Origin of the sequence: Halonotius sp. GCM10025705 (assembly GCF_042662885.1) — an archaeon.
GTDB classification, from domain to species: Archaea; Halobacteriota; Halobacteria; order Halobacteriales; family Haloferacaceae; genus Halonotius; species Halonotius aquaticus.
Genome location: NZ_JBHSZD010000001.1, coordinates 448,840 through 503,578, shown reverse-complemented (window position 1 = coordinate 503,578; position 54,739 = coordinate 448,840). Strand labels below are relative to the sequence as shown.

At 56.4% G+C, this 54,739-nt stretch carries 58 protein-coding genes, 2 tRNA genes and 8 pseudogenes (2 of these 68 running past the window's edge); 32 read left to right on the top strand and 36 right to left on the bottom strand.

Annotation, left to right across the window (positions count from 1 at the left end; all coding sequences use genetic code 11):
* The 6 genes from ACFQJB_RS02870 to ftsY all read left to right on the top strand — a co-directional run.
* Positions 1 to 12: the end of a 50S ribosomal protein L39e gene (locus ACFQJB_RS02870; protein WP_120084282.1), read on the top strand. 141 nt of this gene lie to the left of the window's left edge; only the last 12 of its 153 coding nucleotides appear in the window; the start codon falls outside the window, past its left edge; the stop codon is at positions 10 to 12.
* A 2-nt stretch (positions 13 to 14) separates the two neighbouring features.
* A complete protein-coding gene (locus ACFQJB_RS02865; protein ID WP_120084123.1) occupies positions 15 to 290 on the top strand; it encodes a 50S ribosomal protein L31e in 276 nt (91 codons plus the stop codon).
* 6 nt (positions 291 to 296) lie between these two features.
* Positions 297 to 962, top strand: a complete 666-nt coding sequence (locus ACFQJB_RS02860; protein ID WP_379723724.1) for a translation initiation factor IF-6 — start codon at positions 297 to 299, stop codon at positions 960 to 962.
* A 132-nt stretch (positions 963 to 1,094) separates the two neighbouring features.
* Complete coding sequence (gene rpl18a, locus ACFQJB_RS02855) at positions 1,095 to 1,271, top strand: 50S ribosomal protein L18Ae (protein WP_120100759.1); 177 nt, start codon at positions 1,095 to 1,097, stop codon at positions 1,269 to 1,271.
* Complete coding sequence (pfdA, locus tag ACFQJB_RS02850) at positions 1,268 to 1,741, top strand: prefoldin subunit alpha (RefSeq protein WP_379723720.1); 474 nt, start codon at positions 1,268 to 1,270, stop codon at positions 1,739 to 1,741. Before rpl18a ends, pfdA begins: the two co-directional genes overlap by 4 nt.
* Positions 1,742 to 1,771: 30 nt before the next feature.
* Positions 1,772 to 2,929 (top strand): signal recognition particle-docking protein FtsY, encoded by a 1,158-nt coding sequence (gene ftsY, locus ACFQJB_RS02845; RefSeq protein WP_379723717.1) that lies wholly within the window; start codon positions 1,772 to 1,774, stop codon positions 2,927 to 2,929.
* Between the two features lie 83 nt (positions 2,930 to 3,012).
* Here ftsY and ACFQJB_RS02840 read toward each other — a convergent pair whose 3' ends face one another.
* The 5 genes and pseudogenes from ACFQJB_RS02840 to ACFQJB_RS02820 all read right to left on the bottom strand — a co-directional run bounded on the left by ACFQJB_RS02840 (position 3,013) and on the right by ACFQJB_RS02820 (position 6,130).
* Positions 3,013 to 3,873, bottom strand: coding sequence for a hypothetical protein (locus tag ACFQJB_RS02840; RefSeq protein ID WP_379723714.1), 861 nt, complete (start codon positions 3,871 to 3,873; stop codon positions 3,013 to 3,015).
* A gap of 51 nt (positions 3,874 to 3,924) precedes the next feature.
* On the bottom strand, positions 3,925 to 4,497 hold the full coding sequence (locus ACFQJB_RS02835; protein ID WP_379723711.1) for a S8 family serine peptidase: 573 nt from the start codon (positions 4,495 to 4,497) through the stop codon (positions 3,925 to 3,927).
* 119 nt (positions 4,498 to 4,616) lie between these two features.
* Positions 4,617 to 5,108: pseudogene (locus ACFQJB_RS02830) on the bottom strand (S8 family peptidase); the annotation flags it as partial.
* 472 nt (positions 5,109 to 5,580) lie between these two features.
* The gene (locus ACFQJB_RS02825; RefSeq protein WP_379723708.1) at positions 5,581 to 5,874 is read right to left on the bottom strand and encodes a type II toxin-antitoxin system RelE family toxin; all 294 of its coding nucleotides are present in this window, start codon (positions 5,872 to 5,874) and stop codon (positions 5,581 to 5,583) included.
* Positions 5,855 to 6,130, bottom strand: a complete 276-nt coding sequence (locus ACFQJB_RS02820; RefSeq protein WP_379723705.1) for a ribbon-helix-helix domain-containing protein — start codon at positions 6,128 to 6,130, stop codon at positions 5,855 to 5,857. The genes ACFQJB_RS02825 and ACFQJB_RS02820 overlap by 20 nt, the downstream gene beginning before the upstream one ends.
* 115 nt (positions 6,131 to 6,245) lie before the next feature.
* On the opposite strand from ACFQJB_RS02820, the gene ACFQJB_RS02815 reads away from it, so the two are divergent.
* A complete protein-coding gene (locus ACFQJB_RS02815) occupies positions 6,246 to 7,643 on the top strand; it encodes a signal recognition particle protein Srp54 (RefSeq protein WP_379723702.1) in 1,398 nt (465 codons plus the stop codon).
* Positions 7,644 to 7,681: 38 nt separating this feature from the next.
* Here ACFQJB_RS02815 and surE (ACFQJB_RS02810) read toward each other — a convergent pair whose 3' ends face one another.
* Positions 7,682 to 8,515: a 5'/3'-nucleotidase SurE gene (gene surE / locus ACFQJB_RS02810; RefSeq protein ID WP_379723699.1), complete on the bottom strand. Its 834-nt coding sequence runs from the start codon at positions 8,513 to 8,515 to the stop codon at positions 7,682 to 7,684.
* A 43-nt stretch (positions 8,516 to 8,558) separates the two neighbouring features.
* On the bottom strand, positions 8,559 to 8,942 hold the full coding sequence (locus ACFQJB_RS02805; RefSeq protein ID WP_379723696.1) for a secondary thiamine-phosphate synthase enzyme YjbQ: 384 nt from the start codon (positions 8,940 to 8,942) through the stop codon (positions 8,559 to 8,561).
* 83 nt (positions 8,943 to 9,025) lie between these two features.
* On the opposite strand from ACFQJB_RS02805, the pseudogene ACFQJB_RS02800 reads away from it, so the two are divergent.
* A pseudogene (locus ACFQJB_RS02800) lies at positions 9,026 to 9,993 on the top strand (nucleoside recognition protein); the annotation flags it as partial.
* 37 nt (positions 9,994 to 10,030) lie between these two features.
* Here the strand turns inward: ACFQJB_RS02800 and ACFQJB_RS02795 are convergent.
* The 5 genes from ACFQJB_RS02795 to ACFQJB_RS02775 form a co-directional block, all read right to left on the bottom strand.
* Positions 10,031 to 10,594, bottom strand: coding sequence for a GNAT family N-acetyltransferase (locus tag ACFQJB_RS02795; RefSeq protein WP_379723693.1), 564 nt, complete (start codon positions 10,592 to 10,594; stop codon positions 10,031 to 10,033).
* Positions 10,595 to 10,666: 72 nt separating this feature from the next.
* A complete protein-coding gene (locus ACFQJB_RS02790) occupies positions 10,667 to 10,975 on the bottom strand; it encodes a DUF7123 family protein (RefSeq protein ID WP_120100781.1) in 309 nt (102 codons plus the stop codon).
* Positions 10,972 to 11,280: a hypothetical protein gene (locus ACFQJB_RS02785; RefSeq protein ID WP_379723690.1), complete on the bottom strand. Its 309-nt coding sequence runs from the start codon at positions 11,278 to 11,280 to the stop codon at positions 10,972 to 10,974. Before ACFQJB_RS02785 ends, ACFQJB_RS02790 begins: the two co-directional genes overlap by 4 nt.
* Before the next feature lie 182 nt (positions 11,281 to 11,462).
* On the bottom strand, positions 11,463 to 11,885 hold the full coding sequence (locus tag ACFQJB_RS02780; RefSeq protein ID WP_379723687.1) for an RNA-binding domain-containing protein: 423 nt from the start codon (positions 11,883 to 11,885) through the stop codon (positions 11,463 to 11,465).
* The gene (locus ACFQJB_RS02775) at positions 11,869 to 12,438 is read right to left on the bottom strand and encodes an AAA family ATPase (RefSeq protein WP_379723684.1); all 570 of its coding nucleotides are present in this window, start codon (positions 12,436 to 12,438) and stop codon (positions 11,869 to 11,871) included. The genes ACFQJB_RS02780 and ACFQJB_RS02775 overlap by 17 nt, the downstream gene beginning before the upstream one ends.
* A gap of 90 nt (positions 12,439 to 12,528) precedes the next feature.
* Between ACFQJB_RS02775 and ACFQJB_RS02770 the strand changes: the two genes are divergently transcribed.
* The 3 genes from ACFQJB_RS02770 (at position 12,529) to ACFQJB_RS02760 (ending at position 14,394) form a co-directional block, all read left to right on the top strand.
* Positions 12,529 to 12,603, top strand: a tRNA-Arg gene (locus tag ACFQJB_RS02770).
* A 218-nt stretch (positions 12,604 to 12,821) separates the two neighbouring features.
* On the top strand, positions 12,822 to 13,220 hold the full coding sequence (locus tag ACFQJB_RS02765; RefSeq protein WP_379723681.1) for a PAS domain-containing protein: 399 nt from the start codon (positions 12,822 to 12,824) through the stop codon (positions 13,218 to 13,220).
* Between the two features lie 94 nt (positions 13,221 to 13,314).
* Positions 13,315 to 14,394, top strand: a complete 1,080-nt coding sequence (locus ACFQJB_RS02760; protein WP_379723678.1) for an NAD(P)/FAD-dependent oxidoreductase — start codon at positions 13,315 to 13,317, stop codon at positions 14,392 to 14,394.
* A gap of 12 nt (positions 14,395 to 14,406) precedes the next feature.
* Here the strand turns inward: ACFQJB_RS02760 and surE (ACFQJB_RS02755) are convergent, their stop codons facing one another.
* Positions 14,407 to 15,228 (bottom strand): 5'/3'-nucleotidase SurE, encoded by an 822-nt coding sequence (gene surE / locus ACFQJB_RS02755; RefSeq protein WP_379723675.1) that lies wholly within the window; start codon positions 15,226 to 15,228, stop codon positions 14,407 to 14,409.
* A 112-nt stretch (positions 15,229 to 15,340) separates the two neighbouring features.
* On the opposite strand from surE (ACFQJB_RS02755), the gene ACFQJB_RS02750 reads away from it, so the two are divergent.
* Positions 15,341 to 15,724: a DUF5798 family protein gene (locus tag ACFQJB_RS02750; RefSeq protein WP_379723672.1), complete on the top strand. Its 384-nt coding sequence runs from the start codon at positions 15,341 to 15,343 to the stop codon at positions 15,722 to 15,724.
* A 37-nt stretch (positions 15,725 to 15,761) separates the two neighbouring features.
* Here the strand turns inward: ACFQJB_RS02750 and ACFQJB_RS02745 are convergent, their stop codons facing one another.
* Together ACFQJB_RS02745 and ACFQJB_RS02740 are read right to left on the bottom strand one after the other, a co-directional pair.
* Positions 15,762 to 16,187: a CoA-binding protein gene (locus ACFQJB_RS02745; RefSeq protein ID WP_379723669.1), complete on the bottom strand. Its 426-nt coding sequence runs from the start codon at positions 16,185 to 16,187 to the stop codon at positions 15,762 to 15,764.
* A 57-nt stretch (positions 16,188 to 16,244) separates the two neighbouring features.
* A pseudogene (locus ACFQJB_RS02740) lies at positions 16,245 to 17,091 on the bottom strand (geranylgeranylglycerol-phosphate geranylgeranyltransferase).
* 118 nt (positions 17,092 to 17,209) lie between these two features.
* Here ACFQJB_RS02740 and ACFQJB_RS02735 point away from each other — a divergent pair.
* A tRNA-Arg gene (locus tag ACFQJB_RS02735) sits at positions 17,210 to 17,284 on the top strand.
* A 553-nt stretch (positions 17,285 to 17,837) separates the two neighbouring features.
* Here the strand turns inward: ACFQJB_RS02735 and ACFQJB_RS02730 are convergent.
* The 5 genes and pseudogenes from ACFQJB_RS02730 to ACFQJB_RS02710 all read right to left on the bottom strand — a co-directional run bounded on the left by ACFQJB_RS02730 (position 17,838) and on the right by ACFQJB_RS02710 (position 22,485).
* On the bottom strand, positions 17,838 to 18,158 hold the full coding sequence (locus tag ACFQJB_RS02730) for a hypothetical protein (protein WP_379723666.1): 321 nt from the start codon (positions 18,156 to 18,158) through the stop codon (positions 17,838 to 17,840).
* Positions 18,159 to 18,722: 564 nt separating this feature from the next.
* Positions 18,723 to 19,316: a helix-turn-helix transcriptional regulator gene (locus ACFQJB_RS02725; protein WP_379723663.1), complete on the bottom strand. Its 594-nt coding sequence runs from the start codon at positions 19,314 to 19,316 to the stop codon at positions 18,723 to 18,725.
* A gap of 126 nt (positions 19,317 to 19,442) precedes the next feature.
* Positions 19,443 to 20,836, bottom strand: a pseudogene (locus tag ACFQJB_RS02720) (permease).
* A 174-nt stretch (positions 20,837 to 21,010) separates the two neighbouring features.
* On the bottom strand, positions 21,011 to 21,697 hold the full coding sequence (locus ACFQJB_RS02715; RefSeq protein WP_379723660.1) for an NAD(P)-dependent oxidoreductase: 687 nt from the start codon (positions 21,695 to 21,697) through the stop codon (positions 21,011 to 21,013).
* A 386-nt stretch (positions 21,698 to 22,083) separates the two neighbouring features.
* Positions 22,084 to 22,485: a hypothetical protein gene (locus ACFQJB_RS02710; RefSeq protein ID WP_379723657.1), complete on the bottom strand. Its 402-nt coding sequence runs from the start codon at positions 22,483 to 22,485 to the stop codon at positions 22,084 to 22,086.
* A 334-nt stretch (positions 22,486 to 22,819) separates the two neighbouring features.
* On the opposite strand from ACFQJB_RS02710, the gene ACFQJB_RS02705 reads away from it, so the two are divergent.
* From ACFQJB_RS02705 to ACFQJB_RS02680, 6 genes are all read left to right on the top strand, one after another.
* Positions 22,820 to 23,725: a sulfurtransferase gene (locus tag ACFQJB_RS02705; RefSeq protein ID WP_379723654.1), complete on the top strand. Its 906-nt coding sequence runs from the start codon at positions 22,820 to 22,822 to the stop codon at positions 23,723 to 23,725.
* Positions 23,725 to 24,240 (top strand): hypothetical protein, encoded by a 516-nt coding sequence (locus tag ACFQJB_RS02700; protein ID WP_379723651.1) that lies wholly within the window; start codon positions 23,725 to 23,727, stop codon positions 24,238 to 24,240. Before ACFQJB_RS02705 ends, ACFQJB_RS02700 begins: the two co-directional genes overlap by 1 nt.
* A gap of 360 nt (positions 24,241 to 24,600) precedes the next feature.
* Positions 24,601 to 26,949 (top strand): PAS domain S-box protein, encoded by a 2,349-nt coding sequence (locus tag ACFQJB_RS02695; protein WP_379723649.1) that lies wholly within the window; start codon positions 24,601 to 24,603, stop codon positions 26,947 to 26,949.
* 262 nt (positions 26,950 to 27,211) lie between these two features.
* The gene (locus ACFQJB_RS02690; protein ID WP_379723646.1) at positions 27,212 to 27,592 is read left to right on the top strand and encodes a halocyanin domain-containing protein; all 381 of its coding nucleotides are present in this window, start codon (positions 27,212 to 27,214) and stop codon (positions 27,590 to 27,592) included.
* The gene (locus tag ACFQJB_RS02685; protein WP_379723643.1) at positions 27,589 to 27,834 is read left to right on the top strand and encodes a hypothetical protein; all 246 of its coding nucleotides are present in this window, start codon (positions 27,589 to 27,591) and stop codon (positions 27,832 to 27,834) included. The genes ACFQJB_RS02690 and ACFQJB_RS02685 overlap by 4 nt, the downstream gene beginning before the upstream one ends.
* Before the next feature lie 166 nt (positions 27,835 to 28,000).
* Positions 28,001 to 28,507 (top strand): halocyanin domain-containing protein, encoded by a 507-nt coding sequence (locus ACFQJB_RS02680; protein WP_379723641.1) that lies wholly within the window; start codon positions 28,001 to 28,003, stop codon positions 28,505 to 28,507.
* 37 nt (positions 28,508 to 28,544) lie between these two features.
* Here the strand turns inward: ACFQJB_RS02680 and ACFQJB_RS02675 are convergent, their stop codons facing one another.
* From ACFQJB_RS02675 to ACFQJB_RS02660, 4 genes are all read right to left on the bottom strand, one after another.
* On the bottom strand, positions 28,545 to 29,216 hold the full coding sequence (locus tag ACFQJB_RS02675; RefSeq protein WP_379723638.1) for a helix-turn-helix domain-containing protein: 672 nt from the start codon (positions 29,214 to 29,216) through the stop codon (positions 28,545 to 28,547).
* A 102-nt stretch (positions 29,217 to 29,318) separates the two neighbouring features.
* Positions 29,319 to 29,624 (bottom strand): cupin domain-containing protein, encoded by a 306-nt coding sequence (locus tag ACFQJB_RS02670; protein WP_379723635.1) that lies wholly within the window; start codon positions 29,622 to 29,624, stop codon positions 29,319 to 29,321.
* Entirely contained in the window at positions 29,621 to 30,007 is a 387-nt protein-coding gene (locus ACFQJB_RS02665; RefSeq protein WP_379723632.1) for a cupin domain-containing protein, read from the bottom strand. The genes ACFQJB_RS02670 and ACFQJB_RS02665 overlap by 4 nt, the downstream gene beginning before the upstream one ends.
* Before the next feature lie 179 nt (positions 30,008 to 30,186).
* Complete coding sequence (locus ACFQJB_RS02660; RefSeq protein ID WP_379723629.1) at positions 30,187 to 30,786, bottom strand: hypothetical protein; 600 nt, start codon at positions 30,784 to 30,786, stop codon at positions 30,187 to 30,189.
* Between the two features lie 86 nt (positions 30,787 to 30,872).
* Between ACFQJB_RS02660 and ACFQJB_RS02655 the strand changes: the two genes are divergently transcribed.
* Complete coding sequence (locus ACFQJB_RS02655) at positions 30,873 to 31,178, top strand: hypothetical protein (protein ID WP_379723626.1); 306 nt, start codon at positions 30,873 to 30,875, stop codon at positions 31,176 to 31,178.
* Here the strand turns inward: ACFQJB_RS02655 and ACFQJB_RS02650 are convergent.
* Both ACFQJB_RS02650 and ACFQJB_RS02645 read right to left on the bottom strand, forming a co-directional pair.
* Positions 31,175 to 32,179 (bottom strand): sodium:calcium antiporter, encoded by a 1,005-nt coding sequence (locus tag ACFQJB_RS02650; RefSeq protein WP_379723623.1) that lies wholly within the window; start codon positions 32,177 to 32,179, stop codon positions 31,175 to 31,177. The genes ACFQJB_RS02655 and ACFQJB_RS02650 overlap by 4 nt on opposite strands.
* A gap of 79 nt (positions 32,180 to 32,258) precedes the next feature.
* The gene (locus ACFQJB_RS02645; RefSeq protein WP_379723620.1) at positions 32,259 to 32,597 is read right to left on the bottom strand and encodes a CGCGG family rSAM-modified RiPP protein; all 339 of its coding nucleotides are present in this window, start codon (positions 32,595 to 32,597) and stop codon (positions 32,259 to 32,261) included.
* Between the two features lie 329 nt (positions 32,598 to 32,926).
* Here ACFQJB_RS02645 and ACFQJB_RS02640 point away from each other — a divergent pair, with 329 nt between their 5' ends.
* Together ACFQJB_RS02640 and ACFQJB_RS02635 are read left to right on the top strand one after the other, a co-directional pair.
* Positions 32,927 to 33,163: a DUF2249 domain-containing protein gene (locus ACFQJB_RS02640; protein WP_379723617.1), complete on the top strand. Its 237-nt coding sequence runs from the start codon at positions 32,927 to 32,929 to the stop codon at positions 33,161 to 33,163.
* Positions 33,164 to 33,226: 63 nt separating this feature from the next.
* A complete protein-coding gene (locus ACFQJB_RS02635) occupies positions 33,227 to 33,460 on the top strand; it encodes a DUF2249 domain-containing protein (RefSeq protein WP_379723614.1) in 234 nt (77 codons plus the stop codon).
* Between the two features lie 181 nt (positions 33,461 to 33,641).
* Here ACFQJB_RS02635 and ACFQJB_RS02630 read toward each other — a convergent pair whose 3' ends face one another.
* Positions 33,642 to 33,905 (bottom strand): DUF2249 domain-containing protein, encoded by a 264-nt coding sequence (locus ACFQJB_RS02630; RefSeq protein ID WP_379723611.1) that lies wholly within the window; start codon positions 33,903 to 33,905, stop codon positions 33,642 to 33,644.
* Between the two features lie 232 nt (positions 33,906 to 34,137).
* Between ACFQJB_RS02630 and ACFQJB_RS02625 the strand changes: the two genes are divergently transcribed.
* The 3 genes from ACFQJB_RS02625 (at position 34,138) to ACFQJB_RS02615 (ending at position 37,036) form a co-directional block, all read left to right on the top strand.
* Positions 34,138 to 35,253 (top strand): TIGR04053 family radical SAM/SPASM domain-containing protein, encoded by a 1,116-nt coding sequence (locus ACFQJB_RS02625; RefSeq protein WP_379723608.1) that lies wholly within the window; start codon positions 34,138 to 34,140, stop codon positions 35,251 to 35,253.
* A gap of 2 nt (positions 35,254 to 35,255) precedes the next feature.
* The gene (locus ACFQJB_RS02620; RefSeq protein ID WP_379723605.1) at positions 35,256 to 35,576 is read left to right on the top strand and encodes a hypothetical protein; all 321 of its coding nucleotides are present in this window, start codon (positions 35,256 to 35,258) and stop codon (positions 35,574 to 35,576) included.
* 80 nt (positions 35,577 to 35,656) lie between these two features.
* A complete protein-coding gene (locus ACFQJB_RS02615; RefSeq protein ID WP_379727934.1) occupies positions 35,657 to 37,036 on the top strand; it encodes a hypothetical protein in 1,380 nt (459 codons plus the stop codon).
* Positions 37,037 to 37,077: 41 nt separating this feature from the next.
* Here ACFQJB_RS02615 and ACFQJB_RS02610 read toward each other — a convergent pair.
* Both ACFQJB_RS02610 and nirK read right to left on the bottom strand, forming a co-directional pair.
* Positions 37,078 to 39,361, bottom strand: a pseudogene (locus ACFQJB_RS02610) (nitric-oxide reductase large subunit).
* 174 nt (positions 39,362 to 39,535) lie between these two features.
* Positions 39,536 to 40,636: a copper-containing nitrite reductase gene (nirK, locus tag ACFQJB_RS02605; RefSeq protein WP_379723602.1), complete on the bottom strand. Its 1,101-nt coding sequence runs from the start codon at positions 40,634 to 40,636 to the stop codon at positions 39,536 to 39,538.
* Between the two features lie 1,015 nt (positions 40,637 to 41,651).
* On the opposite strand from nirK, the pseudogene ACFQJB_RS02600 reads away from it, so the two are divergent.
* Together ACFQJB_RS02600 and ACFQJB_RS02595 are read left to right on the top strand one after the other, a co-directional pair.
* Positions 41,652 to 41,831, top strand: a pseudogene (locus ACFQJB_RS02600) (ArsR family transcriptional regulator); the annotation flags it as partial.
* 235 nt (positions 41,832 to 42,066) lie between these two features.
* Positions 42,067 to 42,546, top strand: a complete 480-nt coding sequence (locus ACFQJB_RS02595; RefSeq protein ID WP_379723599.1) for a hypothetical protein — start codon at positions 42,067 to 42,069, stop codon at positions 42,544 to 42,546.
* A 54-nt stretch (positions 42,547 to 42,600) separates the two neighbouring features.
* On the opposite strand, the gene ACFQJB_RS02590 is transcribed toward ACFQJB_RS02595, so the two are convergent.
* The gene (locus tag ACFQJB_RS02590) at positions 42,601 to 42,963 is read right to left on the bottom strand and encodes an alpha/beta hydrolase family protein (RefSeq protein WP_379728057.1); all 363 of its coding nucleotides are present in this window, start codon (positions 42,961 to 42,963) and stop codon (positions 42,601 to 42,603) included.
* A 152-nt stretch (positions 42,964 to 43,115) separates the two neighbouring features.
* Positions 43,116 to 43,361, bottom strand: a pseudogene (locus ACFQJB_RS02585) (alpha/beta fold hydrolase); the annotation flags it as partial.
* 192 nt (positions 43,362 to 43,553) lie between these two features.
* Here ACFQJB_RS02585 and ACFQJB_RS02580 point away from each other — a divergent pair.
* Positions 43,554 to 43,699, top strand: a pseudogene (locus ACFQJB_RS02580) (IS1595 family transposase); the annotation flags it as partial.
* Between the two features lie 85 nt (positions 43,700 to 43,784).
* Here the strand turns inward: ACFQJB_RS02580 and ACFQJB_RS02575 are convergent.
* Positions 43,785 to 44,303 (bottom strand): adenylate kinase, encoded by a 519-nt coding sequence (locus tag ACFQJB_RS02575; RefSeq protein ID WP_379723596.1) that lies wholly within the window; start codon positions 44,301 to 44,303, stop codon positions 43,785 to 43,787.
* Entirely contained in the window at positions 44,303 to 44,593 is a 291-nt protein-coding gene (locus tag ACFQJB_RS02570) for a DUF5789 family protein (RefSeq protein ID WP_120100844.1), read from the bottom strand. The genes ACFQJB_RS02575 and ACFQJB_RS02570 overlap by 1 nt, the downstream gene beginning before the upstream one ends.
* Before the next feature lie 167 nt (positions 44,594 to 44,760).
* Here ACFQJB_RS02570 and ACFQJB_RS02565 point away from each other — a divergent pair, with 167 nt between their 5' ends.
* The gene (locus ACFQJB_RS02565) at positions 44,761 to 47,076 is read left to right on the top strand and encodes a PAS domain-containing protein (protein WP_379723593.1); all 2,316 of its coding nucleotides are present in this window, start codon (positions 44,761 to 44,763) and stop codon (positions 47,074 to 47,076) included.
* Positions 47,077 to 47,322: 246 nt separating this feature from the next.
* Positions 47,323 to 48,105, top strand: coding sequence for an SDR family oxidoreductase (locus ACFQJB_RS02560; protein WP_379723590.1), 783 nt, complete (start codon positions 47,323 to 47,325; stop codon positions 48,103 to 48,105).
* Positions 48,106 to 48,277: 172 nt separating this feature from the next.
* On the opposite strand, the gene ACFQJB_RS02555 is transcribed toward ACFQJB_RS02560, so the two are convergent.
* The gene (locus tag ACFQJB_RS02555; protein WP_379723587.1) at positions 48,278 to 49,336 is read right to left on the bottom strand and encodes a hypothetical protein; all 1,059 of its coding nucleotides are present in this window, start codon (positions 49,334 to 49,336) and stop codon (positions 48,278 to 48,280) included.
* A 621-nt stretch (positions 49,337 to 49,957) separates the two neighbouring features.
* Here ACFQJB_RS02555 and ACFQJB_RS02550 point away from each other — a divergent pair.
* A complete protein-coding gene (locus ACFQJB_RS02550; RefSeq protein WP_379723584.1) occupies positions 49,958 to 50,677 on the top strand; it encodes an SDR family NAD(P)-dependent oxidoreductase in 720 nt (239 codons plus the stop codon).
* Positions 50,678 to 50,840: 163 nt separating this feature from the next.
* On the opposite strand, the gene ACFQJB_RS02545 is transcribed toward ACFQJB_RS02550, so the two are convergent.
* Together ACFQJB_RS02545 and ACFQJB_RS02540 are read right to left on the bottom strand one after the other, a co-directional pair.
* Entirely contained in the window at positions 50,841 to 51,176 is a 336-nt protein-coding gene (locus ACFQJB_RS02545) for a sensor histidine kinase (RefSeq protein WP_379723582.1), read from the bottom strand.
* A gap of 47 nt (positions 51,177 to 51,223) precedes the next feature.
* Positions 51,224 to 52,585 (bottom strand): histidine kinase N-terminal 7TM domain-containing protein, encoded by a 1,362-nt coding sequence (locus ACFQJB_RS02540; RefSeq protein ID WP_379723579.1) that lies wholly within the window; start codon positions 52,583 to 52,585, stop codon positions 51,224 to 51,226.
* A gap of 313 nt (positions 52,586 to 52,898) precedes the next feature.
* Here ACFQJB_RS02540 and ACFQJB_RS02535 point away from each other — a divergent pair, with 313 nt between their 5' ends.
* A protein-coding gene (locus ACFQJB_RS02535) for a response regulator (protein ID WP_379723576.1) crosses the window boundary here: on the top strand, positions 52,899 to 54,739 show its 5' portion. Its footprint extends 487 nt past the window's final position; only the first 1,841 of its 2,328 coding nucleotides appear in the window; it begins with the start codon at positions 52,899 to 52,901; the stop codon falls past the right edge of the window.

Here is a 54,739-nt window from a genome sequence, read left to right as displayed (position 1 = left end):
ACTGACGAGTAACGATGAGTACGAGTGATTTCGAGGAGCGCGTCGAGACGGTGCCGCTCCGCGGCGTGAAGGCTGTCCCGACCCAAGAGCGTGCCGACCGCGCGATGACGATCATCCGCGAGCACCTCGCACAGCATTTCAACGTCACCGAAGACGAGGTTCGGCTCGATCCCTCGATCAACGAGGCGGTCTGGGAGAACGGCCGACAGAACCCACCATCGAAGCTCCGGGTTCGTGCGGCCCGGTTCGTCGAAGACGACGAGACGATCGTCGAAGCGGAACTCGCCTAATCCACCGTGTTACGCACGACTGTTGCCGGCTCGCCGTACGTCGGTGTCTTCGCGCATGCGAGCACCGGCTGTCTGCTCGTCCGGCGTGATATCGACGACGAGACAGCCGATGCGATCGCCGAGGAACTCGGCGTCACCGCGGTGTCGACGACAATCGGTGGCTCCGGAACGGTCGGCTCGTTGGCTGCCGGCAACGACAGCGGGCTCGTTGTCTCCAGTCAACTCACCGAGCGTGAACGGGAGACGATCGCCGACGCCGCCGACGGCGTCATCGCCGAACTCCCCGGCCGCATCAACGCTGCCGGCAACGTGGTGCTCGCCAACAACACCGGCGCGTACGTCCATCCTGAGCTCGACGACGAGGCGGTCTCGGTCGTCGAGGAGACCCTCGACGTGCCGGTTGTCCGCGGCGGGCTCGGTGATCGACAGACCGTCGGCACCGCTGCCGTCGCCACCAACACCGGCGTGCTGTGTCACCCGCAAGCGCGGGAGGCCGAGTTGACAACGATCGAGGAGCACCTCGATGCCTACGTCGACCTCGGAACCGTCAACTACGGGACACCGCTGTTGGGCTCGGGGCTGCTCGCCACCGATGAGGGCTTTGTTGTCGGTGAGGAGACGACCGGCCCGGAGATCGGACGGATCGAAGACACCCTCGGCTTCATCGAGTAGCGGGCCACCGCATCAGCTATCGGTTTTCGCTGACAGTGTCCACTTCACCGCGTCGATGAGTGCCATCGGGGTGTCGGTCAGCCTCGCCCCGAGTAGGAAGATACTTCCCCGTTGCTGCCGGAACACCGAGGCATGAGTCAGTTCACGATTCGCGGCGAGTTCGACGGCCGAACCGGGCCGCGAACCTTCACAAAGGAGATCGACGCCGAAAACGAAAATGTCGCCCGCGAGCACATCCTCTCGCAGTTTGGCAGCGAGCACGGGCTCAAACGAACGCAGGTCACGATTCAGGAGGTGTCCGCACAATGATGGGAAGCGGTGGCGGCGGTCAGCAGCTCCAGCAACTCCAGAAACAGCTCGAAGCGCTCGACGCTGAGGTCGAAGAACTAGAGGCCGAGATCGACGAGCTTGAGACCGAACACGCCGAGATCGACGAGGCGATCGACGCCCTCGACACTCTCGACAGCGGCTCGACGGTGCAGGTGCCGATCGGCGGCGACGCCTACCTTCGCGCGGAGATCCAGGATATCGACGAGGTCATCGTCAGCCTCGGCGGCGGCTACGCGGCCGAACAGGAACAAGACAACGCCGTCGACGCCCTCCGCTCCAAACAGGACACGATCGAGGAGACCATCGAGGAGACCGAAGCCGAGATCGAGGAGCTCGAAGACGAGACCGAAGACCTCGAAAAACAGGCCCAGGCGATCCAACAGCGGATGCAGCAACAGCAGCAACAGCAGATGTCGAAGATGGAAGAGATGCAGGGCGGCGACGAGTAACACCTCGCTGCAACCCACTGAGGACAAGCCGTGTTTGATGGACTCAAAGACAAGCTGAACTCGTTCCGGGAGGATGTCGAGGAAACCGCCGAGGGGGCGGCCGACGATGCGGACGAGTCAGCCGACGACGCTGATGAATCGACCGCGAGTGCCGACGCTGCCGACGCTGAAGCCCCAGCGTCAGCAAGTGTTGATGCTGACGATGCTGACAGCGACGACAGCGCGGCCGAGGCTGTCGAACCCGACGAGACCGATAGCGACGACGCAGACGACAGCGACGACGCGTCGTCATCGGGGCCGGGCACGCTGAAACGCGCGGCCGCCTTCGCCACCGGCAAGGTCATCATCGAGGAAGACGATCTCGAAGACCCACTGTGGGAGCTTGAGATGGCCTTGCTGGAGAGCGACGTGGAGATGAGCGTCGCCGAGGAGATCCTCGAGACCGTCGAGAAGACGATGATCGGCGAGACGCGCAAACAGGTCGAAACGACCGGCGAACTCGTCGAGCGCGCGCTCCACGACGCCCTCGTTGATGTGATCAGCGTCGGCCAGTTCGATTTCGACGAGCGGATCGCCGCCGCCGACAAACCGATCACGATCGTCTTCACCGGCGTCAACGGCGTCGGCAAGACGACCTCGATCGCCAAGCTCTCGGAATATCTGGCTGATCGTGGCTACAGTTCGGTCATGGCCAACGGCGACACCTACCGCGCCGGCGCGAACGAACAGCTTCAACAACACGCCGAGAACCTCGACCGGAAGATCATCACCCACGAGCAGGGTGGCGATCCCGCCGCCGTCATCTATGATGGCGTCGAGTACGCCGAGGCCAACGACGTGGATGTCGTCCTCGGTGACACGGCCGGCCGACTCCACACCAGCGACGACCTGATGTCGCAGTTGGCCAAGATCGACCGCGTCGTCGACCCCGATATGACGCTGTTCGTCGACGAGGCCGTCGCCGGCCAAGACGCCGTCATGCGCGCCCAAGAGTTCAACGACGCCGCCGCAATCGACGGCACGATCCTCACGAAAGCGGATGTTGATGCCTCCGGCGGCGCGGCGATCTCGATCGCCTACGTCACCGGGAAACCGATTCTCTTCCTCGGGACAGGGCAGGGCTACGAGCATCTCGAGCCCTTCGAACCCGAGGAACTGGTCGATCAGCTGCTCGGTAACGACGAGTAACGCAGTCTAATCGCTGCTTTTGAGGAATGAAGCAGCAGAACCAGAAAAATAGCCGCCGGCCTGTGTTCTGATTGTAGTCGGTTTCAAGCAGAGATCTCTCGCTCAATAAGCTCCCACGATTCGATCGCCGGCTGGCTACAGTACACGCTGCGGTTGCCGGTCTGGCCATCAGCCGACCGGGGGTCGCCAGCGAGTGCCATTGCGATCGAAAGGCGATCGGTAATCGGTTGTTCGTACTCGATGACCAGCTCAACGCGTTGGGGCTCAGTGAAACACTCCCTCCCGGGTGGCGAAAGCAGATTTGAGCCGACCGCCGGTTGGTCGGCGACGAGCAGATACGTCCGCTCCCAGCCCGCTGCCCATGTCGGTGTCGTCGGCGTGATCTGGCCGATCTGCTCGACCCCATGGGCTGCTGTGAGAAATCCGTCGGCGACGAAGGCTCGTAGCGGGCGCATGCGAATATCGCTGTTGTTCTGGAGTGTGAGCTCGATGCTGTTGACGATGTCGACGCTGCTGTTGTTTTGGAGGCTGAGCTCGTAGTCGATATCGATCGTCGGCTGCCACGGCCGCCGTGTCAGTTCCGTCTCCCCGTCGTAGAGCACAAGCTCGTGTTGCAGCGACTCGACAGTTGCGATCGGGTGAAGGATGGCATCAACCCCATCCTCCAGCGGCACACGGACGAATCGTTGCTCCGGGCGGAGCTGTGTCTGAAAGACGCTGGTATCCGACTCGGTGACGACGACCAAGCGTGTCGCATCGTGATCCTCGACCAGTTCGACGAGGAGGTCAACAACCCGCGGGTTGGCGCGTCGTTCGGTACTGAGCGAGGCGATGTATGTCGGCTCCGAAGCTGGTGCTGTCTCACTCGCCGCACAGCCGCCAAGCGCGGTCGCCACCCCGGCGGCGAGTGTGCCCACCACCGCACGCCGCGAAACCGGACTCACAGGTCACCCTCGCCGCTGGGAAAATAAATCTGCATCGCTGCCGCGTTGCGATCAGTTGCGACAGACATCGACCGGAATCGAGAGACTCGTGTTGGCTGTCGTGACCGTGATCGAGGACGTTCGAGGTGCAGCACAGGCGATCCCGCGCGTTCCCCGGATCGTTGTGGTGGCTGTCCCATTGAGCGTGACACGACGAGAGCCAACCCGCTCGCCGTCCACGGAGAGTATCACGAGTTGGCTGTCGGTGACGTTGCCGACGTTTTTGATCGTCGCCTCGAAGGCAACAGGCTCGTTTCGGCCGAGGCGGTGATCAGTTGGGCCGTCGTGGGTGAGTCTCGTGACCGCGAAGTATGGGGGTCGATCAGCGACCGCTGCGACCGCGTCGTAGCCGTCGATGACACCGTACCCGTACCGTGTGTCAGGCGGCGTCGTTCCCGGGTAGCGAGCGGTCTCCAAGAGCGCGCGATCGATCTCGGCCGGTGTAAGCTGGCGATCGCTGGCGGCCTGCATGAGCGCGACCACGCCGGCGGCGTGGGGCGCGGCAAAACTGGTTCCTGCGGTGCGCGTGAAGCCACCATCGGCGGTTGTCGAGATGGTCGTCGCGGGGGCAACGACGGTCGGCACGACGTACGATTCCGGCCAATCATACTCGTAGATCGGCCCCGCCCCCAGCGAGCGCGGGTCGAAACGATGTTGCCGACCGAGTAGTCTTCGACAGCCCCGGTGGCGTTGGTCGCGCCGACCGACAGCGCACTGTAGACGCTTCCCGGTGAGGTGATGCCACCGTCGCCTTCGTTGCCTGCGGGAACGACGACGTAGATCCCTGCCGCCCGCGCTCGTTCGATCGCCTCGATGTATCGATCGTAGTAGACGCGCTTGTGGCCGACGTTGATCAGCAACACATCGGGCTGCTGGGGCTGATCGATTGCCCACTCGACACCCCGAAGGACGGTTGTGGTTCGGGCGGTGCCGTCGCCGTCGATCACCTTCCCGTGGAGCAGCGTTGCGTTCGGTGCGACCCCGAAGCGTGTCCCGTCTGGAGTTTCGGTGCCGACGAGGACGCCAGAGGTGATCGTGCCGTGGTTGCGATCGTCGAAGGGGTCACTCCGGTTGCCAACGAAGTCCTTCCAGCCGTCGTCGGCCAGTGTGAATGACTGGTGGGCGTCGGTGGCAACTCCGGAATCAAGGACGGCGATCGTTGTGTTTTCGCCGCGCGTGTCGAACCCAGTCCACACCTCGTTGACGCGGAGTAACTCCAGCGCGGCGGTCGTATTCGTTGCCGGTGGGGGTCGATGGTCGACGGCATGACTGTCTGTGATTCTGGAGCCGATCGGATCCCCTCATCTGCGGACGGGCGGTCGCTGTTCGACTGGAACGCGTCGGCAGAGGGGTTGAAAGGCGATCTGCTGTAGGTGATTGCGGGTTGATTGTCTCGGCGGGAGCACCGGAGACAGGGGTGGCAGTCGCACCGAGCAGTAGCAGCGTGGTGAAACAGAGCAGCGCAACAATCGGCAGAGTGTGTTTCATACTATCGGAACTACAGCGTGGAGGCGGTTCGTAGGCGGTTGGTGGGTGTAGGTGTTGCGGTGCCACACATATCAACTGGATCGATCGGTGAGCAAATGGGGAGCTCACTGACAGTCACGTTTGATCATCTCGATTTTTTGCGTCAGTGAGCAGTCGCGTTACGGTCGACATCCGGCTCACTCAATCGTCGCCTTTGTACGCGCCTTCGCGTTTCCGGATACTTTCGACGCGTACAACCTGCGTCTCCTGTCGTATCCGACAGCCGAGTCGATAGCCGCCGACACGGAGCTTCTGAAACGGTGAGTTCGTTAGCGATTCGAGAAACTCCGCGGGTTCACGCCACTCCGAGGAGACCACTTCGTCGAGCTTGTCGATAATCTGTTGTTGGGTGTCGGACTGTAGTGCTGCCAACTGGGATTCCGCCTGCGGCGACAACTCCCATTCCCACCCGTCGTCACTCGTCGTCGGTGCCATACCTCGATTTGATCGCTTCGCTCGGCACCCCGTCGCCCTCGCTGAACTGGGTTTCGCTGATCGCTATATCCTTCCAAAACCCCGCGCCTTCGGGATGGTTCACCGAATCACGGAGCGCATAGCGGATGAACTCGCTGCGGCTGTTGAACCCGCGTTCGCGCCATGTCGCGTCAACAACGTCCAAAAACGACCGCGAAATCCGGAGATTGATCCGGTCGATCTCGGGATCGTCTTCGTTTGACTCCGGTTGTGACATACGTACGTATGTCGGCCGCATGCACAAAAAGTGCTCTGCCAGTTCACCCGCCGTCATCGCCACCGCGCCATCGGACGAACAACACTTTAGCTATCCGGCCGTCTAACACGGACAAATGGTACTCGATGATCTCGGGAGTTCGCTGCGGGGCACCCTCGATGGCCTCCGCGGGAAATCCCGGCTGGAAGAAGACGACATCCAAGAAGTCGTCAAACAGATCCAACGCTCGCTGCTGGAGGCCGATGTCGAGGTCGACCTCGTCATGGAGCTGTCGGATGCGATCAAAGGTCGCGCCCTCGATGAGGAGCCGCCCGGCGGCACCTCCGCCCGCGATCACGTCCTCAAGATCGTCTACGAGGAACTGGTCGAGCTCGTCGGCGACTCCACCGAACTGCCCTTGGAATCCCAGACGATCCTACTCGCTGGTCTGCAGGGCTCAGGGAAGACGACGACCGCCGCCAAGATGGCGTGGTGGTTCTCCAAGAAGGGCTTGCGGCCGGCGATCATTCAGACTGATACGTTCCGCCCCGGCGCGTACGATCAGGCCAAACAGATGGCCGGCAACGCCGAGGTCGACTTCTACGGCGATCCCGACTCCGACGACCCAGTCCAGATCGCCCGCGACGGCCTCGAAGCGACCGAGCAGGCCGAAGTTCACATCGTTGATACGGCGGGTCGGCACGCCTTAGAGGAAGAATTGATCGCCGAGATCGAGGAGATCGATTCGGTCGTCGATCCCGACACCCGGCTGCTCGTGCTCGACGCCGCAATTGGTCAGGGCGCGAAAGAGCAGGCCCAACGTTTCGAAGAGGCCATCGGCGTTGAGGGCGTTGCGATCACCAAACTTGACGGGACAGCCAAGGGTGGTGGCGCGCTCACCGCCGTCAACGAGACCGATTCGTCGATCGCCTTCCTCGGCACCGGCGAGACGGTGCAGGATATCGAACGCTTCGAGCCCAACAGCTTCATTTCGCGGCTGTTGGGGATGGGCGACCTCAAACAGCTCTCCGAGCGCGTCGAGCGCGCGATGGAGGAGACGGGAGCCGAGGACGACGATTGGGATCCCGAAAGCATCCTTGAGGGGAGTTTCACCCTGAAGGATATGCAGAAGCAGATGGAGACGATGAACAACATGGGCCCGCTCGATCAGGTGATGGATATGATCCCCGGGATGGGTGGCGGGATGATGGATCAACTCCCCGACGACGCGATGGACGTAACCCAAGAACGGATGCGGGAGTTCAACGTCATCATGGATTCGATGACCGACCACGAACTTGAGGAGCCACGCTCGATCAGTGCCAGCCAGGTCGAACGCATCGCCCGTGGCTCGGGCACCAACACCGAGCGTGTCAACGAACTGCTCGAACAGCACAAGATGATGGATCGCACGCTCAACCAGTTCCAGGGGATGGGCGACGGCGACATGCAGCGCATGATGAAAAAGATGCAAGACGGCGAGGGCGGGCTTGGCGGCCTCGGTGGCGGCGGTGGCCCCGGCGGCATGATGTGAGCTGTAGACCGTCCTGTCACACAGCCACGGCCGATCGACTATGATTCTTCGAGCGGATACCGATCCAGCGCAGCAACGAAATCAGCCGGCGGATCGACCACGCTTTGCGGCATCCCAAGCGGGGTAACGCTGATCTCGCGGTCAACGATGGCAGCGCGGTCACTCCACGACGGGTAGTCATCTGCGTAGTTGTCGAGACCGATCGGGAACCCCTCACCCTCAACCGGATGGGTTGCCCAGTAGTTGCTCTCGAAGACGTTGGTCTCACCGTCGCTGTCGACGACGCGGGTATCGTAGTCGGCCAGCGGTTTGGTCACCGCGAGCGTATCGCTACCCGTCGCCGGGGCGTTGACGTTGAGATAGTCGACCTCGCCGTCGAACACAGCGGTATCCTCGATTAGGGTGAGGAGATCACGGGTTGCCGCACCGATCGCGTCAAAGGAGTTGTCGCCGTCCTCGGGAAAGTACGTCTCGTGGTCGTAGCCGGAGACCGCGACCGCCGGCGTGCCGAGAAAGGCTGCTTCGACGGCCGCGCCGACTGTCCCCGAATGGCCCAGAATGTAGCTGCCGACGTTCGGCCCGTTGTTCGCGCCCGAGACAACGAGATCGATCTCCTCGGCTTCGGGAATGTGGCGGAGGCCGACGGCGACACAGTCGGCTGGAGTACCGTCGACGACATACCCCCACTCGTGGTCGTCGATGGTGATCTCGTCGGCGCGCTCATAAGAGAGATCAGAGCGAGACCGCCCCACGCCGCTTTGATCGCTGGCGGGCGCGACGACCGTCACCTCCCACGTTGGCGTCAGATGCTCGTAGACCGCAGCAAGGCCCGGACTATCAATCCCGTCGTCGTTGGTGAGGAGGATGTGCATTGACCGCAGGTTTGGCGGCCGTCGATAAAGTTCCGCCGACCGGTCAGTGAACGCGGACAGTAAGCGTCCGGCTTCGTGGCCCGTCGCATTCGACCGCGAGGATCGACTGCCAGCGACCGAGTTGAAGCTCGCCGTCGGCGACAGGGACAGTCACACTCTCACCAACGAGCATCGCCCGAACGTGGCTGTCGGCGTTGTCGTCGATCTGGTCGTGTTGCCAGCCGTCGTCAGCAACGAGGTCATCGAGTGCAGCCCCCAGATCATCGAGCAGGCGGGATTCGGCCTCGTTGACGACGACACCCATCGTCGTGTGCTGGCTGAAGATGGTACAGACACCGCTGGCATCGTCGGGGAGCGTCGCCGCCACGCGGTCGGTGATATCGAGACACTCGGTTCGGCTGTCGGTCTCAATTGTGAGTGAGGGCATACGCGCTGTCTGTCCCAGAGCGTAAAAACCACAGCGTCGAGACCGACGCGGCTTTGGGCGCGCCGTTCGGAGGGTCGGCTGTGCTGCCTGTCGACTCCGTTTCGGTCGTCGTCGACGCGCTCATCGAGGTGGCCCCGCGTGTCGCCCGGATCGCCGCTCTCGTGTCGGTTTCAGTCTATCTCGCCAACGTTGCTGTCGCCTTCGGGCTGGTCGAGAAGATCGCCGGCCTCTCGCGACTGTTGACCGGCCCGGCCAACCTTCCCGATGAGGTCGGCACCGCGATCCTGACGACGACCGCCTCAACGACGGCCGGCTATTCGATGCTGGCCGATCTGCGGGAGTCGGGCTATCTCGACGACGAGGCGACGCTGATCGCCGTCGTGATGAACACGTTCTTCGGCTTCGCCCAACACGTTTTTACCTACTATATTCCGGTGCTTATCCCGATTCTCGGGGTGCATGTCGGCGTCCTGTATGTGAGTTCGCGCGCACTGATTTCTTTGGCGATCACGCTGGTCGGCATCCTCGCCGGCGCGCTGTTGCTCTCGGAGGCCAATTTCGATGATGATGTCCAGCTTGATCCCGACGCCTTCGACGACGAGGAACAAACACCCAAACAGCGACTGCTGGCGGCGTGGGAGCGGACGCGACCGACGTTGCAGCGGCTCGTCCCACGGCTCGTCATCATCTACACGCTGGTCACGCTGCTGGTGGGCCAGTATGATATTACGAGCATCACCGGCTCGGCCGATCCGCTCGTCGCGTTGGTCGGACTGCCAGCAGCCGCTGTGCCGGTGATTGCTGTCTACACGCTCGATACAACGTCGGGGGCAGCGACAATCGCACCCTTGTTGGGCGATGTGTTCACCCCCGGCAGGCGGTAGCGACGCTACTACTTGGTGGGATCATCTCGTTTGCGGTCTCGACGTTCAAGCGATCGATCCCATTCCAGTACGGCATCTGGGGCGCTGAGTTCGGGACAAAGGTGATCGTCGTCAACACGGCCCTGAAAATCGTTTTCATCAGTCTTACCGTCATCGTGCTGCTGGCGATCTGCCGGTGGCGACCACAGCCTGCTGCCGGTGGTGCTACCGTGTCGACAACGCACGCTCCATCTTCACATGCGGAATACCGGCCTCCTCGAAGGGCTCGCTGACAGTTCGGTAGCCCAGCTTGTCATAGAATCTCTCGACACGCTGCTGGGCGTGGAGGACACAGCGGCTCGCGTTGGCGTCGACACCGACAGCCTCGACAGCGTCCATCAGTCGGCGTCCCCATCCCTCGCCGCGGGCTGACCGCCGCACAGCCACCCGCTCGGCTTTCACTGTGGAGTCGTCAATTTGTCGTGCGCGGGCAACCCCGACTGATCGTTCGTTGACAACGAGAAGCAGGTGGGTCGCCTCGGTCTCAGCATCGTCCCATTCGAGAGACGAGTCAACGCCCTGCTCGGCCACAAAAACGGCCCGCCGGATCGCAAACGCCGCAGTCAGTGTGCCCATACCGCGGTCGGTCAGTGCTGCCGCTGTGCTGTCAACTACGGCGTCGATGATATCGGAGGGGTCAGCAGCCGCGTCGCTGCCGGTTTCGACATGGCGTTTGGCCGTCGCGACAAGGCCACTCGATGGCTTGGAGACTCGATAGCACTCGCACACGCTGTGGCTGTAGTGGTGACTGTCGTATCTATCTACGGTTCGAAGGAGTGTGGGTGACGGTGAGCCGGCCGGTCAGTTGGTTCGTTCGACGCGCCACGTCGTCGCGCTGGTGTACGACCAGCGTTCGATCGAGAGATCGGCGACCGAATCCTGGAGTTTGAGGATCAGCGCGCCGATCTCCTTGGCTGAGAGATCAACATCGTCGGCGATGAACTTGCTTTTGAAGTACACCTCGCCGTCGGCAGCCTGCTCGCGGAGATAGGACGCGAGTCGCTGCTGTTTCGTCGCCGTCGACTCCGTGGTGGCGTCGTCGGCGTCGTCGCTTGATCGGTCGGGGGCTGTGCGTGCGTCGTCAGCGGGGGTGTGGTGGGATGTACTCATAGATCGTGGGTGTTGTAGTTGTGGCCAGCGACCAGTGCAAGCAGGTGACAGCCGAGGAGGCCAAGTCCGACGGGGCCGGGGGCGGGGCCGATCTCGGCGGCAAGCACCGGGAGATACACCATCGGGAGGACAATCGCAGCCCAAAAGCCAAGCCAGCGAACGGTGGTGTGGAGGGCTCGCTGTCCATGCTGGAGGAGGTGCTGTCCGCGGCGAACAGTGCTCGCGGCTGCACTCGTCGCAGCCGTTTCGATGCGTCGCGTCGATTGGAAGCCTTTCATGTCGTGCTCACCGTCTATCCATCCCAACGACCCATACCCACATATAGTGGCCAGAGCGTTGGAGTAAATTCACCCCGAAAAACGGCGAAAACGGTGATTGCTCGATTATTTAGGACGCTTTGAAAATCCTTTAGACTGTTTAGAAACAGATGTGCGTCGTTTTCGGCGATAATATCAGAAGAGAAGGAAGTCGGGTGTTAATGGCAGACCTACTCCGCTTTCGACGCTGGATCGACGGGTGTGCCGTCCTCAGTCGGTGGCGCGACACGATCGATCATCGACGCGACATCCGGCTCTCGAACCGTCACCGACACCTCGATATCACCGAGCTCGTCGGGGTTGCCGACCGCGAAGTTGATGACACCCTGGAAGGCCGCCTGTTTTTTCAGTGCGAAGCTGAATCCCTCGTCGTCGGCGTGTTTGTGGAACTCTCGGCGGGCGGTATCGAGGATTTCCTGTTCGTACAGCAGATCCGAAAACGGATCGAGGGTGTGGGTTTCGCCGACGAGCAGCCCCGGTTCGTGGTCGAACTCGGCGTTCGGGAAGACGTTGCCGACGGCGTCGGCGACCCGGTCGGTGACCTCGGTATCGTTGACCGGCGCCTCGATCCGCACGTCAATGCTGTAGATCATTGGCCCCCACCTGGGAGAGCAGTTCGCGCGCCTCGGACTGGAACGCATCGAGGCTGTCAGTGTTCTTGATCCGGTAGTCGGCGGCGTCCATCACGTCGCCCATGCCAAACCCGAGTTCGCGCTCGTCGCGTTCGCGGAGGGCTTCGAGATCGGTGTCGGTGCCGTCTCGACCCCGCTCGCCGAGTCGCTCCGCACGGAGGTCGAAGGGGGCTTCGATGCTGACGATCGAAAATTCGTCGCCGAACGCATCTGTGAAGGCGTCGACTTCGACCATCGACCGCAGGCCGTCGACGACGACTGTGTCGGTGTCATCGTCGGCCAGGTGCTCGCGGATGTGTGGCAGCGACTGCTCGGCGATCGCTGCCGGGCCGTTTTCGTCCCGAAGGGCTTTGGAAACCTCACCGTGGGCCTCGGCGGGGTCGCGCCCGCGGTCACGGCAGGCCTGCCGGATCACATCCCCCATCGTGACGACCGGCACACCCGCGTTGCGGGCCACGTCGGCAAACTCGCCTTTGCCGCTACCGGGGAGGCCAACGGTTCCGAGTACGTGCATACTCGCGGTAGCGGACTGCGGGACTTAGGTGTGCTGACTTGCTGTCTCGAACCCAAACGGCTTTTTACGAACTGGCGTGAGCATCCGATGGGGCACATAGCTCAGTCTGGACAGAGCGTCGGACTTCTAATCCGACGGCCGCGGGTTCAAATCCCGTTGTGCCCGCTGTGAGCGCGGTGCTGCGATGTTGTGTTCTTCTTGGCTGCTATGGCTGATAGTTCAGAGAAACAACTCATATCCCAAATTAGATTGAGTATCACTATTGTTCCCCAGTATATAATGGACGATCATTGGTGAAAATGCCGGAAAACTTATTACTCGCAACCGAGTACCAGCGAATGCGGAAGAGGCACTCCACACCACACCCCGCTGTCAGCCCCACCATGACCGCAACATCGAATCAGTTTGTGACCCAGTTCGGGCAGCTCTTACACCAGATCGACGACGCCGTCGTCAAATTCGAGATCGAAGACGGTGAGCCGATCATCGTCGACGCCAACCACGCCTTTCGAGATCTGTTCAGCCCCGACATGAAGCGCGTGATCGGGCTCCCGCTGAACGATCTTATCGTCCCCGCCGACCACGAAGCCGAAGCCCAGCAGTTTGACGAGCGCACAGCCGACGGCAGATCAAACGTCGCGTTCGTTACCCGCGCGGCCGCCGACGGCGAGACAACGTTCCTCTACCGTGGCATCCCCTACGGCGACAACCAGGGGTTCGCCATCTACACCGATGTGACCGACAAGGTCGACGATCACGAGGAACTGCTGGAACTCTTCTAACGCGGCCGAGCAACTCCCGGCTGCGTCGCGTCGGGGTTGGTCCGGTATCGTTGCACGCACAACCTACATACGATCCCTGTGCGTAGAGACACCCATGTCAACAGAGACACCTGCAGCCGATCACCGGCGACTCGTGATCGCCGGCAGCGGAATCGCCGGCCTATCGGCGGCGATCTACGCCGCACGATCGAACAACGAGCCGCTCGTCTTGGAGGGCGACGAGCCCGGCGGCCAGCTCACGCTGACAACCGACGTCGAGAACTATCCGGGCTTCCCTGAGGGCATCTCCGGACCGGATCTCATCAACGAGATGAAAACCCAAGCCAAGAAGTTCGGCACGGAGATCGAAAACGGCGTCCTTGAAGACGTCACTGTCGACGGCGAGGGAGCCGACCGCCAGTTCCGGATCACGCTCACCGACGATACCGTGTATACCGCTGACGCCGTGATCGCCGCCTCCGGCGCGAGCGCGCGAACGCTCGGGATCCCCGGCGAAGACGAGTTGATGGGGTGGGGGCTCTCGACATGTGCGACCTGTGACGGCGCGTTCTTCCGCGATGAGGAGATCGTCGTCGTCGGCGGTGGCGACGCCGCCATGGAGGAAGCGCACTTCCTCACGAAGTTCGCCTCGACGGTCTACATCGTCCACCGCCGCGAGGAGTTCCGTGCGGAGGACGTGTGGATCGACCGCGTGATGGAGAAAGTCGACGCCGGCGAGATCGAGATCATGCGCAACACCGAGGTGACTGAGCTCCACGGCAGCCAAGAGGACGGCATCGACCACGTGACGATGGTCTCGAATCCCGAGGGGCACCCGACCGAGAAACTCGACGACCCAGAGACCGAGGAGTTCGAGTTCGACGCCGGCGCGGTGTTTTATGCCATTGGTCACACCCCAAACACCGACTATCTGGACGGCATCGGCGTCGACACCGACGACGACGGCTACCTCATTACCGAGGGTGGTCGCGGCGGCGGCCAAACCAACACTGGCGTCGACGGGCTGTTCGGCGCGGGCGATGTCGTCGACTTCCACTACCAGCAGGCTGCCACGGCCGCGGGGATGGGCGTGCAGGCCGCCCTCGATGCCGACGACTACCTCGACGAACTTGATCGCAAGCAGGCCGCCGCAGCGACCGACGCCGGCGCGGCCACTGCTGAATCGGACGACTAAGCGAGCAATCGGCTATTCTGCGTCGGCGTTAGTTTCAGTGTTCGACGTGTAGTCAGCGACGATCTCATCTAAGGCGTCGTGGTGCTGCGTGGAGTGTGGCGCGGTCAGCGGCGAGACGCTGATCTCGCCGTCGGCGACCGCCCGGCGGTCAGTGCCGACCGGATCGTCGACGCTGTCGCCACGCATGACATCCCAGATGCCATCCCTGAGTTCGATCTCGCGGCTCCCGTTCTGTTCGGCACCCATCTCATACCGCATCGAGGGCCGGGTGACCCGCATCGGGATCGAGCCGGTGACGCCAGCGTTGTCGCGGAAGGGAACGTTCACGTTGAGGTAATCAGCTGCGGCAAAGACACCCTCGGTGGTCGCCTGCTCGACGAGATACGTGGTCGCGTCACGCGCTGTAGCGAAATCGCTTGGCTCGGTCGCCAGCGACTGCCAGTCGTCGCCGCCCTCGATATACATCGACACTGAGATCGCGGGGACGCCGAAGAACGCCGCTTCGACGGCCGCACTAACGGTACCAGAGCGTCCCAAGACGTAGGCCCCGAGGTTCCCGCCTTTGTTGCAGCCCGAAACAACGAGATCAACGTCGGGACAGATCGAGCCGAGGCCGGCGATCACACAGTCGACCGGGGTGCCATGAATCGCATACCCGTACTCGTGGTCGGCAAACTCGACTACCTCCGAGACCGTTCGACCGACCGCGCTCTGGTCGTCAGCCGGCGCGACGGCGACAACATCGCCCACCGCAGAGAGTCCCTCGTAGAGCGCCCGGAACCCGACGCTGTCGATCCCGTCGTCGTTGGTCAACAGAATTCGCGGCGCGTCCATACATCCCGTCACAGCGGCAGCACGAAAAACACTCGGGCGGGGTGAGAGCCACGACACACGCGGTCACAGCGACAACCACAACACACACAATGTGGGCGGCCAACGATGAGGCATGGGACTCGGAAGCACCGCCAAGAAGATCCAAACGGTGGCTGACACCGCCGAGAAGATGTATCGCCGACTCAACGCCCTCCGCAAGGAGGTCGAATCAACCAAACGGACAGTCGAGGACACCGGCGGCCGAGTCCAGTCGCTCGAAGCCGAGATCGCCGAACAGCGCGTGATTCTGGAAGCCATCGGCGAGGAACTCGATGTCGATATCGAAGCCGCTGTCGACGACGCCGATCTCGATGGCGACAGCGAGGCGACGACAGACGATAGCGAAGAGATTCCGGTCGAAGCAGACGATGCTGACGGCGACGGATCTGATTCGGCTGGCGGCGGTAACAGCGATGCAGCGGCCGACAGCAACGACGACAGCGATTCAGTGCAATAATTGGCCGTCGCTCGTCGCCGACTGTGACACCACCACGTTAGTCAGCCAGCAACCGTTGGTGTTCGACTTTCATACATCGATCTTGAACCGTTGTGAGCCCAGCAGCCTCGGCGTCGGCAAGGGCTTCATCGTTGGTGATGCCGAGTTGGAGCCAGATGGCCTCGATATCGCCCGCAGCGTCATGACGGGCGAGCGTCTCCTCTACGATACCGGCGACCTCTTCGCTCGGCCGGAACACGTTGACGAGATCGACCGCCGCGTCAACGTCGCTGAGTGAATCGACAGCCGATTGACCGAGGACGGTGTCGGCGTAGGGATTGACCGGATGGATCTCATAGCCCTGGCGCTGGAGATAGGCGGGAATCTCGTGGGCTGCCTTCCCGGCGGTCGTCGAACAGCCGACGACAGCAACTGAATCGAGATGGAGTACGTCGCTGAGCGCGTCATCGTCAGTGACTGGCATACAGGAACTATCGACGTCCCACGACAAAGAGTCACCGGCAGTGGCGTCGACAGCAACTCAGCCAACGACGACCATCGCTCGCCCGACCACGAACGCCGCGGTCGCAAGGAACATCCCACGTTTGAGCCACCGCTGGCTCACGGTCGGATCGCGGAACGAGTAGAGTGCGGCCCACAGCATGACTGCATCAGCAGGGGCGACGACGAGCAGATAGCTCAATCCGAAGGTGCCGTCGAGATACGGGAGCACGCTCGCGACGACAGCGACCACGAGCACGGCGACGCCGGCCCATAGCGCGGGGGTTCGGCCGACAACGATCGGAAACGTTCGCAGCCCCTCCTGTCGGTCGCCAGCGATGTCCTCCACGTCCTTGACAATCTCTCGGGTGAGCGTGGCGACTGCAGCCAGCAGGAACAACACGCCCGCGCCAAGGGGTCGCCGAGGGCCGCGCCACCGAAGAGAAACGCGCTGCCGGTGAGATAGGCGACAAGCGCGTTGCCGACGAGTGGGCGGCCTTTGAACCACTCAGTGTAGGCGACGAGCGCGAGGAGGTTGACGACGGCGATGCCGATGGCGACGAGCGGGAGCGTCAGCGCGGCGATGGTGGCGACGGCGAAGCAGGCGATACTGACGCCGAGTGCGCCACGGGCTGAGATCGCACCGCGAGGATCGGGCGATCAGGTTGGTTGACCGCGTCGATGTCGCGGTCGAAGTAATCGTTGATCGCGTTGCCGCCGGCGGTCGCGGCGACGGTCGCGAGGACTGCTGCGGTGATGGCAGCCGGCGCGGCAACGACGCCGCCGCTGACGAACGCGCCGGTAAAGGTGAGTACGCCGGCGGCGACCGCATTGCCGGGGCGGGTGAGTTCGACCGCCGCTCGGAGCGGAGGCGACAACGACGCCATACGCTCCGGTGGTCGGTGATGGTGAATAAATGAGGTGGTTCCGGGAGCCGTGTGATCGACTGGCCCACGATGGAGAGACCGACGCCCTTATTATTCGAGCATCGGAAGAAGGCAGTGTGGGCGCTTAGCTCAGCTTGGACAGAGTGCTTGGCTTCGGACCAAGTTGTCGCGGGTTCAAATCCTGCAGCGCCCATTCAATTTTTGAACGATCAACATCCGCAAGACTACGATGGATCGTTTATAAAGGCTGTAATCTGAATGCAGTCTCTACATCGGTCGCCGGCTCAAATTCATTTAAACATACAATCATTGGATGGGAGATGGACGCTCTGTTTGTCATCCAGTAGGTTCATACTGTTTTTGCTGGCGCACGAATTCAACGGCAGATAACTTCCCGCGGGTGTTGGCTTGCGTAGTACCTACAACGTCTGTTTATCGTTTCCGGCGGATCCTCGGTCGAGGAGCGCATAGACGAGGTATAGCGGGATAGCGATGAGGATCCCCATCCAAAGGAGGCCCCAGAGCCCCATTGCTCCGCCGAAGAGGCCCCATCCGCTCCCACCCATCATACCCCCACTATAGCCCCCACTACCGTGTGCAGCAGCTGTTCCAGTCGTCGCGACCAGCAACGGGACGGCGAGGATCGCGAGTCGACGAGCAGTGCGTCCGGTGTAAGTGTTGAGTTGTGTCATTATCTTGCGTTAGTGAACAGCGGTTTTTAGTTGGAAAGATCGAAACGGAAGCCTTCAGCAGTGATCTTGCCTATTCATCTCACCGGGGTACTGGACGTTTACGCCGTTATGGTATTCTTCGTCAGCCATATCTTGACCCATCTCGCCGACTGTCACACCCATCTGCGACTCCATCCACTCAATGCCAGCAGATCCCATGTGCTCGGTCATCTGCGTCTCCATCCAGACCGTCCAGTCATCAGCGGTAGCGTTGGCGGTGGGGGCCTCGTCTGCAGTCGTGTCGGTACTGTGTGCGCTGGCCACGGGGGCAGCGAACACGAGTGCGACGATGGCGGTTGCCACGAGCAGCCAGCGTCCAAGTTTAATGTTGGTCATTGTCCTTCTCCTCGATTATTCGTAGAACCGCTCGGGGGTTATTTCGATGGGCGTGAACTCACCCAGGAGAACGTTCGAGAATGTTTATACAGCGTTTTAATCGTGTCTTAGAGGTGAGACTGTTCATGCTGCTCGAATTCGGCGGAATAGCACCAAAAGCTGAGCACGTCACCTTCCCGTACGTGGAACTCTATCCCAAGGTACTGTCGATCCTACGATCAAGTGGTCGTCGACGCAATCAAAGCTGGTCGAATGTTCCTAAAAGTCACAGTGAGCCTAACGGAGACATCCATCGCAACTGTGACAGTTGGACGGGGATTCACCGGAGAACCTCCATCATCGTCGGTGCCTGGAAACGGACTGGCCACCCCACAAGTGCTCCAAGAGTCGATATCCGCGACAATTAGAGGAGCTTACGCCGAGGAAGTTCTGGGGACGTCATCAGGTTCATTTTCGCGGTCAGCAAGTCAAGGACTTGCGATGAAAGCAGTCCATATGGACATCCGTGATCCGAGTTTTGCCTTCTTGAAACGGTGAGCGAACACGGATTCCCGAAAAACTCCGCTAGTTCGCCTGTTTCTGTTGTAAGTTGTCGCTGGGATAGATGCGATATGTACGCCCTTGTCGCTCGCGGTACAGCAAGCCGCGTTTTTCCAAGTCGCTCACCGTTTGGCTGACCTTGCTCTTCGAGAAGTTCGAACGATCTCGGAGTTCGATCTGTGTGAGACCGGGCGAAGTGAGAATCGGTTCGAGGATTCGGCGTTCGTCATCCGGCAAGAGATCCAATACGCGGTCTTGTGACTGGGATCCTGGATGTATACTCTCCTCTGATTGTACGGCCCCTTCCTGCGATTCGACACTCTCAGGATCGGTTGGATTCGCCATTTCAGTTGTTGAACGCTCATCAACTACTGTACCGGCGATTTCGTCGCGAATCACAAGGTATCCGCCACCGAGAATAGCCGAAACAACAAGCGTTCCGAGGATGTACAAGAGTGGGTTTGTTCCATGAACCGCACCCATCGACGTGCCCATCATCGATCCCATTTGCTCGAAAGCCTGCTGTTGTTGGTATGCTTGCCAAGTGAGTATACTGCCGACGATGAGAACCACAACAACCAAACTACCGGCTACTGTATCAGCGCGCCGGCGATTCATCTCAACCACCGTTTGGGAAGAGACTGTCTCATACGAGAGTAGTAGTGGGACGAAGGTGTACCAGTTTTGATTGGGTAACGCAATTACGGTGAGCAATCACTCCAATTCAATCTCTTGGGTCAGTGCTCAATGGTGGTCATGGCCCTGAGACGTACTTGCCTCTGGATGTGCATGGGCGAATTCAGTTGGATTCCGCTCGAAGGATTGCTTACAGCGTTGCGAGCAGAAGTAGTACGTTTCGCCGTCGTGAGCCGACGATATATCGCTGTCGTCGGTTCGCATTCCACACACCGGATCGCGATACCGGCCAGGTGCGCCGAGACCGCGCCGATAAACGTACAGGAGGAACCCGGAGAAGACGAAGGCAATGAGGTTTAGGTAGAACGTGTAGTCAACTTTGAAGTAGCTTTTCTCAGTTGCTGTCTCCCCACCTGCAAGGTTCGGAATGATGTTCAAAGTATTGAAGAGTAATTCCATAAGGAAACCACTGAACGCCATCGTCACAAAGAAGACACCAAGGATGTACAGCATTACTTTCCACCCGTAGTACTTCCGATAAACGTTCAGAACGGGGATGGTAATCAGGTCTGCGTAGACGAATGCGATGACACCTGCAAAACTGACACCACCACCCCAAAGTGCGACCGCGAACGGGACGTTGCCGATACTACCGACGAAACTGACGACGGCAATGGCAACTCCCATAACAGCGTTCTCTGCCGTTACGAGGAGGCCATCACCCTGGATGAACAAGGTTTCCCAGACTGACTGCGGGACAAAGACAATCACGAACCCGGAGATGAGAAACCCTGCGATGACATCTGTCCAGATCATAGACCATTCCTTACGGTATTGATTTCCAATCTTATACCAGCCTCCCCAAGACAGAAACTCCTCACGCAATCCACCATAACTTGATTTCTCTTGGCGATACGTCTCCATGCATCCCTCCGAACAGAACTTTAGCGTCTCACCGTTTTCGGTCGTGAGTGAAAACTTGTCAGTTCCTTCCATTCCGCAGGTGGGGTCTTCAGTAACACCCGATTGAGTATCGTGCTCATTGAGACTGTCTCGAACTTCGTCGAACAGATTCTCGGGGAGTGTGAGATGCACGATGCCTGCCATGACAATAATGAGGACAACCCCACCGAGAAGTTCTGCAAGAAGGAACTCCCAACCCAACAGAATGAATATCATCAGCCCGAGCTCCACGATGAGATTAGTCGACGCAAACATGAACGCCATGAAGTTGACTGCATGGGCACCTTTCTTGAAGAGCCCTTTCCCGATGGCTACAGCTCCGAAGCTACACCCACTGCTCGCAGCTCCAAACAGGGTCGCCTTAGCGAGTCCACTCACGTCGCCGTCACCGAGAACTTGTGCCATTCGCTCCTTGGATACGTAGACTTGAACAAGACTCGTGATCGTAATCCCCATTATAATCGCCCACGCCGCGGTCAAAGGAATCCGATCCCGATGCGGAGTGATTCAAGAACTCCGGTGATTAGCGAGGTTTGCATAATTGTATTATCGTAGGCATGATTGATTGCAATTTTGGTTAGAAAACCCCGTTCATCTGGACGTTGGAACTTAGGAATCGTAAGTAAGGTAAACGGAGAAAGAGATGTCCGGAGTTACGGTTCAAGCGAGACTGAATACCCATCGCTGTCAGACTCGGCCGACCAAGGATTCAATCACCCACCCCGGAGACGGTGAGCGACAGCGGTGATCTGCTCCAAGAGAAATCCGGTGTCAATACTTTGGTTCGTTGTAACGACTGGCATATCCTGAAGATATGTTTTAGACTCGGTAACTTGGAGAAGGAAATCAGCAACGTCTGCGCGTGAGATCGGCCCAGCAGTGGCGTCGCCGTCAACACCGTGTACGTAATCATCGGTTCGGGGCCCATTTGTAAGGCCGCCAGGACGGACGATTGTCCAGTCAAGACCGCTCCCAGCAACGAGTTCTTCCTGTCTGGCTTTGTCGGTCATCAGATCCTGCAGCACAGTCACGTTCGCTATACGGACGTACCACGGAATCTGTTGGACACTCGATCCAAGCCCCATTGATGTCAAGACGACCAGTCGACTGATATCGTGTGCCTGCATCGCTTCGATAATATTCGCCGTACCGCGAGAAACTACGTCGACGGGGTTGTTCGCCGTTCGTCCGAGAAGACAGATAACTGCGTCCGACCCATCCACGGTGGCCTCGACAGGATTCAAGTCGAGAATGTCGCCTTCGATAGGAGTGATTAAACTGTTCGATGGTAGTTTTGCAGGGTTTCGAGTAAGTGCCTTGATCGTATGATTTGCTGTGGTTGCTTGCGCAGTTAGTTCACGTCCTGTTCCACCTGTGGCACCGAAAACTGCCAGTTTCATTTAAATATCGACCTCTCACGGTTCCCTTCGTTATCAAGGTTTCAGTGAATTGCGCTGACAAATCGAACGAAGAATAGACTGTCTGTCTTGGGCAATCAGTGAACGCGGAATTCCGTGTCAGACGAAAAGGTTGGAATAATTGTTTATACATTCTCAACCAGTTTCCCATAGAAATTACATGCTCTTGCCTAACTGAGCGAAACGTTGGTAGAATAAGCCAACGCGCCAACGCTGCTGATTGCAGCAAGGAACTGACGGCGGTTCACATCTCTTTGGTGAACGGCAAGCATCAAAAACCCAAGAGAAGATCAAAGTGCCGTTGAATCCATCTGCATTCACGAACCCTGAAGAAACGATTGAATTGCTATCTGCGTCTGAACACCGGCTCATCGGGAGCAAGTCGCTTCGTATCCATTCTCCGGGCCGTCAGAGAAAACGAAGGTATGGGCCAGAGTATTGGAAGAACACTCAGCATATTCGGTTTGGACGATTCGTCCCTCAGAGTCCTCGATTATATACACAATTGTCATGCCGGGGTTCCACTTCTCAAACGAAGCCGTGAGTGTCTCATGTGCAGGAATCGATACCTGTCGTTCAGTAGCATTCCACTTGTCGGCGAGAGAACCATTTGAGTATGATCCATCGGTTTGCAGTTCCACGAGCTCAACGGTTTTGGGAGTTCCCGTGCTATTCATCACCTGAAACGTCACGTTACCAGCACCTACTGAGTCGTTGATTATGTACGCGCTCAATTGGTAGTTGATCGACTCCGCATTTTCAACAGTCACACTGGCCGACGAGGGTTGAATTGCTGTACAGCCTGCCGTCACGATGAGAAAAAGGAGCGAAAGTGTGAGTGCCCGATGAAACATCACCTGCAACCAAGTCGTGTAATTATATCAACTTTTCTTCATGGGATCAGAGTGGATATGGCAATGGTTCTGAATTACCTAAGTCTGTTATGCACCCGATGCGCGTGTGTAGCATGGAGGGCATGTAGTTCTCAGTAATTCGTTCTGCTTTACAGCTCAACCGATATCAATGTCTCCGCATTGTATTTGGAGCCAATCATGATTTCATCCCGCTGCAATCTTCCATATTTACTAAATAATAATCCCCCGAATGCTTAAATTAAGTCTCCTCCCAGATCTTAATGTGTCCTATCCTGATACCGAGCCACTGTGTTCGGCTGAATGGATCCGTGACCATCTAGATCGATTCCAAAGTGATGATCCCGATTATCGGCTTGTTGAAGTCGATATGGATCCAGGGGTTTACGATGAGTGGCACATCCCTGGTGCTGTCCAGATCAATTGGGAAGAAGACATCATCGACGGATTAGGCGGTAATGTTATCGATCCGTCAGAGGCAAAAACACTCTTCGGAGACCTTGGCATCACACAAGATACGACCGTCGTCGTATATGGTGATCAAGCAAACTGGTTTGCTGGACACGCCTACTGGGTTCTCAAGTATTATCAGCATGAGAATGTCAAACTGCTTGATGGCGGCCGCCGATACTGGAAACTCCAAGACTACGAACAAACCCAGTCAGTGCCAGAGTACCCCGCCCAGGAGTACGTGATCGAGGGGACGGATGAAAGCATTCGGGGCTATAAGGACGACATCCTCGAAACACTCAACGAAGATCGACCAATTATCGATGTTCGGAACCCACAGGAGTACCGAGGCGAAAAGCCCCCGGCTGAGATTCCAAACACGACCAACAGAGAAGGCCACATCCCAACAGCGGACAATGTCCCGTGGGGGAAAGCAGTGAATGCTGATGGAACATTCAAACCAGAGTCAGCACTGCGGGACATCTATGGGGAGTATATCGGATCGGAGAAGTCCTCTGTGGCTTACTGTCGAATTGGAGAACGATCTTCCGTAACCTGGTTCGTTCTCTCAGAGTTGCTTGGTGCTGATGCGGTCAATTACGATGGGTCGTGGACTGAGTGGGCGGCTGACGAGGAAGCACCCGTCGAAATACAAACACCTCCCGCAGCAGAGGAGGGTGATGACTAATGTCATTCACAAAACAAAACCTAGACGGAGATGTGCGCGGTGAAATGGTACAGGTCTGTATAGACGGGGTCATGTCCGTATTTCAGGATCGAATGCGCGACATGCTCGACGAGGAAGGTATCGAAAGACCGGATCCAAAGCCTGAGGAGTGGTATCCGCTTGCCAAGTTCTTAGACGTGCTTGAGGCTGTCGAGCAAAATACCGGTGAAAGCGCACTGAATAAGGTTGGAGAATCCACACCACGATTTTTGGATTGGCCGAGTCAAATCGAATCACCACAGGATGGATTAGATCATCTCGAAGAGATATACGAAACTGAACATCGGAACGCCGATGGGAAGTATACATGCGAGTCACAGGGAGAAGGACAGGCTGTGATCACGTCTACAACGCCTTATCCCGTTGCTTGGGAGGTCGGATTCATCAAAGGTACTGCCCAACACTTTGGCGCTGATTACGGGCGCGTTGATGCAACAGACGACGGGGCTGAGACTGTGTTCGAAGTAAATTGGTAGCAATCGGCTGCAATTAGCACCTTTAAAATTTCTTTATTATACCCTCTGACTGATCTGTTGAGACATCCTCGTGTCTATAAATAAGGGATCAGTGAGGTGGGTATCGAAATTTGTGAGCAATTGAGTATTGGTGTCCAGCAAGGGGTTGAAAATGAATTCATTTAAATCTGCCTGATCCACCATGTTATAAATATAGCACACACCAATAGTATTAGACAATGAAGAGACGTATTGCCGGCTCGTCGAAGATTGGGTGCCGGTATAGCTCTTCCAAGCCGTATATCGGGGGTCCGTGCGGAATACATCAAGCAGGGAGATACCATATACTGCGATACGAGAGTCCGGCACACCGGTATGAGTATGTCCTCCGATAAGAGTCGCGTTCTTTATGTATATGATGAGATGGAGACTGCTGGTCAGATTGAATCATCCCCGATTCACAACAAAGACGAATTTATCGTCTCAACTGCAACGAGCGCCAGTGAGGGACTCGATCGATTAGCTAACGAAGAGTACGCCTGTGTCGTCTCAGGTTATTCCCTGCCAGGAATGAATGGGATTCAATTTCTCAAACGCATCCGTGAGAAATATCCAGACCTCCCATTCATTCTCTATACGGGGAAAGGCTCAGAACAAGTAGCCAGCGATGCCATCAGAGCTGGTGCAACCGATTACGTTCGACAAAGGAGTGGAACCGATCACACCACGCTCGTGACCAACCGGCTACAAAATGCTGTAGCACGGTATCGATCCCAGCAGCGAGCGGAGGATCACCAGCGAATTACAGATGTCATCCGGAATCTCAACGGTGCTTTGGTTCGTTCCGATACGGTCGCTGAAATCGAACAGAACGTTTGTTCCATCCTGAATAACGCTGATCCCTACCTCGCGACGTGTATCGCGGAAGTCAATACCGGGACAATGGAAATCGAACCGCGAACATGGGCTGGTGATACGGACGGGTACTTTGAAATATTGGATATGTGTGTCGCCGAGGGTGCTCCAGGTCGGCAAGCTCCTGGTGGGCGCGCGTATCACGATCGGGAAATTGCTATCTCACAAGATATCTCCGAAGATCCGCAATATGAACAGTGGCGTGACGACGCCACTGATCGTGGTTTTCAATCGCTGGGGGTTGTCCCACTTGAATACGATGAGACACTGTATGGCCTGTTAGCGATGTTTGCAGATCGACGGTACGCATTCGATGAGACCGAACAAGAGCTACTCACTGAGTTGGGGGATGATATCGCACACGCGATACAGGCACGAAAGGCTGAATCATCCCTTCAGATACGCAGCCGAGCGATGGACGAGGCTCCAGTCGGAATCACCATCACTGACCCTGACAAGCCGGATAATCCCATGGTGTATGTCAATCAAGAGTTTACAGCGGTGACAGGGTATACGAAGGCCGAAGCAGTTGGCAAGAATCACAGAATTCTCCAAGGAGCAGCGACAGCTGACGAACCTGTGGCTGCGATGCGAAAAGCCATCGACAATGAAAAACCGGTGACAGTCGAACTCCGTAATTATCGGAAGAACGGAGAGTCGTTTTGGAACCGAGTCTCGATTGCTCCAGTTTACGATGATGATGGAGGTTTGATGAATTTCGTCGGGTTTCAACAAGATATCACTGACCGTAAAGAGTCTGAACAGGAATTACGCCGGAATGAGCGACGCTTCGAGGCGATGCTGAATGATCCGAATATCTTGGTGGTCGTCGTCGATATCAATGGCACTGTTTTGGATGTTAATGAGACTGCAATGGAGTATATTGATGCGAGTTTGCGGGATGTGAAAGGGCTAGATGTCTGGGAATCACCGTGGTTCTCCGAAGAGCATCAGTCACTCATCAAAACGACTGTAAAGAAAGCGGCTGCCGGTGAGTACGTTACCTACGAAGCCGATCTGACCTACCCCAATGGAGACCCCTACAATCTCAATGGTATGGTTCGGCCGGTTACCGACGAGTACGGGGAAATCGTCTCAATTATCATTTCTGCCCGTGATGTGACAGAACTCAAAGAGCGTACTCGCCATTTACATGTCGTTGACAACTTCCTACGGCATAATATCCGGAATAATTTGAATGTGATTCGAGGCCGTGCTACAGACCTACACGAGGAACTCGATGGTGATTTCGAAGCTTCCGCGGAAGCCATCGTCAATCAGGCAAACGATCTCTGTGACACGAGTGAGAAATCTCGTGCAGTTGTATCCGTGCTTATCGGTGATAAAAAACCTATTACGGTCGAGATTCAATCGCTAATCGAAAAGGTTGCTACCCGACTGTCTAAGGAATGGCCTGACACAACCATCGAGGTGACTGAAACAACCTCTTGTACGGTAACGGCGATTTCTTCGCTTGAATCCGCGCTGGAAGAGCTGTTTACGAATGCGATCATACACAACGATAGTGAGAACACGCACGTAGGAGTTACACTCACTGTTAATGATGACACCGCGATCCTAACAATACGAGACAATGGGCCCGGACTGGTGAGATTCGATACGAATGTCTTGGAGAGCGGTAATGCAATCGAGGATATCTCTCACGGCAGTGGCTTGGGACTTTGGTTAGTATACTGGACGATCAAGAGATCTGATGGTACCATTCAGGTCGACGAAAGTGCAACGGGTGGGACAGCAATTACGATTCGTCTTCCAGTAGTGACCAACCAGACAGATTCTAATTTGCCGTCGTAAAAACGCATATCTCTCTTGCTGGTTGCGCTTGATTCGCTGGTATAATCTAATCTTGGTGTTATAATCGAATATGTTCGGCTGAATGCACTCTTACCTACGGCGTGTTCGATAATATATGAGGACATCAAACCGAAATTCAGGATCTTCAGATGCGAGCACGCCGATAAGGAAAGAGAGACCAACCAAGCGGACGCAATCGTCGACGTCACTGAGTCGGCGAGGATTGCTTCAGGCTGGAGCCGCAGCGAGTGCGACAGTGGCGATGACTTCCAATGTGACAGCCCAAGAATCGCCCTATGGTGGTTGGTTTGACGAGACGGACACCTACAACGGAACGGTCGATGGAACTGGACAGGAGACAGTCACAATCAGTGTCGGTGCTGGCGAGTCAGGACTCACGTTTGAGCCAGCTGCGATCGCCATTGATCCTGGTACAACTGTTGTCTGGGAGTGGACTGGCGAAGGCGGCGGCCACAATGTCGTCGCTGAAAACGGCAGTTTCGAAAGTCAGACCGTCAGCGAAGCCGGACACACGTTTGAACACACCTTTGGTGACGAAACTGACGGTGAACTCTTCAAATACGTCTGTGTTCCTCACCAAGCACTGGAATGGTCGGTGCAATCGCCGTTGGTGACGCTGTGACGCCCACTGCTGACGCAAGTAGTGGATCATCGGGTGGCACCGAAAACGACGCCGGCACCAGCACAGATGGCGATGCTGCTACTGGGGACTCGTCAGGTTACGGTCTCTCGTCGGATGGACAACTCGCGGTGCTTGGTGGTGTACTTGGAACTGCGTTACTCTCGCCGGTGTTCCTCGGCGTCGCGTTGAAACTGATATACGAAGATGACCGTCCACCAGAACACCCGACCGCCTCACGATAAGCTGTGGATGGTCTATTTTTGATCAGCATGGCCGTTGGCCTCACAGCTAACATATTGTCAACAGCCCGTAGATTCGACCCGAACTGGTTCGCCACACCTCCCGATCGACAGGAATCTGCGAGAGGGGTAATGTGGTGGCGAGGCTTCGATCACGTGAGGACACACTATGACTGACACAACACACCGGCGGACGATCCTGAAACTGGTCGGCGCAACAGCCTCGATGACAGCACTTGCCGGCTGCAGTGGCGGCGGTAGTTCCGGTGGTAGCGACAGCGGAACCGATAACAGCGATTCGACGGAAAGCGACAGCCAATTTCTCGACTCCGAACCTGAGTATGAGGGCTGGTTAGATGATGTTGATAACTACGACCAGACCCGCGATCTGACCGGCGAAGACACGGTCACTATTGCTGTTGGGGCTGGCAACGATGGGATCGCCTTTGATCCCCCTGCGGTTGCTGTCTCACAAGATACAACGGTCGTTTGGGAGTGGACTGGCGAAGGCGGTGGGCATAATGTTGCTGCCCAAGACGGTAGTTTTGAGAGTCAAACGGTGACTGATGGTGGCCATACCTTTGAACAGACAGTCTCCGAAACGGGACTTCTCAAGTACCTCTGTACGCCGCATGAGGCTCTTGGGATGAAAGGTGCAATCGTCGTCCGCGGCTGATCACCCTGTTTGCTACCAACTTGTTTCAGTCCCAGCCCTACTCCGGAGCTGAGATACGTCGTTCCGATTCGATCGGCGTGGGAATATCGTCAATAAAGTGTTTGATCATGGTTTCTTCAGCGCGATGCAGTGTCTCACTACAGGTTGATTTCGCAATCCCGGCTGCCTCTGCGACATCTGTCAATGAACAATCCCGAGGAGTATCATAGTATCCTAATTCGACAGCTTTCAGCACCAACTCCTGTTGGGTCTCTGAGAGCAGTTGCGTGGTGTGTAACCGCTCTTGGATGTACTCAATATTGAAATCTAAATCGAAGTTGCGCAACTGCGACGCAAGCTCCGAAAGTCGTTCATGGGAGCCTGTGACGTCAACAGTTGCCTGTCCGTCGGCTATTTCAACTGGAAATTCGATCGGCATTCCTGATGCTTGAGCCGACAGATGGAGTAACGGTGGGCTAACAGTCTCAACCTGAATAGTCACTTCTTGTGCTGTTTGTTGGATGATCGAGAGTTCAGTGATCTCTTCGTGGCTGTCTATCGATTCGATGAGTGCGTCTGGCTCTGACGTTTGAAGTTTAAGCAAAGCAAACGCCGCACCCGAATCCGGCACCGCGGTCATGATCTTAAAGACGGCCTCAGGGTGTTTTCGTGATACATCCCCAATCCAGATGTGCTCCGGGAGGGTAACCGTCAATCTCGCTTGGGTCATAATGTAGTGCTCCGAGGGATCGAGATTTTCGACGCTTGTACTAGCATGTCAGGTAGTCTGGGCTCACGAGGGATATCAGCATTGACGAACATGTTCGGTTTATTACTCACTTTCTGCTGGTGCTAATACGATGAGAGCCGTGCTTGGTTCGATTGCCCGCGGCGAGATGGCTTTATCCCCACCAAACCGAGCGATGTCACCTGCTTCCACCATATTAGTCTCCTCGCCAACTCGTAGCTCCAACTTCCCGGTGACGAGATACAGGACGATCTCACGATCCGGATGTGTATGCGCAGGGATTTCCTCATCGGCTGCGAGCGTGAGCCGGATTGTCTTCGGTTCTGCGTTAGGGAAGACCCGAGTGTGAGGCTCACCGTCAAGGGCGGACAAGGTTCGGACAGTTGTCATTGCTCGGTCTCCGGTGGCTCGAACGCATCGTGTTTCAACCCACGTCGCACCGGATCGTGTTCGCCATCGGTCGGCGGTGGCGCGGTGACCAATACGGCTTCCAATCGACTGTCGTCATCGGCTTTGATCCCACGATCGGTGTCAGCTTCGACAGCAACAACTGATCCCGGCTCAACACCGTGATCGGTATCGCCCTCGCGGACGAGCCCACTCCCGGATAGAACAGTGATTACCACGTCGCTGTCGGGGGCATGAACAGGAATGAACTGGCCGGGCTCGAAGTAGCCACAGACGGTTTTCTGGCGATCAGTGCGGCATAGCTCGACCGCCGAGAACCGCTTGTCGTCGTAGTCCCGCTCGGCGTCGATGCTCGTCGCTGTCATCGGTGACGCTCCAGTGTTTGCGGTGACTGATCGAGGATGTTCCCGAGGATTGTGCTGCCAATTGATTTAGGGAAACCTAAATTCATCTGATTCAGCATTGCTGATGCTGACCGAAAGGGGTTCGCACGAACATGTACGGTCAGGAGGGCTGCAATGCTACCGATGCCGCCGACTCACAATCAAAATGGCGCGTCGGATGAGTTGGTTTGGTCACTAATTTCGGTTCCCGCTTCACTTGACGGTGTACTGCTCCGGCTGCTACGGTCGCCGACTTCACCAGAGTCAGGTACCTCGCCTGTTTTTCGATATACTGATTCGATTTCGGCTAGTTTCGCATTGATCGTCTCGCTTTGGTGATGCATCGGGTGGCTGCGAACACGGACACACTCGTAGTCGTGGCGGCCGCCCAACCCGTTCCACGCCCGGAAGGAGCCGATCGTCAGCGTGTGTGTCTGCGGGCAGAACGGTGTCGTCGGCGTGAACTCCGCCCGCAGGACGGTCGATTCGTCGGCGTCTTCGGCGTACCGGTAGCCGGCGTTCGGGTGGCGTGGATCAAGGTTCAGCCGCGCGAGGTTGTAGTCGAAGGTCATATCATAGACGCCGCGCTCCTCGAACAGTTCGCGGGTGAGCGTATGAAAGGCGACGTGGGTATCGCCGGTCAACACATCGTGGCCGTCCAGAAAGCTATCGGGTTCGGGAATGTTCTCGGGGACAAAATCCTCGATATCATCAAACGCCGCACCATCGTTGTCGCTGAACGGGAATGAGATATCGACCATACAGGAACAACAATCGCCGTCGCCCTATCGCTACTCCCGAAGGTGTTCGGGCTGTTGGCTTTGCGGCTGCCGACCTGACAAATCGCATGGTCGACCGAGCGACCGAACTCCGGCAGCTTACTGACCAGATCGCCGACTATGACGCTATCGACGACGCGTTCGTGGCCAAGAGCTTCACCGACCAGCTCGTCGTCGTCGACTGCAAGGCAGGTGAAACCCTCCCAGCAGCTATCACCGAGCGGCTCCACGACCACGGCCTCGACGGCGCGAACGACGTGTACGCGACGACTGAAGGCGACCAATCGTCAGCCGGCGCGGTCGGGGAGGGAACCCGCCACCAGTTCGTCGATACCGAGACGCGTGGCGATCACCAGTCGTACGTCGTCGATTAAATACCGCGAACAGTTTCAATAACGCCGAGCGATTCAAGCGTGATCCACACCACAAACAGAAGATAGAGCGCAAGAAAGCCGACAGCTTCCGGATCTGTGAGTTCGAGATCGGTACGGGCGAAAACCAAAAAGACGAGCGTCGCAAGACCCAGAAACCCCATCGTCGGCACCGCTGCGAGGAAGTTAATCGTCGCCGAACCGGCCAGCAGAACGCCGACAGGGATGGCGACGAGGAGATTGAAGATGTTGCTGCCGAGGACGTTCGTGAGGCTGGTGATGCTGTCATCATCTTGAGCGGCGGTGATGCTGACGAAAGCATCCGGGAGGCTCGTCGCCGCCGCGATGACGGTCAGCCCCCACAGGAAACTCGGGGTGCCGAACAGATCGCCCAGCGACAGCGCGCCACGGACGAGGCCCTCGACGCCGACGGCGATCACAAGCAGGGCGATTGTCAGTCGCAGCACCGCTTTCCGAGGGTCGATCGTGAATTCCTCGCCGACGTAGTCGGTGGCATCCTGCTGGTGGAGGAAGAGATAGGTGAGATAGGTTCCGAGCGGCAACACCATCAGTGCCGGCGTCAGAATCGCGGCCGTGTTTGTCCCGCCTGGGATGTACGTGGCCCCAAGCGCGAAGACGATGAAGGTGATGAGGACGCTGATCACGTAGAATTGGGTGTCTCGATGGACAAGATTCCGCGTTGATCCAAGTTTTTCGCTGGCGAACGCGGAGAGTGCCGGAATGACGAGTATGTTGAAGATGGCACTCCCGACGATTGCACCGACACCGAGGGCGAACTCGCCGTGGACGACCGTGCTGATGACGATCGAACTGATTTCAGGAAAACTGGAGCCAACGGCGACGACGACCGCTCCGTGGACGGCGATTGGCAGCCCGTAATGCTTGCTGAGTCGCCCGGCGGCCCGCTCGAAGTGCTGGCTTCCTACCCAGATAACGGCGGTGGCGACAGCGATAAGCAGCAGTGAGCCGACGAGGCCGACCATTTGTCGGAACTTCTCGACAGACGGTGAAAGGGTTACGCCATGGAGAGAGCTCGGGACAAGCGGGTCGCAGGTCGGATCGTCAACCGAGGTGAACGCGGGTGACGTGACCGCCACAGCCACACTGCTCGATATACTCGTAGTCGATTTCGGTGTCGATGTCGGCAGCATCGAGTGCATCGTAAAGATACTCTGAGGGATGGCCGTGGTCGCCGTGGGTGACGAGGTTGACGTGGTACCCTGACTCGGTGTGTTCGATGGCGTCGATGGCCTGGCGGATGAGGAGTTCCTGATCCTCGCCATGCTGTGGGAGTTCAAGGTTCGCTGACCACGAGGTGTCGTGGACATGGTCGGTGATCGGCTCGGCGTCGCTGTGTGGGTGATCGTTGCCGTGTTCGTCGTCGTGGGTTTGCGTTACCATAGCTGTTCCTTGGTGACTGACACGGATAAGATCGAATCCGAATATGTTCGTCAAAGGAGGGAGGGCCCTCCGCCGACATGTGAGTTATGTGTCTATCACGCCACCGCCGCAAATCGCCGTCGGTATCATCGCCGCCGGAGTCGGGGTGTCTCTTCAGTCACCTGCTGTGGCTCTTCTGTGGGGACTTCTCGGCTATGTTGTGATCAAAATCGCCCAGAGTACTGTTTGGACGTTGTTCGGCGACCCCCGTCACTGACTGTGGTCAATCCGAATCAGAACCGAACACTATCGGGAGAATCCGTATCTGGGGTTCGGTGTAACGTGAGGGTATGTCTGTAGACTCCGCAGACGGATACGCACAAACGGTTGATGCACGCGCAATCGACGGCGAACCGTTTAGTGACATCATGGCCGCGATCAACAGCCTTGGTGATGAAGAGACGGCCCTCTTGATCAACAGCTTTGAGCCGAAACCACTGTACCCGGTGCTCTCCCGGAAAGGCTACGAATACGACACCACACAGATTGACGACGACGAGTGGCGCGTGGCGATCAGTCACGCCTGAGGGAACCCACCTGAACATCTTCGGGAGCAGGCCCATACCCACAGGGACACTATCAGGGACTGTATGACAACCACAACGCTTGATGTTCGTGAGATCCCACCGCAACAACGACACCCGAAGATCCACGCTGCCTTCGAGGAATTAGATGCCGGCGAGTCGCTGACAATCATCAACGATCACGATCCGAAGCCACTGTTCTACGAGATGCAGGCCGAGATCGACGCCTTCGATGCCGACAACTATGAACTCGAACAGCGCGACGACAACGAGTTTGCCGCGACGTTCCCAAAACAATAGTCGGCGACAACGCAGGCAGAATCCCGTCTTACGTGAGGTTTTCACCTGTGGTTCCACCCCACGATCACTCATCGGCGAACTCCCGTGTCAACAGACATTCTGTCCCGGCTGCGAAGGGGGCCGTCGCTGTCGTCGACAAGGGGTGTCGCGACTATGGACGTATGCTCAAATTGAGGGGAGGCTAGTCGCGCCAGATCGCCGTCACGACTGCGTCCGTTGTTTCGACCGTCTCATAGCTGTAGCCGCGATCGTCCAGCTTTGGAAAGAGGTGTTGTGGCGCGCGGTCGTTGTGCTGTACCAACACCGTCTCGTCGTCCAGCTCAGTCAATCGTTCGAGCGTTTTTTGTAGGGGCTGCGGAGGTGGCAACTCACGAGCATCGAGTGTCTCTCGTGGGGCATCGATCGGTGCATCAGTCGTTGATAGTGGGTCAGCGGTGTTTCCCATCGATTCAGTCTCGGGTAGCGAGAACAAGGAGGTTGATCCCGAAGATGTTCGTCTCATTCGTCGGTTCTCTGTGGGGAACATATTCGGGAGTGTGGTTTAGCCCTTCCCGGCTTCATTACCAGTCGTACCAATTCCACACGGTCGTCCGACCATCTCGCTCCGTCCTGCGACAGGATGAGTGCCAGCATCAATTGAATACCACAGACGATAGCGACACCCGACACACCGACTCATGAACCCACGAGCCATTGATACGACGGAACGGCCGTTCGTCCTCATCTGGGAGTTGACTCAGGCCTGTGAACTGGCATGTAAACACTGTCGCGCCGACGCAACACCGACCCGGCATCCCGAGGAGCTCACGACCGAGGAGGGCAAACAGCTTCTCGATGACGCCCGTCAATTCGGCAAGAATCAGCTGGTCGTCCTCTCCGGCGGCGATCCCCTCGCCCGCAACGACACCCGAGAGCTCGTCGAGTACGGCACCAACATCGGCCTCCAGATGACACTCACCCCAAGCGGAACAGACTCGCTGACGGCCGATCGCGTGCAGGGATTGGCCGACGCCGGCCTCCGACGGTTCGCGGTCAGTATCGATGGCGGCTCGGCGGCCGCTCACGACGAGTTCCGCGGTGAGCCCGGGAGTTTCGACCAAACACGGGATGCGATCACGGCAGCCAAGGCGGCCGGGCTCCCGATCCAGATCAACACCACCGTCTGTGCCGAAACGGTGAACCAATTGCCTGAGATCCGCGACCTCGTTGCCGACGTGGGAGCTGTGCTCTGGTCGGTGTTCTTTCTTGTTCCGGTCGGTCGCGGCCGGGTATTGACACCGATCGCTCCCGAACGTGCGGAAGCCGTAATGGAGTGGCTCTATGCGGTCGACGAGGAAGCTGAGTTTGGGATCAAGACAACTGAAGCCCCACACTACCGCCGGGTGGCTATGTCTCAGGAGAACGCAAGCGGGCCACAGACTTCACCAGACGATGGGATTGGGCGACGGATGGGGATCACCGCAGGCAACGGCTTTGCGTTCGTCAGTCATCGTGGGGAGGTATACCCCTCTGGCTTCCTCCCCAAATCAGCGGGCAACGTCAGGACGGATTCGATCGTCGATATCTATCGAGACACAGAACTGTTTCAGTCGCTTCGCCAGCCGGAGGCACTCGGCGGCAAATGCGGTGCGTGTGAGTACAAACATGTCTGCGGTGGGAGTCGGTCACGGGCCTATGCGTACACCGGTGACCCGATGGCGGCCGATCCACTCTGTGAGTATGTTCCTGACGAGTATGAGGGCCCACTGCCAGCGCATCCAACGACTGACCACAATACATCGACTGCAGACTGATTATGAATACGCCTGAAACACTTTTGACTGAAGTAGACGACAAGGAGGCTGGGGTAGCGACCGACACCAATGCATCGGTTGCTCAAGCGGCGATCCACATACAGGCCGAGCGGATCAAAACGGCTGAACTCCAGCAGGCCTACAATCGGCTTGACGTTGACTCTTCGTTGTCGACCACTGAGAAGGAGATTCTTGAAACGATGGCTACTGCGATCGTCGACGAGATTGTTGCGGCACCGGTATCCGTGCTTGATCGCGCTGATGCATACGACGATGATACCGTTGAAACTGCGCTTGAACTGTTCAATCCAACAGACGAGTAAACTGATAGTTGGACGGTAAACACTGCCACCCGAACGTATTCGGGGACACCGGCACGGCGGCTCGGCCTGAAGAGGCTGATATGTCGACACTGGCAACCGATCTTGATACCGACGGAGGGCCACCGATGCGGATCCCGTTGCGACATTTTCTCGTCGCTATCGGCTTCCTCTGTGTTGGTGGGGTTGGTGGGATCGCAACGCTGACCGGGACACCGACTTCGTTGCTCCCGCTTGCAACCCTCCATTTAGTCCTCGCCGGCTGGGTCTGTATCACCATCATGGGTGCGATGACGCAGTTTATTCCTGTCTGGTCAGGCGTTGCGCTGTATTCGAAACGGCTCGCAACGCTACAACTGTGGCTCGTCGGCACCGGGTTGTTGGGGTTTGCCGCTGTGTTGACGCTCGGTGAGTTGGCACTTACCCCGCTGTTCGGCGCAGTGCTCCTCGTCGGGTTCTGGTGTTTTGCCTACAATATCGGCCGCACGCTGTGGCGATGTGAGTCTCTCGATATCACTGAATTACATTTCATATTCGCGGTCGGCACTCTCGTTCTCGTGACTAGTCTCGGGTTTCTGCTTGCGGTCGATTTCACCACACCGCTGTTCACGATGACTGGTGTCTCACGGATCGCCGTACGGGCAACGCATGCGACGCTGGCTGGTTTCGGGGTTGTACTGATGACGGTCATCGGCGCGCTCTACCAGCTGGCGACGATGTTTACCCAAACCCAGATCCACGGGCTCGATAGCTACCTCCAGCGGTTCGAGGGTGTCGGCTACCCGGTAGGTATTTTTGCGCTGGCCGGCGGCCGGCTGTTCGGGGTTGCGTGGCTTGCGACTGCCGGCGGCCTCCTCATCAGTACGACACTCGTAGGCGTCGCGGTGATCCTCACCCGCCGGCTGGTCGAAACAAAGGTACCGTGGACGCCAATGCTCTCGCGGTATGCAGTCGTTGCCAGTGCTCTTGCCGGCTGGGCAGTACTGGCAGTGCCAACATGGCTGACCGCGCCGCTCGCGGAGGCAGCCCTGTTCGGCGCGCCACGAACCGGCGTCCTGTTAGGTATCGGTGTTGTCGGCTTTGTGATCTGCGGCACGCTGTATCACATCGTGCCGTTCATCATCTGGGTCGACCGCTACAGCGACCAGTTGGGCTACGAGCCGGTGCCAATGATTGATGACTTGTACAGCGACCGGCTGGCCGCTGTCGATTTTGGGCTGCTGACGACGGGAACGGGAGCCATCGTTGGAGGAAACTACCTCGGGATCGGTTCGATACTCGTTGCCGGGAGCGGCTTGCTCATGGCTGGCGTCATCGTGTTCGCCGCCAACATACTCCTCGTACTCCACACGCACAGTCCCGATCCGCTGTCGGTCACCCTCTTCGGCCGGCGGCTTCGTCCGACTGCGACGAAGACATCAGATGGGACGCCCAGCAGTGAGGATCCGACTCCCGAGAAGTAGCGAACGGAAATCGACAGCGAGTCGGTTCGAACCGAATGGTCTCAGTCGTCGTTGAGGACGCCCTCAGCAACTGCCATGTCGTCGACGCTGGGTCGTCTTCTGAGGCTCGCAGCACGAACCGTTTGCGGATAAGATCGGCTGCATAGATCACAGTGCCGAGAATGATCAGCGTATCCCCCGGCAGCCGTGCCCAGAACAGATTCTGGATGATCGGTTGATTGTAGAACGCGAGACTCCGACCGGCGGCGTAGCTCTCGGTGAACACCGCTTCCAACTGCAGGAAGCCCACTGGGAGCACTGAGACGAATACCATCAGCGCGAGGCCGACGTTCCAGGCCCAGAATGCGGCCCGCAGCCACGAGCCATCCCAGCGATCGGGATTGATCGATAATTGAAGCATGTAGGTCACCATGCCCAACGCGAGAAAGCCGAACGCGCCGAACATCGCTGCGTGGGCGTGGCCGACGGTGAGGTAGGTGCCGTGTTCGTAGTAGTTGATCAACGGGAGATTAATGAAGAAGCCAGGACACCTGCACCGACGAAGTTCCAGACACCGCTGGCAACGATGAACATAAACGGCAGTTTGTAGGGGAAGCCACCCGAGGCGTCCATCACACGATACTGGCCGAGGGCCTCATAGAGGATGAACACCAGCGGCAGGAGCTCCAGCGTCGAGAACACGCTGCCGATTGGGATCCACATATCGGGCATTCCGATCCACCAGTAGTGATGGGAGACGCCGATGACGCCCGTACTCATTACGAGCAGGGCCTGCAACATCACCGCCTTCTCCGCGCTTCGGCGTTTGAGAAGATTCATCGAAACCAGCGTCAGGCCGATGATAGCGACGATGAAAAACTCGAAGGCACCCTCCACCCACATGTGGACGACCCACCACCGCCAGAATTCGGTGACGGCGATGTTTGTCTCGGGAGTAAAGAAGAAGCCTGCCGTGAACAACAGCGCGATCGAACCACCCGCATAGAGGATCATGTGAGCCAGCCCGTAGACCGGCTCACGGTCGAGCAACGGCTTCAGCCCTCGAATTGAGAGAACCGCCCAGAGACCGAAGCCGACCAGCAGCCCAAACTGCCAGAGCTTGCCAACCTCCAAATACTCCAGGCCCTCGTTGCCGATGAGCCACCACAGTTCGCCGTCGATGTAGCCGTTCGCGCCAAGCCAGATCCCGCCGAGGCCGCCGACGGTGACGACGACGATCGCACCGAGGAGCACATTGATGTATGTCGATTGTCGCTTGGGTTCATGACCGGTGAGAAGTGGTGGCAAGAAGAGTCCTGCCCCGAGCCACGTAGCCGCGATCCACAACACTCCCAGATCGATATGCCACGTCTTGGCGATGGCAAACGGCAGGAGTTGGAGAATATGGATTCCAAAAATCTCTTCGATGCCAAAGAACCCAGCCCGTTCGATATAGAAGTGAGCTAGCAACCCACCCAATAACACTTGCGCCAAGAACAACCCCGCAGCAACAGGGATAAACCGTAACGCTGCCCGCTGGCTGGGGAACACACTCACGTCACCTGGTTTCGGCACCGAGATGCCTTTTGAGGAGGGTTCAGGTAGGCTTACCGCGGTGTACAGCCAGATGCCGCCACCAGCTCCACCGACGAGTAGGATCATCGCAATCACACTCCATGTCATCGCTGCGCCGGTCGCATCGTTCCCAGCGTCAGGTTGGTATGGCCACTCGTTCGTATACGAGTTGTCACCACCAGGACGATCGGTATGAGAAAACCATGCCGTCCACATCGCGAAATCCGCAAACTGCTCGGCATCAGCTTCCGAGTCGATCATCCCTTCCGGGATGCCTCGGGCGTGGCTGCCCTCGTGATACCGCTCAACATATTCCTGTCGCACCTGCTGGTGGGCATAGAGTTCGGCAGCACTGTACTCAATCGCACCGCCGTCGTAGGACTGTGACAGATCTTGCTCGGTTACATCACCGATTGCGGCTTGTTGATCGGACGGGAGCGACTCGTAGTCTGAGCCATATTGGTCACGGGCATAATAGTCCCGCATGTGTTCGGTCTTCAGTGATAATGCATCGGCTGTGTAATCAGCACCGTAGTAGGCACCATTGCCGAGAATCGACCCATGGTTCATCAATCCGCCCTGCTGGAAGGCTTTCTTTCCCTCTCTGATATCTTCACCAGTCATCAGCGCTTCACCGTCTGGGCCAACGACTTCCTCAGGAATCGGTGGTGCTTCCTGGTACGCGAACCAGGCCCCACCGCCCATCACGAGGAGATTAAACACGAATGCAACGGCGATCACCTTCGCGATTGTCTTTCGTTGTAGTTGCATACAATCGGCCGTTCACACTACTGGGTCATGTATGAGGGATGGAACTGTCACCGATTGGTATACAATCCGAATGTGTTCGGCAGTTTCTTGTCTTATTTTCTGCCCTCACTCCTCGACATCTCCGTGGACTATCAGAACGAAAATAAAGCGACCAGAGCGACGATCAACACGGTGCTACGGATCAGCGGTGTAAATTTCTGGGTTTTCAGCACCACCAACGTTGACCGTCGCGAGACAGCCCTTGCGGGCGACTCGTGTGAGCGCGTGGTCGACAAGCTTGATTGTTTCAGGCACCGGGAACTCCATCATCGCAGCGGTTGTTGTCCCGGGTGCGACTGATGTTGTTTCGATGTCTGTCTGGGGCTCAGTACTTAACGATCCTTTCGGATAGAGCCGCGACCAGACGTTGCCGATCGCATGGAAGCTACTGGTGAGATTCGGGCCCCCGTTGACGAAGTAGACACGAGCTGTCTCACCAGTCTCAGCTTCGAGTGCGTGGCCATGGTTGTTGGCCGTCATCGCATACTTCTCTCCGTTCATCAGGACGTACGTCGGGTTCTCCCGCATCATCGAGTCAATGTCGAACCCGTGGTGACCTTCCTCGCCAGTATCACCCTTTGTGTAGACATCGTGTTGCCCGAGGTAGATCTCGTGGTCAACCTCAGGGAGGCCGTCTTTCGGTTCGACGAGGATCGATCCGAACATGCCCGCACTGATATGCATGTCCATATTCGGTACCGCACAGTGGTAGATATACGCACCAGGGTAGGTTGCAGTAAACTGGATTTCTGCATCCTCTCCGGGTGCTGTTGTCGTATCCTCCGCACCACCACCAGGGCCATACACGGCGTGGTAATCCACGTTGTGTGGGAGGTCGTTGCCCTCGGGGTTCTCGAAGGTGAGATTGACTGTGTCACCCTGGCGCACCCGAACCATCGGCCCCGGAACTTGGCCGTCATAGGTCATGTAATCGAACGTGACCCCTTCCTCGATTTCGGCGGTCACCTCCTTGACAGTAAGCGTTATATCGTGTTCGCGTGATTCCGAGCGGTCGATCGGGGCCGGAATATCGGTTGGATCCGCAGCCACGCGGTCGGCATCGACTGACTTCGCTTCTGGGAGTGCTTCCTCAGCAGTCGTTGTTGAGCTGCCATCGACGGTATTCTCGTCAGCCGTTGGTGCAGCCGATCCCATACACCCTGCAGCCACTATCGCACCGCCGACGCTGGCGGTCTTCAGTACGGTTCGTCGATCTGTTGTGGGTTGTTGTGTCATGGGCGTTCCCTCTATCTGGATGAATGGGGTGCCACCCTATCAACAGATATGCGGCTTCTTATCGGGTGGTACATCAATCGAACATATTCGGATTCGGGTTGAATCCCAAATCTATGATGTGCCCGGTTTTATTTCGCTATGATTTAGATTCGTCATATATCGTTCCTGACCAGGTGAGCAGGGAGTACGATACCGACCGATTGATTTGCTGAATGCAGCCTCCGTATCGGTCACCCGGGATTTGTCAACTACCAGATTAAATGATCCGCCAGTGTTGAATACGCGGCGCTTATGTGGCAATTACCCTTGATGGCTTTGCTTCTAATAATAACCACCATGTGAAAGGCCAGTCTTTCCGCTATTCTTTTCGCACTGTTTCGACTGATTCTTTAATCTATCACTGGTGACTTCGACAGTGTCACTATCAGTGTCTGGCCCTGAGAGCCTGTAATCGTACACGTGATACGAGCCATACACGTTTGATACTTCAAGAGTGGTGCCAACCGGATGCGACCCCACAGATTCGGTGAGTGTGACACGCCGTGTTACCATGGTCAAAAGAACGACTTTGCGCAACTTATGCAAATTGCATGGTGGATACCGATAATTATGCAAGAGAGGTAGCCAGTGAAATTTGAGGTTCGTTTTTACTGGATTTTGCTACCACGAATGCAACCGCTTTACCTGTGGGCTGTCACGAAGAACCGGCTAGATGGATACTCTCAATCACCCTATGCACCCCCTCAGACAGCCATATATAACCGTCTTGGTCAGACAAGCAGATAGATCATATGTCCTGTCTGAGTAATGACCCCATGGATGGTGTTCTAAACGAGGCATCAAACACAGTCCACAAACAAGAGGTAGGCAAACAAACACTCGAAAGTCCCTGTGGAGCAACGAATAACCTCTCAAAAGACCAACTCAGTCAGGCCGCCATTGATCAACTTGTCTCAACAACGACGACAAAATGTGGCCGATGTTTTGAGGATAGTGGTGGGTATTAGCTGACGAACTCGATGCGTCACGTCCGACGATCTCCCGCCGGCTTAATTCGCTTGAATCAACGGGGCTGATCGAGAGTACTGTTGCACTTGACCCCGACGGCCACCATCGGAAACGATTTCACGCCGTCGTAGATAGTACAACTCTCGCATTCAACAGCGGTGGAATTGAGATTTCGGCTGTAAGCTAACTGTACGTCCTCATCGTTTGTAGCCGACAGGGGCTCACGTACAACCTGTGACGATAGGCAGAGCCAGACAATGTAGATATGAGGTTACCACTGCTGGAATCAATCACTTTCGACTTCGACACTATCGTCAGCAACCTTGATCGTGGCGTCATCGATTTGCGGCTGATGGTTGCACCTGGAGTGGAGATAAAAACGTTCCAGAGAGTATTTATCATTTCTAACGTAACAAATCTGTGTGAGTTCCAATATCTTTCTGGCACGATCCACACCCACGGATTTCGATGCGACGGTTCGCTCAGCAGTCGAGACCGATGAATACCCAGAGCTGCCTGAACAGATTGCTGAACTGGAGTCAGTACGTTTCTTCGGGGCCCCCGAAAGTAGGGCCGATACCTTCGAAAAGATGACCGCGGGTGATCTGGTTGCATTCCATCAGGATGGCGAATACATCGGCGTTGGCCGGATCGGAACCACCTTCGAGGACGACAACGAGTGGGCTACGACGACAGTGTGGGACGATACATCCACGCCACTAATCTACACAGTAGCGGATTTCATTCCGGTCGCCGTTCCCACAGCAGCAGTCCATCGGATCTTCGGCTATGCGGACGGCTATTCGCCGCCAGCATTGATGCGTGTGGCTGCAAACCGTGTTACCAACCGATCGGAAGCAATCAAACAGGCCCTCAAACAATATACTGCCAAACATAGCTAACCAACTATTTGCCCCTGTTTGACCTCATTGTTGGTTAGCTTAGGCTGGGATTGATCACTTACCCCACGCCTCACATATTGTAGGAACGGATTCAACAAGTGTTTGGAGGTGATCTCCATTCTCGGTTACTCTTAGCGCTCCATTCGTTTCTTCGGCAAACTGCTGGGCATTCTCGATTGGGACGTTTGTATCATTGTCGCCATGCCAGATGACTATCGGGACATCGAGTGCGCTGAACTCAATTTCCCACTCTGTTGCTGTATTCCGGAATTCAGTGACCACACCCTGTCGTGAGTTCGCAACTGCTTCGAGGAAATCCGCCTTGACGACTGCCGCCACCTGCTCATCAATTGGGGTGTCAGGGTCGGCACCTCGATACTGCGATACGACAAACGAGGGATCACGTCGGGTTGCCATCCAAGCCTGTCCTCGAAAGAGGCCACGAAGCACTGTCGGAGTGTGTGTAGCAAGCATTCCGAGAGCCCGCTGCATCGCAGGCGTAGCTCACTGGCTGCTGGTGGGGTTGCTCCGGAGACGATGTCGATCCTTGCAACTCGATCATCATCGGTAGCCGCGGTGGCAATCGCATGTTGACTGCCCCCTGAGAAGGCAAGCAGGGCCGTTGTCTCAATCTCAGCATCGTCAAGGACAGTCGTGACATACTCCCCGGCGTCGGTGATCGATCGCGTTGGACACGGATCTGACTGGCCAAACCCCGGTCGATCAAATGTGAGTAGTCTGACGCCGGCTGTTGCCGCAATGTCGTCAAACAGTGCCCCTAACAATCGAGAGCCAGGCGTACCGTGGAACAACACAATCGGGTTCCCCTCCGGATCGCCGTACTCGCCATAGGCGATCGCTCTTGGGTAGAGGATTGTTGATCCCTTCTCAGCAGTAGTTAGAAGTCACAGCAGGCAGGGGTGACGCGACCGCGTCACCCGACGAACGATGATACCAATCAAGACGTTCGTCTCGGAGCGTCGGGCCGCGAATCTACTGAGACAGATTCGCTGGCGCGACGGTGGCTCTCGCCACATCGAGGATCTCTAAGGACAGGCTCACGCCATATCTTCGAGCATTTCAGCTCCGCCGTGAAGTGTTCCGAAAGCCAGGAAAAGAAGCACTCAAAATAATCCTCGAAACTGCGCTATGATTCACCAACAATCTACGCCACAAGAGCGTAGTTTCAACCCGAAGGAGATATCACAGGTTGGCTGCTAATCGGTCGGCCGCTTCCGCTATACTGCCTTCGTTTTCAGGAATTGTACCGGTGCGTCCTGATCTCGTGCATACTGGAGTGCAGCGGATCGGTTCAGGTGTTGTTCGAACGCAATTTTGCGCTCGGTGGCAGTCGCAGCCCCTGAATGAGCTTCAGCTCGGCGGTTCAGAATAGTTTCCGGATCGGCCTCAACGAGGATAAACGCCTTCGGCGCAACATCATCCAACACTTCATCGGGCAGTCCCTGTACGTAGCCACTTTCAGTTTCAACCGCCAAGTGCGTGGATAGGATAATATTCGTCTGAGTAGCCTCATCCGCGATGAACTCACCCGCCCGCCGTTGGAGCCGACGGGTCTGTGTTTGAGTGAGAGTCGCCAGTTCACTTCGATCAGTCGTTATCCCGGCAGTCGCAGCTTGTTCAAGCATCACGTCACCGAAGTTAATCAGCTTGTAGTCATCTGCGAGCTTGCCTCGAACGGCCTGACACACACTGGAGAGACCCACACCGGTGACTCCAGACACGAGTGTGACGCTCATCAGAAATTCACCTCCTGATCGTCATCTTGTGAGGGCCCGATGCCACCTCGATCATCGTAGAATTTCCGTCCGATAAACTCATCGCCGACGAAGGTCATCAGACTGCCATAGAGCGTATCAGCTGACTCAAACTCGTCAGTTTCGCACCGCTCTATGACGTCGCCAATCGTTTTGTTCTCCCCACCTGGTGCATGAAGTACAGTGTCACCAACCGTGTCTAACACTGTCGCTCGTGTCACAGGAAACTGAAGTTTCCGTGCAAAAAGATCGCGTGTTTCTGGGAGTCGCATACATGACACAGTGTGTCACGGAGTAAATCGATTGGGGTCATCGGGGAATTTTTTGTCAACCAGGTATTCAACGTTTCAATATAATTTGCATGAGAGCCAATATATTCACTTATTCAATTAATATCTTCGGTAAACTATTTATTTCGCATTATTATGGGCATTAACCAGTGACAGATTCCACTATTCAAATCCTCCATGTCGACGATGATCCCCATTTTACCGATCTCACAGCAGACCGTATCGAGACTGCTGGCGACCACTTCATCGTCGAGACTGCGACCAATGCTTCTGAGGGTATGGAAATCATCGACTCCCAATCAATCGATTGTGTCATCTCTGATTACGATATGCCTGGACAGAATGGAATCGAGTTCCTGCGAACGGTTCGGGACACCCACCCCGAGCTACCGTTTATTCTGTTTACTGGTGAAGGCAGTGAAAGCATCGCCAGTGAAGCTATCTCTGCAGGAGTGACCGAATACAAACGCAAAGAAAGCGGGGGCGACCAGTTTGAGTTGCTCGCAAACAGGATCGAAATCGCTGTTGAGCAGTATCGGACGGAACAAGAACTCGCAGATCTGAACAAACGGTTTGAACTCGCGCTGTCGGAGACGGATACAGGAATCTGGGAACTAGATCTCGACACGGGCACCATCTACTGGGATGAGACAAGTGAGCGATTGTTTGGGTACGATCCAAATGACTCTCCGAGCGCCTACGTTGGAGTCGGAACCAGGCTGACCGATGATGAGTCAGGTGGCGATACCATCCCTGCCGACCAGCCCGTTGAATCAGACGTGCGGTATCGGCCTGGATATGAAGATCGGATTCACCCTGAGGATATAAACCGTGTTTCGGAGCAGCTTGAACAGGCTATCAAGACCGGCGAGCAGTACAAGATTGATTTTCGAGTTCAACCGCCAGATGACTCCGAACGGTGGATCCAAGCACAGGGGGTCGTCGAATACGATGACAGTGATACCCCAACACGGGTCGTCGGAATTCAATCCGATATTACGGATCGAAAACAGCGGGAACGCGAACTCCAGGAGCTCAAAGAACGCTTCGAGCTGGCGGTCAATGGGGCAAACCTTGGGGTGTGGGATTGGAATCCCCAGACCGATGACGTGGAGTTCAATGATAATTGGGCTACGATGCTGGGCTACGATCCTGAAGCGATCAGTTCTGATCTCACAGAATGGGAACAACGGATCCATCCCGATGATCGTGAGTCCGTTGAAGCCGCCCTAAATGCCCATCTCGCGGGCGAAACCGACTATTATGATACCGAACACCGGATGCGAACCGCTGACGACGACTGGAAATGGATCCGAGATGTGGGGCGGGTGTTCGAACGCGATGATCAGGGCCACCCAGTTCGAGCAGTCGGCATTCATATCGATATTTCTGACCGGAAAGCCGTCGAAACAGAGCTTACACAAGCCCGTGAGCAACTGCGAGAGATTATCGATTTAGTGCCAGATTTGATCTTTGTCAAAAACTACGACGGCGAGTACTTACTGGCCAACGAGACGACAGCCACCATGTATGGGATGACACCGACAGAGGTAGAAGGGTCTCACGAACAAGACGTGATCCCATCAGGCGAAGAGTCAGACACGTTCAGAGCGGACGATCAAGCGGTCATCGAATCAGGAGATCCAAAGACTATCTCTGAAGAGGAGTTGACCACCGCCGATGGTGAAACCAAGATACTCCGAACCACGAAAATCCCATATGAGGTACCTGGCACCGGAGAAGACGCAGTGTTAGGCTACGGAAGAGACATTACCGAACTCAAAGAATACGAAACGGAACTTGAACGCCAGCGAGATAATCTGAACCTCTTGAATGGCGTTGTGCGGCACGATATCCGCAATGATCTTCAGTTGGTACGTGGCCATCTGCGGATGTTAGAAGACTCTGTTGAAGACGGACAGAACCACGTCCAGAAGGCCTTAGAATGTGTTCGGAGTAGTATCAACATCACTGACACGGCACGAGAGGTCACAGAGACGCTGCTTGAAACTGACTATGAGCGGGTTCCAACCGATCTGAGACAAGTTTTGAGTAGAGAAGTAGAATCTATACAATCAGCTGATGACTCCGCTGTGGTGACAATCGAAGAGACCATCCCAGAGATAGATGTGTTAGCGGATGATATGCTCGGCTCTGTGTTCCGTAATCTACTCACGAATGCTATTTATCACAACGACAAACAGACTCCAAAGGTAAGAGTGACAGTATCTAGTGACGATACTGTTGCCACGGTAAAAGTCGCTGACAACGGCCCGGGAATACCTGAAAATCAGAAGGACGATATTTTCCATAAAGATGAATGCGGGCTTGAGAGTCAAGGAACTGGATTGGGCCTGTATCTCGTTCAGACACTCGTTGACCGCTATGGCGGTGAAATAAGCTTTGAGAGTAATGACCCCGAAGGGAGTATATTTATTGTGAAATTACCAACGGCCGAGAAGTAAGCCAAACGGCGACCGCTGTTTCCTCCAGTTTTGCCTCTCTCGATAGGTATGGAGCTTGAACCCGAGACGGCTCACGCATGCTTGACCGGTGACCTGGACGTTGACGATTCCTGACACCGTTGACTGTCCCTGCCTCGCTTGAATTTTCTTTCTTGCAAAACTATCATGTTTATACATCGTTGACTTGCGTTGTGGTACTGTGTCACGTATGATCGACATCAGTCCACAAGCAACTGAGGAAGTACAATGAATCAATTACTCACAAACCAGACGGCTGTCGTGACAGGCGGCGCAAGCGGCATCGGCCGTCGGATCGCATTGACGTTTGCCGATCACGGTGCCGATGTCGTCGTTGCTGATGTCCGCGAAACACCACGAGAAGGTGGCGAACCGACCCACGAACAGATCACGACCGAGACAGACCAAACGGCGGTCTTCGTCGAGTGTGATGTAACCGAGCGGGCAGATTTGGAAACCGCCGTTGACGCCGCCGAAGAGCTCGGCGGCCTCGATATCATGGTCAACAACGCCGGGATCCACAGTGAGACACCCTTTTTCGAAATCACAGAAGCGGAGTACGATCAGCTCATGGATATCAACGTCAAAGGCGTCTTTTTCGGGGCGCAGGTCGCCGGCGAACGGCTGATCGAAAACGACGATGGCGGGACAATCATCAACATGGCAAGCCTGGCGGCAGATCAAGGGGCAGCTTACCAGACGATCTATACCGCTTCGAAAGGGGCAGTGAAATCACTGACCTACGCGCTGGCTGATGTCTTTGGTGGCCATGGAGTTCGCGTCAACGCAATCAAGCCAAGCTTCACCGAAACCCAGATGCTAGAACAAGGGGGAATGGGAGAAGGCGAAGCTGGCAAGCAACTCCAAGAGGCGATGCTGGGTGCGACACCCGCCGGTCGCTTCGGCCAACCCGAAGAGATTGCTAATGTCGCACTGTTTCTCGCCAGTGACCTGAGTGCCTACGTCAACGGTGAGTCGATCTTAGTCGATGGAGGGCTCGGGAATACCTAACCGAGATTCCTGCTGTATCTGGCACTGTTCGACCGCTTCGATATCGAATAAGTCGATCAAAAGCTTGCAAGATGGAGGGCGCATGGTCAGCATATGTTCCCCTCAATTACAATCGACAGTGCCTGATGAGTGAAGACTACGAAGGGCTATAATGAGTGTTTGAAACCCTCATTCAGAGATTGGACAGGATCAATTGGATTGCTTTTGGAGCGATGACACCGACAGTGAGTTGTGCCCACATCGTAAACGTTGCAGGGTATTCTTTGGTTGCCGAGACTAGTTCCATCCGGGTTCGCAGATCCTCATAGTCTTCTTGCGCTTCTTCCCGAAGCTCAAACTGTTCGATATCCCACGGCTCATCGACAAACTCACGGGCTCTATCATCCAGCTGTTGAATTTTTTCTCGCTTTTGCCGTCGCATGAACTTGTGAAGCGTATGAAGCCCATAGACCATCGTCGTAAGCGTCACAATCCAAACCGCTGTGAATAGGATATTTGCGATCTGACCCGGTGCGACAGCCCACGACAAATAGTCTCGAAGGAGATACGGCCCGTAAAGGGCAATTGCATATAGAATCAGCCCGATAATGAGGAAATAATACGCGAGCTTGACGAGTTCTCCTATTGGGCGCATGCCGCCCAGTTGTTCTGGATCATGATAGTAGAGCCCAATATTTGAGGCTGCAATCCGGCGTGGAACAAGTATCTCAACGGCAATGTACGTTGAAAGGAAGAGCGCAAAAATGGGTGCATAGCCGAATGGGATAATCACTAAGAACTGGATAACATCAGCGATACCGCCGGCATCATAGAGGGTAGGAAGTCCGATAATTAACAAGGCATTCGCTATCGTAAAACCAATGCCAGCGATCATGATTCCTGCTGTCAAGCGAGACGAAGTGAGTTTCTTAAATTGCTGAGGGTTCTCTGCCCGTTCAATCAGCTTCATTTCGTCAATTGCAGCAGCATACCTATCATGAAGTAACTGAGTGACGGCCGCTGCGCCAATCAACAGAATAGGCCGAAGTAGCCAAAGTGGGTTGTCTAAGAAAAAATACCCGTACCCTGTTGCAAACCGGACAGTCTGATTAATTATTTGTTCATAAAAAACGACAACGGCCGCATATATTACAAGTGGATCGTCAAGGAAGGGAACCACTTGAAACAACGACTCACCACCGATACGGTCTACAAACCGATCAACAGGAGTATGTTGAGGCGTTGCCTCCATAAATTGGCTCAACAAAGCGTTGATAATAATAATTCCTCTATTGCAATTTTTGGATCGATGTTGTTGCTAAATTACATGCAAGATTGAACCTCTACAGCTGGCACAGCAGTTCTTGGCAGCAGCCAATAAGATGATTTCACTGCTTCGGTCAGAATCTTGCCCGAACAGTTGGAATTCTGCGCGTCCTATTGGTAGGAGAAACCCGTGTCATCTACTACAAGCAACTTCGATATCGTGGTCTGAGGGGCCACCGGCTTCGCTGGTTGACTCGTCGCCAAACATCACACCAGCCACTACCCCGCTGCTGAACTGGCTGTCGTTTGGTGGGCGGAATGAATCAATTGGGGACGGTCAGGATCAGGTAAAATACGATATCGCCTGTGCCTCCGATTCGAGCTTGTTGAATTGGCCGCTCTCACAGACATCACACGCCGGAGGCTTCTCAATATCCGCATAGACTGTTTCGCAGCCAGCACACGAGAAGAATTGCAGGCAAAGCACACTATCTCTTAGAGGCGATCAGTCAAAACGACAGCGATCAGCCGAGATCACGAAGTTGCGTCGGGGCTGTGTCGATCTGCCAGTCCAGACTGTTTTGGGTTCACGGATCCAAGCACGTGTATGACACAGACAGCCGTAATCGCAGGCGTCGGCCCGGGATTGGGTGCATCGATAGCGCGAACCTTCGCAGCCAATGGGTGTAATGTCGCGCTGTTCGCTCGGAGCGAGGATTATATCGAAGCACTCGCTGACGACCTGCCGGATTCCGGTGACGGACTGGCCGTCCCAACTGATTTGCAGGATGTTGCGGCCATCGAATCAAGCTTCGAGACGGTCAGAGAAACCTACGGAAGCGTGGATATCCTCGTCAACCACGCCAGCGCAGCCGCATGGAAGGGACTCACCGATATCTCTCTGGAAGAGTTCGAAACTGCATGGGAGGTCAACGCACGTGGCGCGTTCGTCTGTTCACGGGAGGCTATCGACGATATGCTTGCAACCGGGGGCGGGACGATCATCTTCACCGGTGCGACATCGGCTGTCCGGAGTCTTGGGGGGACGATTGGGTTTACCGCAGCGAAGTTCGCCGCCCGTGGCATGGCGATGGATATCGCCCAAGAGTTCGGCCCTGAAGGAATCCATGTTGCCCACGTTGTGCTTGATGGACAAATCGATACGCCCGACCTGCGGACGCGCGATCCCGAGCGGGATCCTGACACGTTGTTGGATCCCGACTCGATTGCTGAAACCTACTGGCACCTCGTCGAACAGGATGACCACAGTACACAGCCGTTTGAGGTGCATCTCACAAACGGCCCCCAAAATACCGAATTCATGTAATGAAATTCGATCCGGATTCCGAGGATCGGAGTTCTCTGAGTCCGTGGATGACAAAACAGAGTCCACCAACGGCGGCCGCAAGTGCCTCTAGGAGTGTCCCAATGACCCACGAGGGACTATAGCCTCCGACGGCGAGCGCAGAGGGAAGGCGCCAAGAGCATGGCTATCCGTTTCGTAGATCGACCCCAGAAATCTCAAATCGTGCCCCGCCATCGGTACTCTCGGTGACGGTTATCTCCCAACCGTGGGCGGAGATGATCTCCTGAACGATCGCGAGGCCAAATCCGCTTCCACTTGTTTTGTCGGTATACCCACTCTGAAACAGCGTGTCTTGCTTATCTGCCGGGATGCCCTTTCCATCATCGGCCACAAAGAACCCCGAACGCTGGGCGTCTCCAGGCGGTGTGTTGTCTGCTCCAAGCAATCCCACACGAACAGACACGGGAGTGTCATTATGCTCAGCGGCATTCACATAGAGGTTCTCAAACACTTCGAACAACCGATCTCTATCGGCTTCAATCAGGAGTGAATCAGGGATCGAAACGGTCAGCTCACAGTGATCAATATCACTGTATGTCCAAGCTGTTTGGCAGCCGTTTCTAAGGCGACTGGGTCGGTATCCTCGATTGATTGACTACTCCGAGCCATCGTGAGCAGATCCTCGATCAATGTGTCCATCCGCCTCAAAGCCTGATCAAGCTCGTCTATCCGCTCGTTTTCATACTCCCGTTTGATCAGTTTGAGCCGGGCGATAGCGACGTTAAGCGGGCTTTGGAGCTCATGGGAGATAATACTCGCAAACTCATCGAGATACTCATTTTGTTCTTGAAGCTGTCGCTGACGCGCTTTCTGCTCAGTGATTTCATGTAGTCGAATCAACTGCCCTGAGTGGGTGTCCGAATCATTTGTAATGGGCACGCTTTCGCTGGTGTACGTTCGCTCCGTGCCGGCCATACTGAGAGTAAGTTCACCAGACTCAGCCGTCATAAACCACTCAACTGGCTCCGGGAGCGGCTCAAAGAACGCTGCCGCCGACATACCACGCCAGCCCGCTGGCGCGTTTGCCAACTCACGGGCTGCGAGATTGCAGTCCACAACGCGGTTGGTGTCATCAAGCATGACCACCGGATCGGCGAGTTGTTCAACGAGTTGCTGTCGTCCGATCGGAGCAACGCCAAGAAGACGGTACCGAAAGATAGCCACCGCAAAGCCGACAGCGGTTACCCCGAAGGCGATATGCGTCGGGTTCCATGTTGGGGGGACGACACCAAGAAACAAGAGCGTACTAACGCCGATCGGAGCCCCGGCACCGACACCAAGTGCAACAGCCTGGCCAGTGTAAATATCGCCCTTGTTTTTGAGGAGATACCGCCCTAAGATACCGCCGCTTACGACCGTGATCAGGTAGTTGTACAAGAGGAACACGCGAAACGCCGGTTCCAGTGTCCGATCGAGGATGATCCACTCAGCGAAGGTGATCCCCGCAATTGTCACTGGCCCTCGTGTAGTGACCCCGTTGACCTCAGTCCATAACTCTGGCTCGATAAGCACCAGCAAACTGGTGGCACCGATCGTAACAACAGCAAACCCCACTGTCCATCGATTGACCCAACGCGTATACCCTGAATATGTCAGCGCAAACCACGCCAACGAGTATGAAAACAGAAGCGCGACGACGGCATTGCCGAAGTTGATACCGGCTAAGATGAATGCTGGGATCGTTACCGTGTGAATGAAAATAGCCGTAAGCTGCCAGAGATTGATCGCAAACAGTAGTCCAATAAAACTGAGAAGTTCTGGTGTCCGACGGCGTTGATGATACTGTTGAAAGCTATAGAGCAGTAGTATCATCGTGAGGAGTAGCGTCACACCAAGGACAGGCACTTGTGGGTGTAATTGAAACGTCATACTGAGAGGGTGGTTACGTGAAAGATATTGTAAACTGGGTAAAAAAGGTGGCAGTTCCCGCTATACTGTATCTAATGAACAGCACAGCCGCAAGTTCGGTGAGCGCTCTCAAGAATAGACAGTAACCACGGGCGACAAATGTGTAGCGTCGGCTTCCTCCCCGACCGCAAGGGTTGGGGCATCCGCCTTGTACCGCCTGTGAATCACCGATGCAATCGACGAATCCCCGCGATTGCTGTCTTGGCAGGCTTATGTTCTAGACTGCTAATATATATGACCACAATTGATATCACTTCCATCAATAGAGAGGGGTATGGCTGACCCAGACGGTATCGATATTCTCCATGTCGACGATGATCCGGAGTTTTTGTCTGTGGTAGCTGATTTACTCGAAAAAGCAGAGAGCCGGATCACCGTTCAGACTGCGACGACAACGAGTGAGGGTATCGAGCAGATCGAAGCGGCAGCCCCCGATTGCGTTGTGGCTGATTATGAACTGCCGGGGGAGACCGGCATTGAGTTTCTGCAGACCATTCGTGAGACCCATCCAAATCTCCCCTTTATTATGTTGACCGGAAGAGGAAATGAAGACGTTGCCAGCGACGCGATCGCCGCCGGTGCGACCGACTATCTGCAAAAGAAGACCGCCTTCGAGCACCACCAGGTGTTGATCAATCGGATCACCAATGCTGTCGAACAGTATCACGCCACCAGGCGGGCGTCTGACCTCCAGCGGATTCGAAATCTTGTCAACGATATCAATCAGGCACTTGTCCGGGCTGAATCCCGGTCTGCGGCAGAAACGCGTGTCTGTGAGATCATCAGCGACGCCGACCCATACCGGTTTGCATGGATTGGGGGCGTCGATGAGGCTACCCAGGAGGTGATCCCCAGAGCGTCAGCTGGGATCGAAGCAGCTTACCTAGATGCCATTACCGTGACCGTCGACGAGACGGCCACTGGCCGGGGGCCTGGTGGAACGGCCATCCGTGACCAGCGGGTGGCAGTCTCCCAAGATGTGTCGGACGATCCGACGTTCGAACCGTGGCGCGATGAAGCACTGGAACGCGGCTACAAAGCTGTGGCTGCCACCCCCTTGGCGTACGAAGAGACCCTGTATGGTGAATTAGTCGTCTACGCTGATCGGCCCAACGCATTCACCAAGCATGAACAACAACTCCTGTCGGAACTCGGCGATGACATTGGCCATGCAATTCACTCATTAGAGCTGCAAGCGTCGCTTCGCGAGGAGCGCAACCGCCATCAGGCCCTCTTTGCGAACGCGCCAACGCCGGTGATAGCTGTTGATCAAACTGACCCAGAGTACCACCGCATCATCGACGTTAATGAGGCCTTTACCGATGTGTTTGGCTATAGCGCAGACCAAGTTATCGGGTCAGATGTCGCCGACGCTGTCGTGCCAAAAGAGGGATTAGAGGAACACAAGCAGTATCGACAGCGAGCGTTGGCCGGCGACTCAATCATTTCAGAGGTAAAACGTGAGACGGCAACGGGTGTTCGTGAGTTTCTGTTACACGTCATTCCATTTGGGACGGCCGATGACGACCCCGCATACACATTCGCCTGGTATACCGATATCACCGAGCGAAAGGCACGGAAACAGGAGCTTGAACGGACAAACACCGTCCTCCAGACGATGGTTGACAATCTCCCGATGGGGGTGCTCATTGAGGACGCTGACAGAGAAATCATCCTCGCCAACGACCAACTTGGTGAGACACTTGGCGTCCCGATAGACGGCGAGGAGCTGATCGGACGTGATTGTGCGCGTGCCGCTAAGGAGATCCAACACCGATTCGCTGAGCCAGAGCAATTTATCGAGAAGACTGAGACCCATCTCCAACAGCGGGACTTTGTAACAAATGAAGAACTTGTCCTTGCTGACGACAGCGTGGTTGAACGCGATTACGCCCCGTATACGCTCCCGAGTGGACAGGCCAGCCTGTGGCTGTACCGTGATGTCACCGAGCAAAAACAGCGGGAACAAGCGCTCCAGCATCAAAACGAGCGGCTTGAAGAGTATGCGAATATCGTCGCCCATGATCTTCGAAATCCCTTGAATACGGCCTATGGTCAACTCCAATTGGCGCAAAACGAGTTCGACAGCGAGCGGCTGTCACGTGCGTCCGGCAG

What these genes read in the sequence shown, in the direction of transcription:
- ACFQJB_RS02865 (WP_120084123.1), top strand. Translation starts at nt 15, where the DNA reads ATGAGTACGAGTGATTTCGAGGAGCGCGTCGAGACGGTGCCGCTCCGC.
- rpl18a (WP_120100759.1), top strand. Translation starts at nt 1,095, where the DNA reads ATGAGTCAGTTCACGATTCGCGGCGAGTTCGACGGCCGAACCGGGCCG.
- pfdA (WP_379723720.1), top strand. Translation starts at nt 1,268, where the DNA reads ATGATGGGAAGCGGTGGCGGCGGTCAGCAGCTCCAGCAACTCCAGAAA.
- ACFQJB_RS02825 (WP_379723708.1), bottom strand. Translation starts at nt 5,874, where the DNA reads ATGGCACCGACGACGAGTGACGACGGGTGGGAATGGGAGTTGTCGCCG.
- ACFQJB_RS02820 (WP_379723705.1), bottom strand. Translation starts at nt 6,130, where the DNA reads ATGTCACAACCGGAGTCAAACGAAGACGATCCCGAGATCGACCGGATC.
- ACFQJB_RS02815 (WP_379723702.1), top strand. Translation starts at nt 6,246, where the DNA reads ATGGTACTCGATGATCTCGGGAGTTCGCTGCGGGGCACCCTCGATGGC.
- surE (WP_379723699.1), bottom strand. Translation starts at nt 8,515, where the DNA reads ATGCACATCCTCCTCACCAACGACGACGGGATTGATAGTCCGGGCCTT.
- ACFQJB_RS02805 (WP_379723696.1), bottom strand. Translation starts at nt 8,942, where the DNA reads ATGCCCTCACTCACAATTGAGACCGACAGCCGAACCGAGTGTCTCGAT.
- ACFQJB_RS02790 (WP_120100781.1), bottom strand. Translation starts at nt 10,975, where the DNA reads ATGAGTACATCCCACCACACCCCCGCTGACGACGCACGCACAGCCCCC.
- ACFQJB_RS02780 (WP_379723687.1), bottom strand. Translation starts at nt 11,885, where the DNA reads ATGATCTACAGCATTGACGTGCGGATCGAGGCGCCGGTCAACGATACC.
- ACFQJB_RS02775 (WP_379723684.1), bottom strand. Translation starts at nt 12,438, where the DNA reads ATGCACGTACTCGGAACCGTTGGCCTCCCCGGTAGCGGCAAAGGCGAG.
- ACFQJB_RS02765 (WP_379723681.1), top strand. Translation starts at nt 12,822, where the DNA reads ATGACCGCAACATCGAATCAGTTTGTGACCCAGTTCGGGCAGCTCTTA.
- ACFQJB_RS02760 (WP_379723678.1), top strand. Translation starts at nt 13,315, where the DNA reads ATGTCAACAGAGACACCTGCAGCCGATCACCGGCGACTCGTGATCGCC.
- surE (WP_379723675.1), bottom strand. Translation starts at nt 15,228, where the DNA reads ATGGACGCGCCGCGAATTCTGTTGACCAACGACGACGGGATCGACAGC.
- ACFQJB_RS02750 (WP_379723672.1), top strand. Translation starts at nt 15,341, where the DNA reads ATGGGACTCGGAAGCACCGCCAAGAAGATCCAAACGGTGGCTGACACC.
- ACFQJB_RS02745 (WP_379723669.1), bottom strand. Translation starts at nt 16,187, where the DNA reads ATGCCAGTCACTGACGATGACGCGCTCAGCGACGTACTCCATCTCGAT.
- ACFQJB_RS02730 (WP_379723666.1), bottom strand. Translation starts at nt 18,158, where the DNA reads ATGACCAACATTAAACTTGGACGCTGGCTGCTCGTGGCAACCGCCATC.
- ACFQJB_RS02725 (WP_379723663.1), bottom strand. Translation starts at nt 19,316, where the DNA reads ATGAATCGCCGGCGCGCTGATACAGTAGCCGGTAGTTTGGTTGTTGTG.
- ACFQJB_RS02715 (WP_379723660.1), bottom strand. Translation starts at nt 21,697, where the DNA reads ATGAAACTGGCAGTTTTCGGTGCCACAGGTGGAACAGGACGTGAACTA.
- ACFQJB_RS02705 (WP_379723654.1), top strand. Translation starts at nt 22,820, where the DNA reads ATGCTTAAATTAAGTCTCCTCCCAGATCTTAATGTGTCCTATCCTGAT.
- ACFQJB_RS02700 (WP_379723651.1), top strand. Translation starts at nt 23,725, where the DNA reads ATGTCATTCACAAAACAAAACCTAGACGGAGATGTGCGCGGTGAAATG.
- ACFQJB_RS02695 (WP_379723649.1), top strand. Translation starts at nt 24,601, where the DNA reads ATGTCCTCCGATAAGAGTCGCGTTCTTTATGTATATGATGAGATGGAG.
- ACFQJB_RS02690 (WP_379723646.1), top strand. Translation starts at nt 27,212, where the DNA reads ATGACTTCCAATGTGACAGCCCAAGAATCGCCCTATGGTGGTTGGTTT.
- ACFQJB_RS02680 (WP_379723641.1), top strand. Translation starts at nt 28,001, where the DNA reads ATGACTGACACAACACACCGGCGGACGATCCTGAAACTGGTCGGCGCA.
- ACFQJB_RS02675 (WP_379723638.1), bottom strand. Translation starts at nt 29,216, where the DNA reads ATGACCCAAGCGAGATTGACGGTTACCCTCCCGGAGCACATCTGGATT.
- ACFQJB_RS02670 (WP_379723635.1), bottom strand. Translation starts at nt 29,624, where the DNA reads ATGACAACTGTCCGAACCTTGTCCGCCCTTGACGGTGAGCCTCACACT.
- ACFQJB_RS02665 (WP_379723632.1), bottom strand. Translation starts at nt 30,007, where the DNA reads ATGACAGCGACGAGCATCGACGCCGAGCGGGACTACGACGACAAGCGG.
- ACFQJB_RS02660 (WP_379723629.1), bottom strand. Translation starts at nt 30,786, where the DNA reads ATGGTCGATATCTCATTCCCGTTCAGCGACAACGATGGTGCGGCGTTT.
- ACFQJB_RS02655 (WP_379723626.1), top strand. Translation starts at nt 30,873, where the DNA reads ATGGTCGACCGAGCGACCGAACTCCGGCAGCTTACTGACCAGATCGCC.
- ACFQJB_RS02650 (WP_379723623.1), bottom strand. Translation starts at nt 32,179, where the DNA reads ATGGTCGGCCTCGTCGGCTCACTGCTGCTTATCGCTGTCGCCACCGCC.
- ACFQJB_RS02645 (WP_379723620.1), bottom strand. Translation starts at nt 32,597, where the DNA reads ATGGTAACGCAAACCCACGACGACGAACACGGCAACGATCACCCACAC.
- ACFQJB_RS02640 (WP_379723617.1), top strand. Translation starts at nt 32,927, where the DNA reads ATGTCTGTAGACTCCGCAGACGGATACGCACAAACGGTTGATGCACGC.
- ACFQJB_RS02635 (WP_379723614.1), top strand. Translation starts at nt 33,227, where the DNA reads ATGACAACCACAACGCTTGATGTTCGTGAGATCCCACCGCAACAACGA.
- ACFQJB_RS02630 (WP_379723611.1), bottom strand. Translation starts at nt 33,905, where the DNA reads ATGGGAAACACCGCTGACCCACTATCAACGACTGATGCACCGATCGAT.
- ACFQJB_RS02625 (WP_379723608.1), top strand. Translation starts at nt 34,138, where the DNA reads ATGAACCCACGAGCCATTGATACGACGGAACGGCCGTTCGTCCTCATC.
- ACFQJB_RS02620 (WP_379723605.1), top strand. Translation starts at nt 35,256, where the DNA reads ATGAATACGCCTGAAACACTTTTGACTGAAGTAGACGACAAGGAGGCT.
- ACFQJB_RS02615 (WP_379727934.1), top strand. Translation starts at nt 35,657, where the DNA reads ATGTCGACACTGGCAACCGATCTTGATACCGACGGAGGGCCACCGATG.
- nirK (WP_379723602.1), bottom strand. Translation starts at nt 40,636, where the DNA reads ATGACACAACAACCCACAACAGATCGACGAACCGTACTGAAGACCGCC.
- ACFQJB_RS02590 (WP_379728057.1), bottom strand. Translation starts at nt 42,963, where the DNA reads ATGGCAACCCGACGTGATCCCTCGTTTGTCGTATCGCAGTATCGAGGT.
- ACFQJB_RS02575 (WP_379723596.1), bottom strand. Translation starts at nt 44,303, where the DNA reads ATGAGCGTCACACTCGTGTCTGGAGTCACCGGTGTGGGTCTCTCCAGT.
- ACFQJB_RS02570 (WP_120100844.1), bottom strand. Translation starts at nt 44,593, where the DNA reads ATGCGACTCCCAGAAACACGCGATCTTTTTGCACGGAAACTTCAGTTT.
- ACFQJB_RS02560 (WP_379723590.1), top strand. Translation starts at nt 47,323, where the DNA reads ATGAATCAATTACTCACAAACCAGACGGCTGTCGTGACAGGCGGCGCA.
- ACFQJB_RS02555 (WP_379723587.1), bottom strand. Translation starts at nt 49,336, where the DNA reads ATGGAGGCAACGCCTCAACATACTCCTGTTGATCGGTTTGTAGACCGT.
- ACFQJB_RS02550 (WP_379723584.1), top strand. Translation starts at nt 49,958, where the DNA reads ATGACACAGACAGCCGTAATCGCAGGCGTCGGCCCGGGATTGGGTGCA.
- ACFQJB_RS02540 (WP_379723579.1), bottom strand. Translation starts at nt 52,585, where the DNA reads ATGACGTTTCAATTACACCCACAAGTGCCTGTCCTTGGTGTGACGCTA.